55 protein-coding genes (1 of these 55 only partly in view) are annotated in these 56,445 nt (G+C 65.5%); 36 read left to right on the top strand and 19 right to left on the bottom strand.

From position 1 onward, the window contains the following. Positions 1–154: 154 nt before the first annotated feature. Positions 155–499, top strand: a complete 345-nt coding sequence (locus PV762_RS07680; protein ID WP_421034439.1) for a CzcE family metal-binding protein — start codon at positions 155–157, stop codon at positions 497–499. 46 nt (positions 500–545) lie between these two features. After that, positions 546–1,016: a flagellar basal body rod protein FlgB gene (gene flgB / locus PV762_RS07675; RefSeq protein ID WP_421034438.1), complete on the top strand. Its 471-nt coding sequence runs from the start codon at positions 546–548 to the stop codon at positions 1,014–1,016. A 350-nt stretch (positions 1,017–1,366) separates the two neighbouring features. Here the strand turns inward: flgB and PV762_RS07670 are convergent, their stop codons facing one another. Continuing rightward, positions 1,367–2,413, bottom strand: coding sequence for a porin (locus PV762_RS07670; RefSeq protein ID WP_421034437.1), 1,047 nt, complete (start codon positions 2,411–2,413; stop codon positions 1,367–1,369). A 453-nt stretch (positions 2,414–2,866) separates the two neighbouring features. On the opposite strand from PV762_RS07670, the gene PV762_RS07665 reads away from it, so the two are divergent. The 5 genes from PV762_RS07665 to PV762_RS07645 all read left to right on the top strand — a co-directional run bounded on the left by PV762_RS07665 (position 2,867) and on the right by PV762_RS07645 (position 8,291). Beyond that, the gene (locus PV762_RS07665; RefSeq protein WP_421034436.1) at positions 2,867–4,366 is read left to right on the top strand and encodes a tetratricopeptide repeat protein; all 1,500 of its coding nucleotides are present in this window, start codon (positions 2,867–2,869) and stop codon (positions 4,364–4,366) included. Between the two features lies 1 nt (position 4,367). Next, complete coding sequence (locus tag PV762_RS07660; RefSeq protein ID WP_421034435.1) at positions 4,368–5,402, top strand: glycosyltransferase family 2 protein; 1,035 nt, start codon at positions 4,368–4,370, stop codon at positions 5,400–5,402. An 8-nt stretch (positions 5,403–5,410) separates the two neighbouring features. Next, on the top strand, positions 5,411–6,919 hold the full coding sequence (locus tag PV762_RS07655; protein WP_421034434.1) for an ArnT family glycosyltransferase: 1,509 nt from the start codon (positions 5,411–5,413) through the stop codon (positions 6,917–6,919). A 140-nt stretch (positions 6,920–7,059) separates the two neighbouring features. Continuing rightward, complete coding sequence (gene motA / locus PV762_RS07650; RefSeq protein ID WP_421034433.1) at positions 7,060–7,920, top strand: flagellar motor stator protein MotA; 861 nt, start codon at positions 7,060–7,062, stop codon at positions 7,918–7,920. Further along, entirely contained in the window at positions 7,917–8,291 is a 375-nt protein-coding gene (locus PV762_RS07645) for a diacylglycerol kinase (protein ID WP_421034432.1), read from the top strand. Before motA ends, PV762_RS07645 begins: the two co-directional genes overlap by 4 nt. A gap of 315 nt (positions 8,292–8,606) precedes the next feature. On the opposite strand, the gene cadR is transcribed toward PV762_RS07645, so the two are convergent. Continuing rightward, positions 8,607–9,053, bottom strand: a complete 447-nt coding sequence (gene cadR / locus PV762_RS07640; protein WP_421034431.1) for a Cd(II)/Pb(II)-responsive transcriptional regulator — start codon at positions 9,051–9,053, stop codon at positions 8,607–8,609. An 86-nt stretch (positions 9,054–9,139) separates the two neighbouring features. On the opposite strand from cadR, the gene PV762_RS07635 reads away from it, so the two are divergent. After that, positions 9,140–11,728 carry a heavy metal translocating P-type ATPase gene (locus PV762_RS07635; protein ID WP_421034430.1) on the top strand — a complete coding sequence of 863 codons (2,589 nt, stop codon included), beginning with the start codon at positions 9,140–9,142 and terminating at the stop codon, positions 11,726–11,728. Positions 11,729–11,863: 135 nt separating this feature from the next. Next, positions 11,864–13,783 (top strand): FTR1 family protein, encoded by a 1,920-nt coding sequence (locus tag PV762_RS07630; RefSeq protein ID WP_421034429.1) that lies wholly within the window; start codon positions 11,864–11,866, stop codon positions 13,781–13,783. 33 nt (positions 13,784–13,816) lie between these two features. Here the strand turns inward: PV762_RS07630 and PV762_RS07625 are convergent, their stop codons facing one another. The 10 genes from PV762_RS07625 to PV762_RS07580 form a co-directional block, all read right to left on the bottom strand. Continuing rightward, positions 13,817–14,998: an MFS transporter gene (locus tag PV762_RS07625; protein ID WP_421034428.1), complete on the bottom strand. Its 1,182-nt coding sequence runs from the start codon at positions 14,996–14,998 to the stop codon at positions 13,817–13,819. 13 nt (positions 14,999–15,011) lie between these two features. Then, complete coding sequence (gene arsN2, locus PV762_RS07620) at positions 15,012–16,886, bottom strand: arsenic resistance N-acetyltransferase ArsN2 (protein WP_421034427.1); 1,875 nt, start codon at positions 16,884–16,886, stop codon at positions 15,012–15,014. Next, a complete protein-coding gene (locus tag PV762_RS07615; RefSeq protein WP_421034426.1) occupies positions 16,877–17,356 on the bottom strand; it encodes a MarR family winged helix-turn-helix transcriptional regulator in 480 nt (159 codons plus the stop codon). Before PV762_RS07615 ends, arsN2 begins: the two co-directional genes overlap by 10 nt. A gap of 106 nt (positions 17,357–17,462) precedes the next feature. Beyond that, positions 17,463–18,185: an arsenical resistance protein ArsH gene (arsH, locus tag PV762_RS07610; protein ID WP_421034425.1), complete on the bottom strand. Its 723-nt coding sequence runs from the start codon at positions 18,183–18,185 to the stop codon at positions 17,463–17,465. After that, entirely contained in the window at positions 18,178–19,257 is a 1,080-nt protein-coding gene (gene arsB, locus PV762_RS07605; protein WP_421034424.1) for an ACR3 family arsenite efflux transporter, read from the bottom strand. Before arsB ends, arsH begins: the two co-directional genes overlap by 8 nt. 9 nt (positions 19,258–19,266) lie before the next feature. Then, entirely contained in the window at positions 19,267–19,755 is a 489-nt protein-coding gene (locus PV762_RS07600; RefSeq protein WP_421034423.1) for an arsenate reductase ArsC, read from the bottom strand. Positions 19,756–19,758: 3 nt separating this feature from the next. Continuing rightward, positions 19,759–20,253, bottom strand: a complete 495-nt coding sequence (locus PV762_RS07595) for an arsenate reductase ArsC (protein WP_421034422.1) — start codon at positions 20,251–20,253, stop codon at positions 19,759–19,761. Positions 20,254–20,265: 12 nt separating this feature from the next. After that, the gene (locus tag PV762_RS07590) at positions 20,266–20,592 is read right to left on the bottom strand and encodes an ArsR/SmtB family transcription factor (RefSeq protein ID WP_421034447.1); all 327 of its coding nucleotides are present in this window, start codon (positions 20,590–20,592) and stop codon (positions 20,266–20,268) included. Between the two features lie 510 nt (positions 20,593–21,102). Then, positions 21,103–22,443: a heavy metal sensor histidine kinase gene (locus tag PV762_RS07585; RefSeq protein ID WP_421034421.1), complete on the bottom strand. Its 1,341-nt coding sequence runs from the start codon at positions 22,441–22,443 to the stop codon at positions 21,103–21,105. A gap of 56 nt (positions 22,444–22,499) precedes the next feature. Then, a complete protein-coding gene (locus tag PV762_RS07580) occupies positions 22,500–23,180 on the bottom strand; it encodes a heavy metal response regulator transcription factor (protein WP_421034420.1) in 681 nt (226 codons plus the stop codon). A gap of 157 nt (positions 23,181–23,337) precedes the next feature. Here PV762_RS07580 and PV762_RS07575 point away from each other — a divergent pair, with 157 nt between their 5' ends. The 12 genes from PV762_RS07575 (at position 23,338) to PV762_RS07520 (ending at position 33,298) form a co-directional block, all read left to right on the top strand. Beyond that, positions 23,338–23,670, top strand: coding sequence for a copper-binding protein (locus PV762_RS07575; protein ID WP_421034419.1), 333 nt, complete (start codon positions 23,338–23,340; stop codon positions 23,668–23,670). Between the two features lie 116 nt (positions 23,671–23,786). Next, the gene (locus PV762_RS07570) at positions 23,787–24,263 is read left to right on the top strand and encodes a hypothetical protein (protein ID WP_421034418.1); all 477 of its coding nucleotides are present in this window, start codon (positions 23,787–23,789) and stop codon (positions 24,261–24,263) included. Positions 24,264–24,408: 145 nt separating this feature from the next. Then, positions 24,409–24,969, top strand: coding sequence for a hypothetical protein (locus tag PV762_RS07565; RefSeq protein WP_421034417.1), 561 nt, complete (start codon positions 24,409–24,411; stop codon positions 24,967–24,969). A 17-nt stretch (positions 24,970–24,986) separates the two neighbouring features. After that, the gene (locus PV762_RS07560) at positions 24,987–26,429 is read left to right on the top strand and encodes a TolC family protein (RefSeq protein WP_421034416.1); all 1,443 of its coding nucleotides are present in this window, start codon (positions 24,987–24,989) and stop codon (positions 26,427–26,429) included. A gap of 17 nt (positions 26,430–26,446) precedes the next feature. Further along, positions 26,447–27,859, top strand: coding sequence for a multicopper oxidase family protein (locus PV762_RS07555; protein ID WP_421034415.1), 1,413 nt, complete (start codon positions 26,447–26,449; stop codon positions 27,857–27,859). A 53-nt stretch (positions 27,860–27,912) separates the two neighbouring features. Then, complete coding sequence (locus PV762_RS07550; RefSeq protein ID WP_421034414.1) at positions 27,913–28,458, top strand: cupredoxin domain-containing protein; 546 nt, start codon at positions 27,913–27,915, stop codon at positions 28,456–28,458. 7 nt (positions 28,459–28,465) lie between these two features. Continuing rightward, entirely contained in the window at positions 28,466–28,948 is a 483-nt protein-coding gene (locus PV762_RS07545) for a DUF411 domain-containing protein (protein WP_088404232.1), read from the top strand. 14 nt (positions 28,949–28,962) lie between these two features. Next, complete coding sequence (locus PV762_RS07540; RefSeq protein ID WP_421034413.1) at positions 28,963–29,322, top strand: copper-binding protein; 360 nt, start codon at positions 28,963–28,965, stop codon at positions 29,320–29,322. Further along, entirely contained in the window at positions 29,319–29,702 is a 384-nt protein-coding gene (locus PV762_RS07535) for a hypothetical protein (protein WP_421034412.1), read from the top strand. Before PV762_RS07540 ends, PV762_RS07535 begins: the two co-directional genes overlap by 4 nt. A 230-nt stretch (positions 29,703–29,932) precedes the next feature. Further along, positions 29,933–30,274, top strand: coding sequence for a four-helix bundle copper-binding protein (locus PV762_RS07530; RefSeq protein ID WP_088404581.1), 342 nt, complete (start codon positions 29,933–29,935; stop codon positions 30,272–30,274). A gap of 226 nt (positions 30,275–30,500) precedes the next feature. After that, positions 30,501–30,764 carry a heavy-metal-associated domain-containing protein gene (locus tag PV762_RS07525; protein WP_421034411.1) on the top strand — a complete coding sequence of 88 codons (264 nt, stop codon included), beginning with the start codon at positions 30,501–30,503 and terminating at the stop codon, positions 30,762–30,764. Positions 30,765–30,835: 71 nt separating this feature from the next. Further along, positions 30,836–33,298, top strand: coding sequence for a copper-transporting P-type ATPase (locus PV762_RS07520; RefSeq protein ID WP_421034410.1), 2,463 nt, complete (start codon positions 30,836–30,838; stop codon positions 33,296–33,298). Between the two features lie 96 nt (positions 33,299–33,394). Here PV762_RS07520 and PV762_RS07515 read toward each other — a convergent pair whose 3' ends face one another. Continuing rightward, positions 33,395–34,018, bottom strand: a complete 624-nt coding sequence (locus PV762_RS07515; protein WP_421034409.1) for a DUF4148 domain-containing protein — start codon at positions 34,016–34,018, stop codon at positions 33,395–33,397. Between the two features lie 249 nt (positions 34,019–34,267). Here PV762_RS07515 and PV762_RS07510 point away from each other — a divergent pair, with 249 nt between their 5' ends. The 10 genes from PV762_RS07510 to PV762_RS07465 all read left to right on the top strand — a co-directional run bounded on the left by PV762_RS07510 (position 34,268) and on the right by PV762_RS07465 (position 44,921). Then, complete coding sequence (locus tag PV762_RS07510) at positions 34,268–34,612, top strand: DUF305 domain-containing protein (protein ID WP_088404226.1); 345 nt, start codon at positions 34,268–34,270, stop codon at positions 34,610–34,612. A 220-nt stretch (positions 34,613–34,832) separates the two neighbouring features. After that, positions 34,833–35,216 (top strand): hypothetical protein, encoded by a 384-nt coding sequence (locus PV762_RS07505; protein WP_421034408.1) that lies wholly within the window; start codon positions 34,833–34,835, stop codon positions 35,214–35,216. A 26-nt stretch (positions 35,217–35,242) separates the two neighbouring features. Then, the gene (locus PV762_RS07500) at positions 35,243–36,526 is read left to right on the top strand and encodes a TolC family protein (protein ID WP_421034407.1); all 1,284 of its coding nucleotides are present in this window, start codon (positions 35,243–35,245) and stop codon (positions 36,524–36,526) included. Then, a complete protein-coding gene (locus PV762_RS07495) occupies positions 36,523–38,058 on the top strand; it encodes an efflux RND transporter periplasmic adaptor subunit (RefSeq protein ID WP_421034406.1) in 1,536 nt (511 codons plus the stop codon). The genes PV762_RS07500 and PV762_RS07495 overlap by 4 nt, the downstream gene beginning before the upstream one ends. Then, entirely contained in the window at positions 38,055–41,234 is a 3,180-nt protein-coding gene (locus PV762_RS07490) for an efflux RND transporter permease subunit (RefSeq protein WP_421034405.1), read from the top strand. The genes PV762_RS07495 and PV762_RS07490 overlap by 4 nt, the downstream gene beginning before the upstream one ends. Before the next feature lie 13 nt (positions 41,235–41,247). Then, positions 41,248–41,592, top strand: coding sequence for a copper-binding protein (locus tag PV762_RS07485; RefSeq protein ID WP_421034404.1), 345 nt, complete (start codon positions 41,248–41,250; stop codon positions 41,590–41,592). A 534-nt stretch (positions 41,593–42,126) separates the two neighbouring features. Beyond that, the gene (locus PV762_RS07480) at positions 42,127–42,279 is read left to right on the top strand and encodes a hypothetical protein (protein ID WP_421034403.1); all 153 of its coding nucleotides are present in this window, start codon (positions 42,127–42,129) and stop codon (positions 42,277–42,279) included. A 23-nt stretch (positions 42,280–42,302) separates the two neighbouring features. Further along, complete coding sequence (locus tag PV762_RS07475; protein ID WP_421034402.1) at positions 42,303–42,611, top strand: H-NS family nucleoid-associated regulatory protein; 309 nt, start codon at positions 42,303–42,305, stop codon at positions 42,609–42,611. Positions 42,612–43,144: 533 nt separating this feature from the next. Next, positions 43,145–43,480 (top strand): hypothetical protein, encoded by a 336-nt coding sequence (locus PV762_RS07470; protein ID WP_421034401.1) that lies wholly within the window; start codon positions 43,145–43,147, stop codon positions 43,478–43,480. Positions 43,481–44,006: 526 nt separating this feature from the next. Then, positions 44,007–44,921: an alpha/beta fold hydrolase gene (locus PV762_RS07465; protein ID WP_421034400.1), complete on the top strand. Its 915-nt coding sequence runs from the start codon at positions 44,007–44,009 to the stop codon at positions 44,919–44,921. 29 nt (positions 44,922–44,950) lie between these two features. Here the strand turns inward: PV762_RS07465 and PV762_RS07460 are convergent, their stop codons facing one another. The 4 genes from PV762_RS07460 to PV762_RS07445 all read right to left on the bottom strand — a co-directional run bounded on the left by PV762_RS07460 (position 44,951) and on the right by PV762_RS07445 (position 48,233). Further along, a complete protein-coding gene (locus PV762_RS07460) occupies positions 44,951–45,211 on the bottom strand; it encodes a hypothetical protein (protein ID WP_421034399.1) in 261 nt (86 codons plus the stop codon). A 217-nt stretch (positions 45,212–45,428) separates the two neighbouring features. After that, positions 45,429–46,511 carry an alpha/beta fold hydrolase gene (locus PV762_RS07455; RefSeq protein ID WP_421034398.1) on the bottom strand — a complete coding sequence of 361 codons (1,083 nt, stop codon included), beginning with the start codon at positions 46,509–46,511 and terminating at the stop codon, positions 45,429–45,431. Between the two features lie 15 nt (positions 46,512–46,526). Then, a complete protein-coding gene (gene udk, locus PV762_RS07450; protein WP_421034397.1) occupies positions 46,527–47,168 on the bottom strand; it encodes a uridine kinase in 642 nt (213 codons plus the stop codon). Between the two features lie 135 nt (positions 47,169–47,303). Then, the gene (locus PV762_RS07445) at positions 47,304–48,233 is read right to left on the bottom strand and encodes a LysR family transcriptional regulator (protein WP_421034396.1); all 930 of its coding nucleotides are present in this window, start codon (positions 48,231–48,233) and stop codon (positions 47,304–47,306) included. A gap of 114 nt (positions 48,234–48,347) precedes the next feature. Here PV762_RS07445 and PV762_RS07440 point away from each other — a divergent pair, with 114 nt between their 5' ends. Together PV762_RS07440 and PV762_RS07435 are read left to right on the top strand one after the other, a co-directional pair. Then, positions 48,348–49,127: an SDR family oxidoreductase gene (locus PV762_RS07440; RefSeq protein ID WP_421034395.1), complete on the top strand. Its 780-nt coding sequence runs from the start codon at positions 48,348–48,350 to the stop codon at positions 49,125–49,127. A 124-nt stretch (positions 49,128–49,251) separates the two neighbouring features. Further along, entirely contained in the window at positions 49,252–50,448 is a 1,197-nt protein-coding gene (locus PV762_RS07435) for a hypothetical protein (protein ID WP_421034394.1), read from the top strand. 39 nt (positions 50,449–50,487) lie between these two features. Here PV762_RS07435 and PV762_RS07430 read toward each other — a convergent pair whose 3' ends face one another. Further along, the gene (locus PV762_RS07430; protein ID WP_421034393.1) at positions 50,488–51,900 is read right to left on the bottom strand and encodes a sigma-54-dependent transcriptional regulator; all 1,413 of its coding nucleotides are present in this window, start codon (positions 51,898–51,900) and stop codon (positions 50,488–50,490) included. After that, the gene (locus PV762_RS07425; RefSeq protein WP_421034392.1) at positions 51,897–53,771 is read right to left on the bottom strand and encodes a sensor histidine kinase; all 1,875 of its coding nucleotides are present in this window, start codon (positions 53,769–53,771) and stop codon (positions 51,897–51,899) included. Before PV762_RS07425 ends, PV762_RS07430 begins: the two co-directional genes overlap by 4 nt. Before the next feature lie 131 nt (positions 53,772–53,902). Here PV762_RS07425 and PV762_RS07420 point away from each other — a divergent pair, with 131 nt between their 5' ends. The 3 genes in view from PV762_RS07420 to PV762_RS07410 are tightly spaced (at most 16 nt apart) and all read left to right on the top strand, a layout consistent with a single transcriptional unit that may run on beyond the window. Continuing rightward, positions 53,903–54,607, top strand: coding sequence for a DUF4166 domain-containing protein (locus PV762_RS07420; protein ID WP_421034391.1), 705 nt, complete (start codon positions 53,903–53,905; stop codon positions 54,605–54,607). A 1-nt stretch (position 54,608) separates the two neighbouring features. Continuing rightward, positions 54,609–56,126: a TIGR01777 family oxidoreductase gene (locus PV762_RS07415; protein ID WP_421034390.1), complete on the top strand. Its 1,518-nt coding sequence runs from the start codon at positions 54,609–54,611 to the stop codon at positions 56,124–56,126. Between the two features lie 16 nt (positions 56,127–56,142). After that, a protein-coding gene (locus tag PV762_RS07410; protein ID WP_421034389.1) for a hypothetical protein crosses the window boundary here: on the top strand, positions 56,143–56,445 show its 5' portion. 1,485 nt of this gene lie beyond the right edge of the window; 303 of the gene's 1,788 nt are visible here — the first part of the coding sequence; it begins with the start codon at positions 56,143–56,145; the stop codon falls past the right edge of the window.

Below are 56,445 nucleotides of genomic sequence, written 5' to 3'. Positions count from 1 at the left end.
AGCGCGGAATTCCGATGAATAAACGACGCGAGCTAACAAACTTGTCATCGCTACGACAGGTCCGTTGAAAGCGGCAGATTTCTAAAGTGCTGTTCATGGTGGATGCGGTTGGTGCTCTTGGTGAGCACGGCTCCACCGAAACAAGGAGATCTGTATGAACCGAACCGTTGCCATGATCGCTGTCGCTGCCAGCCTGTTCGCAGGCCTCAACGCGCCGGTCGCAGCACAGACGACCGAGCGCCTGATGAACGGGAATTCCATCTATGGCGTGCCGTTCGCGGGACAGAAGACGGACTTCGTCGTTGACCTGGATTCGCGCCAGGCCATCAACATCGAATGTGGCCAGACCGTGCAATTCCGCCAGGGAGCGAAGACTTTCGCCTGGAAGTTCGACGTCGTCGGCCACCGCTCGGTGGACCTGTCCAAGATCGCCCCGGCGGGCTTCGCAAGCAAGCCGTTCAAGGTCTACGTCGACAAGAACGAAGGCGAACGAGCCTGAAACCCACGAAGCCGCACTAGCGGCTTCGTTTCTTTTGGGGGATGCCATGGATGGGATCAAGGACACGAGGTTCGGCGCCGCCACGGCCAAGCAGGCTCAGGCATCGGATGAGTGGCGGGCGCAGGCGCTGGTATTTCGCGGAAAGCGCCAAGCCATGCTGGCGAGCAATATCGCCAACGCTGACACACCCAACTACAAAGCGCGCGACATCTCGTTCGCGGATGTCCTGCGAGCGTCAAGCCAGGCCGAGGAACTCACCGACCAGGATGGCAAGGAGACTGGGGCTACGCGTGAAGTGCCGCTCATCCCATCAAGCACTCTGGCGTTCGCCGGCTACAGGCAGCCGTTGCAAGACAGCATCGATGGCAACACCGTAGAGGTCGAGCGCGAGCAGGCTGAGTTCGCTCACAACACGATCCTGTACACCCTGGCGATGGCCTCGCTGGACGACGAGGCCGCGGAGTTCAAACAGGCGGCTGCTTTGCCAAACGCCGCGTCGCCCACGAAGCGTGGATGACGGCTGATGCACTCGCGGCAGACATGTAGATCTGCTTCGGCGAGGTTCAGTCGTCTCGGGTCATCGCGGCGAAAGTGTCGAGCGCAGCTTCCTCGGCGAGCTCCGGGCGTTCATGCTCTCCAGCGATCGGTCCACGCACGGGTGGTCCCAGCTCCGGCGGCGGGGTGAGCACAAGCACGACCAAAAAAACGGACGGATTAGCTGCGCACGATCTCAACATTCGCAACCAGCTCTCGTCCATGAGCCCTCCCGCTCGGTAGTCGCCTCTGAAAGCCAGATGTTAGGCGAATGGAAAAAAGGGGATGCGCGATGCGCATCCCCTTCGCCTTTACCTTGCAGTAAGCCTAGCCTTAGAAGCTGTGGCGCACCCCCACTTCCGCGCCGGAGGAGTTCTGGCCGCCCAGCATGCCCGCCGGCGTCGTGTACAGCACGGAACTGCGAGCGGCGCCCTTGTTGGTCACACGAGCCACGGTGCCGTAGAGCGCCGTGCGCTTCGAGAAGTCGTAGACGTATCCCAGCGCCAGGCGGGTGCTGTCGTCGCCATCGGCGAAGCCGGAACCAACCGCGCCGCCAGAGCGGTTGGCATTGGTGTAGCCCACGCGGATCTGACCGACGGTCACCGGGATGGTCGCGCCCACCGACAGCTCGGTCGACTTGCGTTCGCCCCACTTCTTCACGTCAACCAGGGTGTGCAACACACCCCACGGCGACTTGTAGTTGAACAGCAGGTTGTAGTTCTTGAACTTGGACAGATTGGCGCCGACATCCGTCGTGCCGTAGGCACCGCCGACCAGGAAGCTCTTGTCTTCGTAGCCGATGCGGCCGCCATAGTACTTGTTGCCCACGGTGTTGCCTTCGCCTGCGGCGACATGGAACTGACCGTAAACGCCGCCCAGGTTCTTCGGCAGGAAGTAGCTCACGCCGTTGTCCGTACGCTGGGTCGTGGTTGCACCACTGCCCAGGTTCGCGCCGCTGCCATAAACAAAGATGCCGCGAGATCCAACACCCACGATGCCGAACTCATCGTTGAGCGCATTGTTGTAGGTCGGCGTCGTGTCGCGGCCCAGGCGGACTTCACCGAAGTCACCCATCAGGCTGATCGTCGAGCGGCGGTTCCAATATTTGCTCGCGTTGGCGGTACCGGAATCCAGATCGATGCCCGACTCCAGGTGGAAACCGGCCGACAAGCCGCCGCCCAGTTCTTCAACGCCACGAACGCCCAGCCGGCTGGTTGTGTTGGCGCCGGACGTCACGCCCTTGACCGTACCCGCGTTGCCGTTCTTCACCTGGCGGACCGCAACGTCAGCGACGCCGAACAGCGTCACGGACGAGGTTTGCGCGAAGGCCGAGCCGGCAAGCGCGCTGCATGCCAATGCCAAGAGGACTGGCTTATTCATGAACTTCTCCTATTCGATGGTCGATGCATAGAGACGCGATTCGCCTCAAGCACGACGCAGGCTAGGGAGAAGAGCAAGGGAAATCCACGAGTTCTACCGATTGAGCGGGTGCGTGCTCGCGCACGGTGGTCCAAACGGTCGTGAGGCGTGTCGCTGAGGACACAGCCGAAGCAACAGGAAATTTCTGATGCGAGGTCACATGTTCGACACGTCCGGGAACGACCGATGCCATCGCCATCGAAGCTGACGAACCGGTAATCAGACGGTCAGTTGTTGGTCAATGCCTGATCTCTAGTCTCTCGTCTGCTCGCGATGTTCCGGCGATGCGAGTGTCCCGAGGATGCTCGGCAAATGCGCCAGTGCGAAGAAAGGCGCTCGATGAGAAGACAAGACATTCAACTGATTTCCAGGGCAAGGCGAGGAGATGCTGCGGCCTGCTTCGAGGCGGGGCGCATGTACCTGGAGGGAATGAAGGGATTCCCGCGGCACGTGCCGCTTGGACTTGAGTACCTGAGTCAGGTTGAGACGCTCAGAGAGGAAGAAGCTCAGCGTCTCATCGTCGAGGCGCTCGACTTACATGAGATCGCTGTTCACGGACGTGTCGCCACGCTTGAGCGGGCGGCACGCCTGGGTAGCGGAGAAGCGCAGCTCAGAGTCGCTATCTGGAATCTGCTCACGCAGGTCGATCAAAGCGAGGCGATGGGATGGCTTGGGCTTGCTGCTCGGTCTGGTCAGGTCGGGGCGAAGGATGCTCTGACGCTACCGGCCTCCGCGGTTGACTCCGACGATGCGGCGGTGGTGCGTGTGAAAGCCCTGCTGGGAGTCCCGAAGATTGGGTGGCCCGAGCTGATCGCGTTGGCGATGGAGCGGGCGCTGGTGAGAAAAGAGCCGCGCCTTCTACTGCGAGCCCTCGCGGTGAGCTTGGCCCTCGGGCAGTTGTCCAACTCGACCCTGGCCGATCAGGTGTACGCCGCGATCAGCTTTGCCAAGTCGATCCCCGACGTGCGGATCACGGTCGATACGAAGGCCATCGAGGTGCTGCTCGATGACTGCGTTGACCGAGGGAACTGTGCCGCGGCGTTGCTGCTGGGCCAGGCGCTGAGCGGCAACAACGTCGGATCGATCGACTGGGACATGCTGGTGCCGGCTCCGAACAGGCGCAAGGCCTCTGCCTTGCTCATGCGAGCGGCCGACGCGGGGTATGGCGAAGCCTGGACCCGGCTTTACGAGCTGCATGCCAACAACCACAGCTCCGTAGCCAATCCTCCGATGGCGCGCTTCTTCCTGGAGAAAGCCGCGGCGAGCGGGGACGTTTCAGCGCAGCGCCGGCTGGGCGCAACGATCCTGCGCGCTGCTGCATCCCTACGCGATGCTGAACAGGGGATGCACTGGTTGTACCTGGCGTCGCAGTCTCAGGACTTCCAAGCCCAGGGACTGATCCGCACCTTCATCCTCCCTGTTCTAGGTTGCGAGTCCGACGCTGCGCGCGGCATCTTCGAAGTGGCGAAGACCAACGGCGCCTTGGCTGCGCGGTTGAGGGTGGCAAGGGACTTCGGTCTCACCAAGCTCGAAGCCATGACCGTAGACATCGTCGAAGGACTGCGGCCGTGGGGCTTGGTGGTGGGGAAGAACCCGTTCATCCAACATGCAAGGCTGTCTTCTCCGCGGGCTATACCCGCGCTCTCCGCGTCGACCTTGCAGACACTGAAGCGCAGCGCGGGCTACCTCGCTGATGGCAGCGTGCACGGCTCTGGGCCTCGTGATATCGAGCTCCGGCATCGCGCGGCCAGATTGAAGCAGGCGTTGGACAGCCATGGATTGTCCGAGTCTCTCTACTTCGCGAAGGCGAGCTCTGACGAGCTGGATTCCATGCGCGGTGGACCTCGATGGGCCCGCCAAGTGAAGTTGCAGCTGGATGCAGCCATGGGGCACGAGGGAGAGGAGCTTGGTTGAGATGTTCAACGCTGCCTGGTCCCCGGCTCCCCTTCAACTTGTTCCCGCCGCGCCAATGCGCCAGATGGCCGGTGCAGTTTCCGTCGTCGTGCCGGTCTTCAATGATGCGGCCAGCCTGAAGGCATTCCACGAGCGACTGAGCTCAGCGCTGCTGTCTCTGGATCGTCGCGTAGAGATTCTCTACATCGACGATGGCAGCACTGACGGGACGCGCGACGCCTTGAACGCGCTCCGAGCGCTAGACCCTCGCGTGGGTGTCGCATCCTTCAGCCGAAATTTCGGCAAGGAAGCGGCCATGACCGCGGGGCTGCATCTGGCGCGCGGCGAAGCGGTGATCCTGATCGATGCCGACCTCCAAGATCCACCCGCGTTGATCCCCGAGATGATTCGTACTTGGGAGGAAGGCGCCGATGTCGTCACGATGCGTCGGAGGTCGCGCGCTGGAGAAAGCTGCCTCAAGACGTTCTCGGCGTTCGCGTTCTACCGCATCTTCAACATGCTGTCGGATACTTCCATGCCGCCCGACGTGGGGGACTTCCGCCTGCTGAGCCGTCGCGTTGTGGACGCCATCAATCGGCTCCCGGAACGCAATCGCTTCATGAAGGGCCTGTTTGCGTGGGTCGGGTTCAAGGCCGTCACGATCGACTATGACCGGGACGCGCGAAACCAAGGCCACACCAAGTGGGGCTTTCGCAAGCTCTGGCGCTTCGCGGTGGAGGGGATTGTCGGATTTTCGACGGTGCCGTTGAAGATGGCCACCTACGTGGGCCTGACCTGCGCTGTCGCGTCCTTCCTCTACGCGGTGTACTTCCTCGCGAAGACGGCGCTGTTCGGCGAGCCGATACATGGGTTTCCGACGCTGATCATCAGCATTCTGATCCTCGGCGGACTTCAGCTGATGGCCATCGGCATCCTCGGTGAGTACGTGAGCCGTCTTTTCATCGAGTCCAAAGCCAGGCCGTTGTACCTGATCGAAGAGTTCCGTCCCGCGGTGTCCTCGCCACCCCTGTGGGTCGCTGGAGCCAGGCCGTGGTGAGCCGAGCCTTGGATGTACTGGAAGCAAACCACACTCCGCCCAGAGCGATATCGACCACGTTCTGGGTGGCCGTCTTGTTGGCGCTCTGCATCGGCTTTCGCACCCTGACGCTGGGAACCTATCCGCTCTCGGACAACACCGAGGCCCGATACGCGGAGATCGCTCGAATCATGATGTCGGGCGGCGACTGGATCAATCTTCACCTGCCTGGGGAGGTCGTCTTCTGGGGCAAGCCGCCGCTGTCGACCTGGTTCTCCGCGACCGGTCAACTGGTTCTCGGCGCCAACGAGTGGGGTGCTCGCCTGCCCATGCTGGTACTCGCCATGATGGTCACGCTGATCGTCTGGAGATGGTTGCGTGACTCCAGTTCCCGCGATGCCATCCTTGGCGTCGCCGTGTTGTGGGGCAGCGCGGTGTTCTTCGTGAGTGCGGGCGCGGTGATGACCGACATGGCTCTGACCGTCGCCGTGACGCTCAGCATTGGCGGCTTCTGGTGGGCGATCTCCGGGACCAACCTGACCAGAGTGCGTGTCGGCGCACTGGCGTTCTTTGTGGGGCTCGCCTTGGGACTGCTGGCGAAGGGACCGGTGGCGCTTGTTCTGTCTTTGGTCCCGGTCGCCGTGCATGGCCTGAGCTGTCGCGGCGCCTTCAGAGATGTGATCGCGCTGCCCTGGTTCAAGGGGGGACTGCTGGTCTTGAGCATTGCGGGACCTTGGTACGTGCTGGCGGAGCTTCGCAGCCCGGGGTTCCTCGAATACTTTCTCGTCGGGGAGCACTGGAGCCGGTTCACGCAGCCGGGATGGACCGGTGACCTCTATGGAACAGCGCACGAGCAGGCCAGGGGAATCGTCTGGGGATACCTGGCGGTTGGATTCTTGCCGTGGAGCCTGCTTCTGCCCTGGCTGCTGATCGGCAGGCGCAGGGCCGCGAGGCAAATCGCCGGTGGTACGCGATCGGAGAGATCTCCGTACACGACGCTACTCGTCGCATGGGCGTTGACGCCAGTGTTGCTGTTCTCAGCGTCGAGGAACATTCTTTGGACGTACGTGCTCCCGGCCGCGCCTGCGTTGGCGATTCTCGCCGGGCGCTGGCTTGCACGAGATTCGCGGCAACGCGTCGTTCACGGGCTTGTCGCGACTGGACTCGTCATCCTGACCGGTGCGGTCGCAGCGTTGCTCTTGAGCCAAGGGTCGATCGGCGCCATCCGATCAGCATCCGGCGTGCTGCTCCCGCTCCTGTCTGGCGGCCACAAGGCTTCGGAAGTGTCGTTCCTGAATGCGCTGCCGTACTCCGCCAGTTTCTACACCGGTGGCAAAGCGCACGACGTGGTCAAGGACGAGGAGCTGGACAGTTGGCTTCGCCGCGATCCGAAGCTCGGTCCCCTTCACGAGCATGAATTCCTGGTGACCACCGAGAAGTCTTGGCGGTCCTTGTCCGGGATCCGTCGCTCCCAGCTGCATGTGCTCTTCGATGCCGATGGTTATGTCCTGCTGGTCCGCGCTGGTGCAGCTGGATGAATCGCCCCACACCGTCCGATGCGGCGTGAGGCCGGCCTGAAACCTCATGAATTCGCCGCGCCTTCGGGGCGCGGCTTCAACGCTGCGGCAGAAACGGCGAGATCGTCGACGCACAGCACCTCAATTTTGGAGATTGATCAATGTTCATAGCCATCGGGTGGGCGCTCGCCTTGGCCTGCATCTTCGGCGTGTTCATCGCGCACGGGGGCAACATCGGCGTCGTGCTCAAGGCCTTGCCGTTCGAGATGACCACCATCTTCGGCGCAGCGATCGGCGCCATGTTGGCGACCAATCCTCCCAAGGTCATGAAGGCGACGGTGAAGGGTCTCGCGGCTTGCTTCAAGGGCAGCAAGTACACCAAGGCGCGCTACATGGAGCTGCTGGCGCTGCTGTACGACATCCTGCAGAAGGCGCGCAAGGAAGGCCTGATGTCCATCGAAAAGGACGTCGAGGATCCGCACAGCTCGCCGCTGTTCCAGAAATACCCGACGGTGGGCAACGACCACCACGTCACCGAGTTCATCACCGACTACCTGCGGATGATGGTTTCGGGCAACCTGAACGCGCACGAGATCGAGTCCCTGATGGACGCCGAGATCGACACGCACCACCACGAGGCCTTCCTCGCCGTGATCGCGCTGCAGCGTCTGGCGGGCGGCCTGCCGGCCTTCGGCATCGTGGCCGCGGTGCTGGGCGTGGTGAACACGATGGGCTCGGTCGGTCAGCCGCCGGCGGTGCTGGGCGGGATGATCGGCTCGGCGCTGGTCGGCACCTTCCTCGGGATCCTGCTGGCCTACGCCTTCGCCGAGCCGCTGGCCGGCGCGCTGGAAGCCAAGGTCGACGAGGCCGGCAAGGAACTCCAATGCATCAAGACCACGCTGCTGGCCTCGATGCAGGGCTACGCGCCGCAGGTCGCCATCGAGTTCGGTCGCAAGGTGCTCTATTCGACCGAGCGTCCGTCGTTCGCGGAACTCGAAGGTCACGTGAAGGGCAAACGGTGAATCCTCACAAGGGTCGGACCGGTCTCGATCGTCTCGTACGTGCGTTCGGCTACTCGCTGCAAGGCCTTCGAGCCGCGTTTGCCGGCGAGTCCGCCTTCAGGCAGGAGGTGGCCGCTGCGATCGTGCTGATGCCGCTTGCTCTCTGGTTCGGGGAGAACGGCCTTGAGCGGGCGCTGCTGATGTCGTCGATCTGGTTGGTGCTCATCGTTGAGCTGCTCAACTCCGCGCTCGAAGCCGCGATCGATCGGATTTCCTTCGACCTCCATGAGCTGTCCAAGCGGGCCAAGGACATGGGCAGCGCCGCAGTCTTGCTCTCCCTCGCGCTGGCCGCCTCAGTCTGGATCGTGGTGCTCGCGAGCCGCTGGCTATGAAAAGGGACATTCGCGATGCTTTGCCCCAGCACTGTCATGCACTGACAGGGCGGGCGCACTTGATGAAGTGCAGGTTGCCGCTTCCAAGCGCCTCGCCGGATTCCAGAGCAAATGAAGCTGCAGTTGGAAGCGGCCATGGGGCGTGAGAGTGAAGAGCCTGGTTGAGGTGTTAGATCCCTCGCTACGCACCCTTCAACTCGTTCCTGCAGTGCCGAGGCGGCATATACCAGGTGCAATAATGTTCATGACAGCTGTTAATCCATCCGAAGGGGCGGCGGCAAGCTGGTAGATAACGTTGGCTGCGGCGAGTTATGGTCAGTGTCCGTGAACGGCGCGTCGCTTGGGACCGACCGTCGTGGTCCCCTCCTGCGCAGCTTCGTTCAGCCCGGCAAGGATGCCGCAATGCTGGGCCGTACGCTCGTCGTCGCATCGCCTGCGCAGATCCACGAGCTGTTCTTCCAGCAGACGCAGTTCTTCGATGCGTTTTGAGACGTGACCAATGTGCTCGTCCAACAACGCGTTCACGTCGCCACACGCGGCGGCGGGCTCATCACGGAAACGCAGCAACACCCGGACCTCGCCGAGAGACATGTCCAGGCTACGGCAGTACCGAATCATTTGAAGGCGATCCAGGTGGGCCGCTTCGTAGATCCGAAAGTTTCCGGAGGTCCGCGCCGGCGCCGGAAGTAAACCCTCCCGTTCATAGAACCGGATCGTCTCGATCGGCGTCGATGCGGCGGAAGAGAGTTCGCCAATCTTCATGGGGGCTCACGGCAGCGGATAAGTCATCTCGATTCTAGGGGTCATTGGGTTGACTCTGTAGTTGGTATAGGTTTTCCAATGGTGCTATGAGCAACTCATCGCTGAACGACATCGCTGCTTCCAAGGCTACGGCAGGCACAACCGTCTGCGCGGGCAGCTGTTCCTCGTCAGGTTGCGGTGGTCGGTCCGAGGTCTCCAAGGCGTCGGCGCTAGCCAGCACACGCACCAGCGTCCTCGACCTGCACATCCCTTCCATGGACTGCCCCAACGAGGAACGTCCCATTCGAGCAGCGGTGGAAAAGGTCGCCGGCGTTCGGGGCATGCGGTTCGATCTGGCTCAGCGCGGCTTAGCTGTCGACGCTCCTCAAGACGCGTGGCCGCACGTGATCGCGGCCATCAACGGCTTGGGCTTCGCTACGGATCCTGCGGCGCAATCGCCCGAGTCGGCATCTGAGACGCACGTCGAGACGGCCGCGGTGTCCGCTGGCGCCACGGCATGTCGCGACCCCTCGTGCTCGGAGCCGATCGCCGTTTCCAGCGAGGCGGCGCAGCACGGCGGCACCGCCTTCGCAGGCTTGCTGCTACGCGTGCCAGCGATGGATTGCCCGACCGAGGAGGCGCAGATTCGACGCGCGCTTGAGCGGGTCCCAGATGTCCGTCGCCTACAGTTCGACCTTCCCGCACGCACACTGTCGGTGGACGCGCCGGCTTCGGCCAAGGATGCGGTGGTACAGGCGCTGCTGGCAACCGGCTTCAAGTCTGAGGTGCTCAGCGAGCCACCATCGGCCGAATTGACTGCGAAATCCCAACGCGCCGAGTTGACGCGGTTGATCGCCGCGCTGGCGGTGGCCATCCTCGCGGAAGGCTTCCATTTCTTCGCTCCCGACACCACCGTCTGGAAGGTAGTCGGCATGGGCGCGGCGGCTGCGGCCATTGCGCTCGCCGGCCTCTCTGTCTTCAAGAAGGGGCTGTCCGCGCTGCTGCGCGGGCAACTCAACATCAACGCGCTGATGAGCGTGGCCGTGATCGGCGCCTTCCTCATTGGTCAGTGGCCCGAGGCCGCCATGGTGATGGCCCTGTACTCGCTGGCCGAGCTGATCGAAGCCCGCTCGGTCGACAGGGCCAGAAACGCCATCGCAGGGCTGCTGTCGCTTTCACCCAGCCAAGCGGAGGTCCAGCAGCCGGATGGGTCCTGGACGCTCCAACAAGCCAAGCTTGTCCAGGTCGGCTCGCTCGTTCGGGTCAAGCCTGGCGAACGATTTGCACTGGACGGCCGCGTGAGCGCTGGCCATGGCGCCGTGGACCAATCGCCGGTGACGGGCGAGAGCGTGCCGGTGGACAAGGCGCCAGGCGACGACGTCTTTGCGGGAACAATTAACCAGAGCGGCTCACTGGAGTTTCGCGTCACCAAGCCGGCCAGCGACACGGTGCTTGCTGGAATCATCCACGCAGTCGAAGAGGCCCAGAGCCAACGCGCGCCGACGCAGCGCTTCGTCGACAAGTTCGCCGCCGTCTACACACCGGCGATCTTCGTGTTGGCGCTCGCAGTGGCGCTGGGTACGCCGCTTCTGCTTGGCTGGGACTGGATGACCGCCGTCTACAAAGCACTGGTGCTGCTGGTCATCGCCTGCCCGTGTGCGCTGGTGATCTCCACGCCGGTGACTGTTGTGAGCGGCCTCGCAGCTGCTGCGCGCCGCGGCATCTTGATCAAGGGGGGCGCCTACCTGGAGCAAGCCCGCAAGCTCACCGTTCTTGGCCTGGACAAGACCGGCACCCTGACCGCGGGACGGCCCAAGCTGGTGGCGAGCCAGATCGTTGCCGACGGCGCCAACGAGGGCAAGGTCCTTCGCTTGGCCAAGAGCTTGGCGGCCCGATCCGATCATCCGGTGTCCAAGGCTGTCGTGGACGGTCTTGCCGGCGAGCTCCTTGAGGTGACGGCCTTCGGCGCTGAACTGGGCAAAGGCGTTCACGGCACGATCGACGGTGTCGAGTACGTCCTGAGCAACCACCGCTGGATCCACGAACGCGGACAGTGTTCGGCCGAGCTGGAGGCGGCCCTGCACAAGCACGAGTCGCAAGGCCGCACGCTGTCCCTGCTTGCCAGCAGCAGCCAATTGCTTGCGATCTTTGCCGTTGCAGACACCACCAAAGACACGAGCCGCCAGGCGATCGCCGAACTCAAGGCCGTAGGCGTGCGCACGGTCATGCTGACCGGGGACAACGAGGCGACGGCCAAGGCGATTGGTCAGGAGGTCGGCGTCGACGAGGTTCGCGCGAACTTGCTGCCCCAAGACAAGCAGGCATGGGTGACCCAAATCGCTGCGGCTCAGGATGTAGGCATGGTCGGCGACGGGGTCAATGACAGTCCGTCGCTGGCTGCCGCCTCGGTGGGGTTCTCCATGGGCGCTGCGGGCACGGACACCGCGAAGGAAGCCGCCGACGTCTTGATCATGAACGATGACCTCCGCAAGGTTGCTGAAACCATCCGGCTTTCGAAGCGGACATACTCGATCCTCTGGCAGAACATCACGCTCGCGCTGGGCATCAAGGCCGTTTTCTTCGTCCTGGCGGTGTTCGGTAGCGCCTCCATGTGGATGGCCGTGTTCGCGGACATGGGAGCCAGCTTGCTGGTGGTGTTCAACGGGCTGCGACTTCTCAAACCGCTTCGCGCTTGACCCAATCCTTTTTGCCCAATCGTTAGCTCGCCTAAGCAGTAGTTAACGCAATCCTTAGGCCCGCTCGACGGGCCGCCTTTTCGTTCGGGAACAACAATGAGTCGCACTCACGGCGTTCTACACGCCGGTCTCAGCATGGCGCGCAAGATCCTCACAGCGGGCTTGATCCTCTTCAGCTTGGTGGCCAGCGGCGCTGCGAGTGCCGCGGAGGCTGACGTGCGCCGCGTATGGCAGATCCTCGACTACTTGGCTGTCGACTATTCGGGTGCGGTGCAGGACGGCAAGATCGTTGCGCAGTCCGAGTACGACGAGATGCGGGAGTTCGCCAAGACCGCGCACGACAAGATCGCTGCCTTGGAAGGCAAGCCCGAACGCGCGACCTTGCTGCGCGAAAGCGAAGCCCTTCAAGCGGAGATTGCTGCCAAATCCGATGCCACCAAGGTCGGTGGTTTGGCCAAGGCGTTGGCGAATCACCTGATCGCGGTCTACCCGGTCCCGCTTGCACCCACCGCGCTGCCTGACCTGAAGCTGGGCGCCTCGGTCTACGCGGCTAACTGCGCGGCCTGCCATGGCGCTTCAGGCAACGGCGACGGCCCTCTGGCTAAGCAGCTCGATCCCAAGCCGATCGCGTTCACTGACCACGACCGGGCTCGCCAGCGCAGCGTGTTCGCGCTGTACCAGGCGGTCAGCCAGGGGATCGCCGGAACCGCGATGCCTGCGTTTGGTCAGCTCTCCGAGGAAGATCGTTGGGCGGTCGCGATGTACTTGGGCACTTTCGCCCATGACGACAAGCAGCGCGAGCAGGGACAGCGCATCTGGAAGGAATCCGATAAGACGCGCAGCGAGGTCAGCGGGATCGATCACTTCGTTCGCTTGACTGAATCCGAACTCGCGGGCGCCCTCGGGGAGGCCCAAGCTGCGGCGACGATGGCCTATCTCCATGCGCACCCCGAGGCACTTGCGGCGCCGCGCGCGAACAGCCTCACACTGGCGCGCGAGCGGTTGCATCAAAGCGTTGACGCGTTCAAGGCGGGCAAGCACAAGGACGCCGCCGAGCTGGCGCTGTCGTCCTATCTCGACGGCGTGGAACCCTACGAGCAAGCGCTGGCAGCCCGTGAAGGCTCCTTGAAGGACCAGATCGAAGTGGCGATGGGCCAGTACCGCTCGCTGATCGCATCCAAAGCTCCGCTTCAAGAAATCGAAGCGTCGGCCGCCAAGATTGACGGGCTGTTCGACGCCGCAGATCAAGTGCTGGCATCCGCAGGCGCTGACTCGACGGCTGCATTCTTCGGAAGCCTGACGATACTGCTTCGCGAGGGCATCGAAGCGCTGCTGGTCGTGGTCGCGATGATCGCGTTCCTGCAACAGGCCAAGCGCCCCGACGTGCTGCCGTATGTTCATGCGGGCTGGATTGGCGCCTTGGCGGCCGGGGGCGTCACCTGGGCCATCGCGACGTATGCGGTATCGATCAGCGGCGCCAACCGTGAGGTCACCGAGGGGCTGTCGAGCCTGTTCGCGGCCGTCGTGCTGCTGAGCGTTGGCATCTGGATGCATCAAAAGAGCGTGGCAGGCCAATGGCAGGCTTACCTGCGCGAGCGCATGTCCGCGGCGCTGAACCGGCGATCCGCCTTCTTCATGTTCGGTCTGGCCTTCGTGGCCGTGTACCGGGAGGTGTTCGAGACGATCCTGTTCTACGCCGCGTTGTGGGGCCAGGGGAACGACGGTGCCATTCTTGCGGGTCTGGGCGTCGGCGTGCTTTGCCTGGTGCTCATCACGGTGCTCCTGCTGCGTTACAGCGCCCGGCTTCCGATCGGCAAGTTCTTCTCCGTGAGTTCATGGCTTGTGGCCATCCTCGCTGTGGTCCTGACGGGCAAGGGCGTGGCTGCGCTACAAGAGGCTGGCTGGATCGCGCCGAGTGCTCTGTCCGCTCCCCGCCTGGAAGTTCTGGGGGTCTATCCGTCGGTCATCGGCCTGACCGCCCAGGGGGCCGTCCTTCTGCTTGTCCTGGCCTTCTTCCTGCGAAATGCAAGACCAAAAGCGGTGCGCGGTCTTTGAAGCGGGTCGAGCCGCACGTAGCACTTGGCTGGCCTAGGGTTGCCGAGCTGTCGTCCGCATTTCCAGAGATAGGAAGAAAAGGCTCGCGAGAGCCAGGGTGCTGAGTCCGGCAGAGATCGCGAGCGCACCCGTTCCCCATACGTCGACGGCCAGACCAAAAGCCCATGGCGCCAGCGCTTGCGCGATTCGTGCAGGCACCATCAAGACTCCCTGCCGATGCCCATACCCCTGTGGACCAAGTACCGCGAGTGGAAGCGTGCCCTTGGCGATCGTCAGGATGCCGTTTCCCGCGCCGTGCAGCAGGCCGAAAAGCACTGCCGCTGGCATCCCGAAGATTGCAATGAGCACGACGCCCACAGGATGCAAGGCGGCGGCGAGCCTTGTCGAGAACAAGGGGTGGAGCCGTCGCAAGAGGCCAAACTCAAGAAGGCGTGCGCCCACCTGAGCAGGACCGATCAGGGCACCCACTAGTACTGCGTTCTCGACCGAAGCGCCTCCGGCCTGCAGCAACCGAGGCAAGTGGGTGGCCATGGCAGTGCTGATGAACCATGTCGTCGCAAAGACCCAGGCCAACACGAGCGTCGATCGCAAGGCGGCGTGTGGCTCGTGGGTGGAATCGGCATCCGCGGTCGGAGCTTCGGAGGTGAACTCGGAAGGCGAAGCCGCTCGTGGGAGTACGGCATTGAGAGGCAGTCCGATGCAGAGATGGAGCGCTGCCCATGCCAAGCAGGCAGACCGCCACCCATAGTGCACTTCCAGGTAGGTCGACAGCGGCCATCCCGCAGTGCTGGCGAATCCAGCGAAGAGCGTGACGCCTGTGATGGCACCGCGGGCGTCGTTCCCCCATAGCCGAACGAGTGCTGCAAAGGCCGCTTCGTAGAGGCCGCTGCCCATCCCAATGCCGAGGATCACCCATGCGGCAAACAGCGAAACTGGTCCTGTCGCGAATCCAAGGCTCGTGAGCCCCAGCGCGAACACCAGATTGGTGGCCATCAGCACCGGCCGACCACCGAGGCGGTCGATAGCCCGACCGGCTTGTGGTCCCAGCGATGCTGACACCACCAGCGCCACGGAGAACGCGGCGAACACCGTCGGCACCGTGACGCCCAGATCCCGTGCCATCGGCGCAGCCAGCATGGCCGGCAGGTAGTAGGTCGAGGCCCAGGCCAAGGTCTGGGCCAGCCCCAGCGCGACGACGGTGCTTAAACGCCTCATGCTCGTCGTGGGCTCAGCCGCAGCACCGGGAGGCGGAAGGGTTTGGCGTCGCTGCAGCTGTGCCGCAGGACCTCGGCCCGCAGCCGCCCGTCGTCCCCATCGCGGGCTCCTGCTTCGCAATCGGCGATGACCCCGCCTCTCCGCAGCAGCCACCGACCGCCGCGGCAACGCCTGGCACGCCAATGCCGCAGACGCCAGTCTCGGGCAGATCGAGTTCCACGCGATCGGCCGCTTCGACGTCGCCTGCAACCGCGGCCACCACGGACCGCGCTTGTTCGAAGCCCGTCGCCATCAGGAAGGTTGGCGCGCGGCCGTAGCTCTTCACCCCGAGCGTGTAGAAGCCTGGTTCTGGATGTGCGAGTTCCCGATGTCCATGGGGTCGAATCGTCCCGCAGCTGTGAACGTTCGGGTCAATCAGCGGGCCGAGCGCCTCGGTCGATTCCAGCCAGGGATCGAGCTTGACCCGCAGCTCGCTTGTCAGCGACAGGTCGGGACGCTGGCCGGTCGCGCAGATGATTTCATCAACGCCATCCACCTGGACCTGTTGGCCCTCGGCATTCAACCCGATCACCGTGAGCGCGCCGTCCTGCTCGCGGATCTCCGTGATGCGCAGACCGCCGAAGAACTCCAGCTGCCCGGCATCGCGCAGGCGCCGAAGCGATGCGCCGAGCTGCCCGCGAGCAGGGAGCGCGTCGGCATTGCCTCCGCCGAAGACGCGGGTGAGCACAGGCGAACGCACGGCCCAGGCGAGGCTCGTGCCGGGCACGGTCTTGGCAAGCTCAGCCAGCGCAAGCAGCGCGTTCGCAGCGGAATGCCCAGCGCCGACCACCAGCGTGCGCCGGGCCTCATAACGATGGCGATGCGCACCCAGTACATCAGGGATGCCATAGAAGACGCGCGAGGTGGCCTGCGCTTCGCCAATGGCTGGCAAGCCGCTGGCGCCGAGCGGATTGGGCGTGCCCCACGTCCCTGTAGCATCGATGACCGCTTGCGCTCGGAATTCAAGGTGCTCGTCGCCACGTTGGGCGCGGATCACGAAGGCGGCCTGGTCACGACCAGCGCTCTTGACCTTGTCGAAGCCCTCCCTGCTCACCGCCAGCACCTTCGTGCCGAGATGCAGCGCCGCCGCGACCTCGGGCAGCCGCGCGAACGGCCTCAGCACCTGCTCCACGATGTCGCTCGCCAGCGGCAAGCCGTCTGGATCGGGTGCGGTCCAGCCAGTGGGCTTGAGAAGTGCGGCCATCGAGCCGTCGACGTTGTAGCGCCACGGCGAGAACAGCCGAACGTGACCGTACTCCTGCAGGTTGCTTCCCACCTCGCGGCCCGCTTCGAGCACCACGAATGGCAAGCCGCGCTCGATGAGCTTCGCCGCAGCCGCCAGACCAACCGGACCTGCTCCCAGCACCGCGACCGGCAGACCCGGCTCGGGTGTTGTGGCAGCCTGGAGCGACAGACCCATGAACGCCGCGCTCGCTGGGCAAGCGCCCCGGAGCTCAGCGGACGCCTTCAGCGCCTCGGGCGCGTCCTTGACGTCCAACCGCCGGAAGCCGAACCGCTCGAAGTACTCCGGCGCGGTGACCGTCAACAGGAAGATGCGGCGGATGCTTCGGCTTCTGGCTTCATCCAGGAAGCGACCGACCAGCGCCTTGCCCACGCCTTGCTTCTGCAGCCCGGGCGAGATCGCGACCGAGCGCAACAGCGCGATGTCTCCATAGATCTCCGCGCCTGCGCTGCCAACGACCTCGCCGTTGGACAGCGCGAGCAGGTACGCGTGCAGATGCTCCTGCGCGCCATCCAGCGGAAGCTTGTTGGCCTGGAGCAGCGCGGCCAACGCGGGCCAGTCGGAGGGCGTCGCTTGGCGCAGGGTGATGTTCGCGTTCAACAACATGATTTGTCGTCCTTGGCGTCTGGCGGCGGCAGGCAGCACATGGCCGCGTCGTCCTCGCGCAGCGCCTTCATGAGAATTTGCAGTGACTTCTCGACAGCGGTCCGGTCGCGCTCGCTGAGCTTGGCCATCAAGGCTTCGGCGTGACGGTCGAGGGTGGCGTTGAGTTCATGGACCGTGCGTTCGCCGTCGGCGGTGAGCGTGACGAGCCAGCTCCTTGCGTCGGAGGGGTTCGGCTCCTTCGTCACCCAGCCACGCGCGACCATGGCCTCTACCGCACGTGACACCCAGCTCTTCTCCAGACTGACCCGCACACCAAGCTCGGACAGCGGCAGGGGACCCGAGCGGCCCAGCTCCGTCAGCAGATGGCACTGCGTGTTGGTGGTGCGGCAGCAGTCGGCGACGACGCGCTGAGCGCGCGTGTACATCCGGGTGACCTCGCGCAGAAGCTCGACAGATAGGCTTTGGCTCATATCGTTGTGAACAGCAACTATTTGGCCGCATGCTAGAAATCGCTCTTTTGGTTGTCAATAGCAACTAGATGACCAAGAGAACGGGGCCGCAGCCCCGCACTCGCGCTCAGATGGCGCTCTGATTGACCCGCTCGGACAGCTTCTCGGCCGTCTCCTTGCGCTCGCTGTACCGGTCGACCAGGTAGTCACCCAAGTCGCGCGTGAGGAGCGTGAACTTGAACAGCTCCTCCATGACGTCGACCACGCGGTCGTAGTACGAGGACGGCTTCATCCGACCTTCCTCGGTGAACTCCGCGTATGCCTTGGCCACCGAGGACTGGTTGGGGATGGTCAGCATCCGCATCCAGCGGCCCAGCACGCGCATCTGGTTCACGGCGTTGAAACTCTGCGAACCGCCAGAGACTTGCATCACCGCTAGCGTCTTGCCCTGCGTTGGTCGAACCGCGCCGGACGTGAGCGGGATCCAATCGATCTGCGACTTCATCACACCGGTCATCGCGCCATGGCGCTCGGGGGAGCACCACACCATGCCTTCGGACCAGTCGGCCAACTTCCGCAGTTCCTGGACCTTGGGATGGGTGTCGGCCGCATCGTCTGGCAGCGGCAGACCGGACGGGTCGAAGATCTTCACCTCGCCCCCCATGGCCTCAAGCAGTCGGGCCGCTTCGAAGGTCAGGAGACGACTGTAGGACCGGTTACGCAGCGAGCCATAGAGCATTAGGAAGCGCGGGCGATGCTTCGACGGTTCGCGCGCCGTCAGCCGCTGCTGATCCGGCACATCGAAGAGGTCGGACTGCAGCGCCGGGAAGGTCAGGTCCAGCTCAAGCACGGTGCGCTCCTTGTTCGTACCAAGCTTGCGAGCGGTTCACGATGGCGACGACCGCCAGCATCACCGGCACTTCGATCAGCACGCCGACCACGGTGGCCAACGCGGCGCCAGATTGGAATCCGAAGAGGCTGATGGCGGTGGCAACGGCCAGCTCGAAGAAGTTGCTCGCGCCGATCAGCGCCGACGGACCGGCAACGCAGTGCTGCACGCCCATCTTGCGATTGAGCCAATAGGCTAGGCCCGAGTTCAGCACGACCTGGATGAGGATGGGCACGGCCAGCAGGGCGATGACCAACGGTTGCTCGATGATGCGATCGCCCTGGAAGGCGAACAGCAGCACGAGCGTCAGCAGCAGTGCAGCAATCGAAAGCGGGCCCAGCTTGGTGGCGACCACCTGGAAGTGCGCGGCACCACGCTTGAGTAGCTGTCTGCGCCACAGCTGGGACAGGATGACGGGCACGACGATGTAGAGGCCGACCGAGGTCATGAGCGTGTCCCACGGCACCGTGATGGAGGACAGTCCCAGCAGCAAGGCGACGATGGGTGCGAAGGCGATGATCATGATCGCGTCGTTGAGCGCCACCTGCGACAGCGTGAAGTACGGATCTCCCTTGCAGAGCTGACTCCATACGAAGACCATGGCCGTGCAGGGCGCCGCGGCCAGCAGGATGAGCCCGGCGATGTAGCTGTCGAGCTGATCAGCCGGCAGCCACGAGGCGAACAGTTGGCGGATGAAGATCCAGCCCAGCAGCGCCATCGAGAAGGGCTTCACCGCCCAGTTGATGAACAGCGTGACGCCGATGCCCCTGGCGTGCGCCTTGACCTGGCCGAGCGCCGCGAAGTCGATCTTCAGCAGCATCGGAACGATCATGACCCAGATGAGCAGGCCTACAGGAATGTTGACCTGGGCCACTTCGAGGGAGGCGACCGCCTTGAATGCGCCGGGAAAGAACTGGCCCAGCGCGACGCCCACGACGATGCACACGGCTACCCAGACGCTGAGGTAGCGTTCGAAGAAGCTGATGGCCGGCTTGGCCGCGGCGGCGACGGGCTTGAGAGTTGCGGTAGTCATGGCCGGACGTCAGGACTTCGAGATGGCATCGAGCTCGCGCTGGAGCTCGGCGTTGGACATGGTCTCCAGCGGCAGCTGCGCCAGCTGGAGCATCCGGTACCCGATGGCCTGCCGCGTGAGCTCGAAGGCCTGCGGCTTGTCAGCCTCGAGCCCATTCGACGGGTCGGCGTAGCCCCAGTGAACCTTGACGGGGCTGCCGGGCCAGTAGGGACACTGCTCAGCCGCAGCGCTGTCGCACACGGTGATGACAACGCGCATCTCGGGCGCGCCCTCGGTGACGAACTCGTCCCAGCTCTTGCTGCGATAGGCGCTCGTGTCGATGCCTGCGTCGCTCAGCGCTTGGAGGGCATAGGGATTGATGCGCCCGCTCGGCGCGCTACCGGCGCTGAAGGCCTTGATGTCTTTGCCCAGACGCTGGGCCCAGTGGTTCAGCATGCCCTCGCTCAGCACGCTTCGCGCCGAGTTGTGGGTGCACAGGATGAGAACGTTGGTGGTCATGGCTCAGCGGGTCCCGATGTCTTTGACTTCCTTGTGGATGGCCATGGCGTCCAGGCTCTGCAGCGGCAAGGACATCATCAGTTCGAGGCGGCGCTTCATCGTGACCGCCGCGGCGCGGAAGGCGTGCTGCTTCGTGTCTTCGCTTCCCTCGACAGCCGCCGGGTCCGGCATGCCCCAATGCGCGGTCAGCGGCTGGCCGGGCCACACCGGGCAAACCTCGCCAGCGGCCTGATCGCAGACGGTGAACACGAAGTCCATCTCGGGAGCGCCCGGCTGAGCGAACTCCTCCCAGCTCTTGCTACGGAACCCGTCCGTGGGGATGCCCAGTTGGCTGAGCTCCTTGAGGGCCAGCGGATGGACTGCGCCCTTGGGGTGGCTGCCTGCCGAATACGCCTGGAAGCGGCCGTTCCCCAGATGGTTGAGCAAGCCCTCGGCGAGGACGGACCGTGCAGAGTTGCCCGTGCAGATGAACAGCACGTTGTAGACCGTCGATGTCATGTCAGTTTCCTTTCAGCAGTCGCAGTTGGTCGATGTGTGTTCCACGGCGCAGGCGGTACCCTGGCAGCAGTTCTCGGTGAGGTAGGCCAGCAGCGCATTCATCTGCGGGTACACGGCGCGATAGATCACATGCCGGCCCGATTGCTCCGAGGTGACGAGTCCTGCTTCGCTGAGGTCCTTCAGATGGAAGCCCAGCTTGGCGTAGGCCACCCCCAGCATCTCGACGAGGGTGCCCGGTGTGAGGCCGTCCTCTCCCGCGACGACCAGTGCGCGAAACGCGTCGAGACGAATCGGGTGCGCCAGCGCGCCGAGGCCAGCAAGGGCTGTTGTCTTGTCCATGGCGATCATTACAACAAAACTTGTAATTACCCGCAAGACCCCGGCCTTCAAGAAGAATCAATGAGGCCGCTACACCCCGGCCGCTCCCTGCTTCGCCGCCGTGCCCATCGCCCGGGAACATCTCTCATAATCGCAGGGCCATCCAGGCGGTGCCCGCACTCTCGCCGCGCATTCCTAAGGACACTGGCCTTCAAAGCGACCTATTCCGACCATTCCCTATGCTGCGGCTTCGCTAGCTGGGCCACCGTCAGTCGGCGAACTGAAGGACCTCATGAACATGTGGTGGCGCGACGTGACCTCAGTGCGACGCTTCATCGATGCGCCCCAAGATGCGGTGAAATCAAAATTGAACACCTATCCGCTGGCTGCGACATAGGCCCCGGGGCGACAAGCACGGACGATCTGATCAGCGATCAGCGGGCGCTTCCCGAGGAGACCAGATGTGGCATCACTTGAGGTCCCCGACGCCATGATGATCGACGTAGGCTCTCCTCAGAGGCTGGGCAGGTCTCACTGACTGGGCCATTCAAAGCCTACGTCGGTCCAGCCATTCTGTGATCCGGCGAAAACGCGCCCGCCATGCATGATGGCGATGGCCCTTACGATGGCCAAACCCAGCCCGTGATGGCTGCCCGACTTCTCACGCGCGGGATCACCTCGCACGAAGCGATCGAAGAGTCGCGGTAACAGCTCCGGCGCAAGGGCGGGTCCGCGATTGCGCACTGACACGTGCGCCGCGTTAGATTCCAGCATCTTCAGCTCGATGATGATCGCCTCGCCGCGCGGCGTGTACCGGGCGGCGTTGCCGACAAGATTCACTAGCGCCCGCCGAATCAGACCGGCGTTGCCAGGGGCCTTGGCATTGCCTTCGATGAGCATCCGGATACCTTGCTCTTCGAGCATCGGCTCGAAGTACTCGGCGATGTGCTGTGCCTGCGCTCGAAGGTCGAGCGGGTCGAGGCGATCGGCGAGCTGCCCTTGATCAGCCTTGGCCAGGAACAGCATGTCGTTGACAAGGCTGGAGAGTTCCCTCAGCACTTCTAGGTTGGTCCCCAATACTTCGCGCAGTTCCGCCACAGGACGATCTCGAATCAGCGCCACTTCAGTACTGCTGATCATGGTGGCCAGCGGCGTGCGCAGTTCATGCGCGACGTCCGCGCTGAAGCCCTCCAGTTGACCGTAAGCCGCCTCGACACGGCCAAGCGCACTGTTGAACGCGTGAACCAACTCTTGCACCTCTGTTGTGTTAACCGGCGACAGCCGTGACGAGAGCGATCGCGGGTTCAGCGCCGCCGCCTCTTCTGACAGCTGACGTACTGGACGAAGCGATCTGCGCGCGACCCATGCGGAGACCAAAACGATCAGCGCAACGCCCAAACCACACACAATTGCGAGGCGGTTGCCATAGCGGCGCAACATCGCTTCCTGATCGCGAGAGTCAATCGCGACGATCAAGGCCTGATGTCCAAGTACTGGGTGGGCCGGGATGGAAACTTGCCGCGCCTGCATCACAAGCCCGTCCTCCCGAACGACTTCGAGCTGATTGACCGTCTTCGCAAGGACCGGCGGCTGACTTCCACCATAGTGGACGCGGCCGTTTTCTCCCACCAGCCAGATGCGCATCTGTCCATGCCCGATCAATACGTCGTTGAGGTGATGCGTCAGCGCCGGCACATCTGCGGGACTGCGCACTTCCTCCAACAGATGCTCGACGACGTCGATCTTGCCCTCAAGGTCATGCTCCCGGGCCCGCTCGACCTCGCGCTTGAGACCGCTGTGAAGAAGAAGTGCGACTGCGACGAAAACGGCAACGGCCAGCAAAGTCATTGCAAGCGTCAGCCGCTGAGCCATCGACCGCAAGGGACTTCGCGGCGACGAGGGGGCGAGCAGTAAGAGATGGTCTCGCCTCAACCGCGATCCTCCAGCACATACCCCATGCCGCGGACCGTGTGCAGCAAGGGCTTGTCGAAACCCTCATCAAGTTTCACCCGCAACCGACGTACCGCGACATCAATCGCGTTGGTCTCGCTATCGAAATTCAGATCCCAGACCTGCTCTGCGAGCACCGTTCGGGAAAGGACCTCGCCGTGGCGCCGCAGCATGACGGACAACAGGGTGAACTCCTTGGGCGACAGATCCAGACGCTTGCCCGCCCGCGTCACCTTGCGTCGGGACAGATCGACCTCTAGGTCCCCCAAGCGCAGCGAGGTCAAGGGTTGGGAGGCATGCGTGGCGCCGCGGCGAAGAAGCGCTTCGATGCGAGCGAGAAGCTCCGTGAAGGCGAAGGGCTTGATCAAGTAATCGTCCGCGCCAACCTTGAGACCATGCACCCGGTCTTCCACCTTGTCGCGCGCCGTGAGCATCAGCACCGGCGTGGACTTGTGCTCCCTTAGCCGGCGCAGGACCTCGAACCCGTCAATGCCAGGCAGCATCACATCAAGCACGACGAGGTCGTACTGACCTTCGACGGCCAAATGCTGCCCATCGATCCCGTCGCCGGCCAAGTCCACCACATAGCCGCTTTCCGTGAGGCCCTTCTTGAGGTAGCTGGCCAAGCGGGCCTCGTCCTCGATCACCAAGATTCTCATGGCCAAAGTGTGACGCAGGACGGCCCTCCGCAGGAGGACAACCACATTACCGGTCTGTCATGTTCCTGTCCCCGCGCCGTGGGGACAGGGTTTGTACAGTCGCGCCCAAGCTACTTGCGAATGCCCTGCAGGTAGCCCTTCCTTCAGGAGCTACGTCATGAGTCTGCGCACCCTTGTGGTCTCGATCGCCTTGGCCGGCGCCGCGTCTGTCGCACCGTGGGTCGCGGTGGCGGCCAACGAGTTCGGCGGCACTGTGACCAAGGCATCGTCAAGCAGCAGATTCACCCTGGGCGAGGTCAAAAGGATCGATGCGGGCCAAGGCAAGTTGACGGTCAAGCATGGCCCCATCGAGAACCTTGGCATGCCGGGCATGACGATGGTTTTTCGGGCTGACGCGTCGGTCCTGGCGCAGCTCCAGGTCGGCGACCAGATCAGGTTCAAGGCCGACAAAGTGGATGGAACGATCCAGATCACGGAGCTGCAAAAGTGAGTGGTATCCCTCAGTCTTGCCGCACCGATCCCGAGCGCTACACCGCTTTGTAGAACCTCCCGGTTCACCGATTGCCCCACTTTCACAACTGGCCTTTGCGCCCCTACACTGACGCCATGACCCTGTTGGTCCGAACCGTCTTCGTTTGCTTGCTTGCCGTCGCCATCCCCTTGCAGGGTGCGGTGGCTGCGGCCATGCGCTGCTGCGGAATGGAACACCATCAAGTTGACACCGCGCTCGTCGAGGAGCACGCGGGCCACGACCATCATGACCAATCCGCCCCTTTGGACGTCCTGGATGAGCACTTGCAAGACGGTCACGGTCATGCGCAGCCAGGAGTTCACGGAGTTGATTCCAGCGCCGCGCACAACCACGGGCTTTCGCACGGGGACCTGAAGCAGGCCGGGGCAGCCAAGGCCTCGGCCAAATGCAACGTCTGCGCGTCCTGCTGTGGCACCGCCGCGCTGCCGTCGCGCGCCGCAACCGTGATCCATGTCGCGACCGAAAAGGATCGCTACTGCGCGTCTGTCGCTCCTGACGCGGAGTTCACGACAAGCGGCCCTGAGCGGCCCCCACGAACCTCCTTCCTCTAACGACGTTCGCCGTGTGCGACGCCGGGTCCGCTCGTCTTGAGCGCGGACCCCGGTTGAACGCGTCGAGCTGAGCTGCTATGCCTTCGGACCTGTTCGAGGCGTGGCGAGTCTGTCCTACCCCAGGACAGCGTTCACGAGGAACGACATGTTTTCCCGAACTACCCTTGGCGCGTGGGCACTGGCCCTTGCGACGCCCGTATTCGCCCAACATCCGGGCCACGGCACCGTGCCCAATACCGTGCCCGCCCGATCGAGTCCCAAGTCGCAGGCCGCGGCGTCGGCAATAACACCTGGCCAAGGCGCCGACACCGGAGAAGCGGCGGCAGGCAAAGCCGCAAACGACCTACGCCATCTCCCAACCTTCGAGAGTTACCGCCGGTTCGCCGACGAACCGCTTCAATCCTGGAAGGCCGCCAACGACCGGGTGGGCCAGATCGGGGGCTGGCGCACCTACGCCAAGGAGGCCTCGGGCGGGACGCAGCAGCAGGCCCCCGCTCCTCAAGGGCATGCCGGTCATGAAGCGAAGCCGGAGCAGCCGAGTGCGAACTCGCCGCGCCCGAACACTGCCACGGCGACAAATGCCTCTCAGCAGACCGAGATGGCCAAACCGCCAGTCAACGCTGCGGATCGCGCACCCGCCAAGGCAGCGCAGCCAGCCGCCGCGCCTGCAAGCAAGGCCGGGGGCAGCCATCCCCAACATCACTGAACTACTGGAGACCGTGCATGAATAGCCGGCACAGCCGCGTCCCGCGGCGCATTACCTGGGCGGTCGTTCCGCTAGCGGCAACGTTGCTGGCCGGTTGCGCCAGCACCGCCATCGACAGCAACTTCAATGAGGTGCAGCTCCTTGCGCAGAGCCGACTCGGCGCCGAAGTGAAATGGCTGCGCTCGCCTGAGGCCCGCGAGCAAGCAGCCAAGGACGTGCAGTCGATCTTGGCACAGCCCCTCAGCGCCGACGACGCAGTACGTCTTGCGCTGGCCTACAGCCCGGCGCTGCAGGCCACGCTCTACGACAGCGCGGCTGCGTCCGCCGCGGCCGCTCAAGGAGCCAGGCTGCCCAACCCGGTGTTCACCTTCGAGCGCCTGGTGCGAGGACAAGGGGCCGATCGAGACCTCGATATCGGTCGTTCGCTGGGCATCTCCGTTTTCGACCTCTTGCTGCTGCCAAGCCGCATGCGGATCGCCAGCTTCCAACAGCAGCAGATCCAACTGCGACTCGCCGGCGACGTCGTTCAGGCAGCCACGGACGCCAGGCAGAACTGGGTCCGCGCAGTTGCCGCACAGCAGCAGGTCCAGTACGCAGAGCAGGTCAAGACGGCGGCCGACGCAAGCGCGGAACTCGCTCGACGCATGCAGGCCGTGGGCAACTTCAGCAAGCTCCAGCGCGCCAGGGAGCAGGCTTTTGCCGCTGAAGCGGTGGCCCAACTGGCCCGTGCGCGGCAAAGCGCGCAAAGCAGCCGCGAAGCGCTTGTGCGCACTCTGGGGCTGGATGCCGCGCAGGCGCGCGAGCTCAAGCTGCCGGAGCGACTGCCGGACCTGCCCAAAACTCCGCGCGATGAGGCCCAGGTCGCGCAGCAGGCAATCGAGCAGCGACTCGACGTACGCATGGCGCAGGCCGATCTTCGAGCGACGGCCCGTGAACTTGGACTCAGTCGCGTGACCAGCGTCATCAACGGACTCCATGTCGCAGCAGTGCGCAACAGCGAGACCGGCGAGCCGCCGCAAAGAGGATTTGAGCTTGAACTGCCGATTCCGCTATTCGATTTTGGCGACGCGGTCCGTGCGCGTTCTCAGGCTACCTACATGGCCGCGGTTAATCGCACCGCGCAGCTGGCCGTGCACGCGACCTCGCAAGTTCGCGAAACCTACGGTGCCTATCGAACCTCGTTCGACGTTGCCCGGCATTACATGGACGAAGTGGTGCCGCTGCGCAAAACCATCTCGGAAGAGAACCAGCTTCGCTACAACGGCATGTTAATCGGGGTGTTCGAACTCATCGCCGACGCGCGCGACCAGGTCGCCAGCGTCAACCAAGCACTGGAAGCGCAGCGCGACTTCTGGTTGGCAGATGCGGCGCTTCAAGCCACTTTGATCGGCAAGCCCGCAGGACCCATCGCCTTCCAATCTCCCTCCGCTGCCCCGACCGGCGGCGACGCAGGCCACTGATTTCCACGGAGAGTTCCATGACAAACAGCCGACGCCGATTCCTGGCGGGAACCGCAGCCGCGGGCGCCGCCGTGGCGGCCTCGACCGTGAGCAAAGTGGCGATGGCCGCCTTGCCCGAGCCGGTCTATCAATCCAACCCCTTGTCCGCCGCACCGCTGCATCCCACAACGGGCCGTCCCTACAACCCGATGGTGACGCTCAACGGCTGGAGCTTGCCCTGGCGCATGAACAACGGCGTCAAGGAGCTCCACCTCGTGGCCGAGCCGGTGGTGCGAGAGTTCGCCCCGGGAATGAAGGCTCACCTCTGGGGCTATAACGGTAGCTCGCCGGGTCCGACCATCGAGCTCGTGGAAGGCGACAGGGTTCGTTTGTTTGTGACCAACAAGTTGCCCGAGCACACGACGATCCACTGGCATGGTGTGCGGCTTCCTAACGGCATGGACGGCGTAGGCGGACTCACGCAGCCGCACATTCAGCCGGGCAAGACTTTCGTGTATGAGTTCGTCGTGCGGCGAAGCGGCACCTTCATGTACCACCCGCATGCTGACGAAATGGTGCAGATGGCCATGGGGATGTACGGCATGTTCATCGTGCATCCAAAGGAGCCGAAGTTCATGCCGGTCGATCGCGACTACGGCTTCATCTTGACGGCCTTCGACATCGAGCCGGGCAGCTACACCCCGCGGGTGAGCGAGATGACCGACTTCAATCTGTGGACCTTCAACTCGCGCGTCTTCCCGGGAATCGACCCGATGGTGGCACGCCAAGGTGAGCGCGTGCGCATCCGCGTGGGCAACCTCACGATGACCAACCATCCCATCCACCTGCACGGGCATGAATTCGTGGTCGCGGGGACCGACGGCGGCTGGACTCGAGAAAGTGCCCGCTGGGAAGAGGTGACCACGGATGTGGCTGTCGGTCAGATGCGTGCGATCGAGTTCGTCGCTAGCGAACCGGGGGACTGGGCGTTCCATTGCCACAAGAGTCACCACACGATGAATGCCATGGGCCACGGTCTGCCCAACATGATCGGCGTCGACCACACCGGCATCGTCAAGCAGGTCAACAACCTCATCCCTGACTACATGGCCATGGGCGAGCGAGGGATGGCCGACATGGCGGAAATGGAGATGCCGATTCCCGACAACACGCTGCCCATGATGACCGGGCAAGGCCCGTTCGGCCCCGTGGAAATGGGCGGCATGTTCACCGTGCTGAAGGTGCGCGCTGACCAAAAGCGTGGCGACTTCAAGGATCCGGGCTGGTACCAGCATCCCAAGGGCGAGGTGGCGTACGAGTTCACCGGTGCACTGCCCGAGCCGGCGCGATCGTTCAGCGCTGGCGGCCAATCCATGCCACTGGCGCGCAAACCGGCGAGCAACGTCGAAATGCGCGTGCGCAAGCCCAGCGGCGGGCACGACAACCACTGACGGCCAATCTCACTCTCAACCCCCAAGCAAAAAGCGTTCCAAGAGAAAGCATCATGAACATCAAACACCCGTTCGTGGCGACTGTCGTCGCCATTGCCACCAGCGCGGCATTTGCCTCTGGCAACCACGCCGGCACACACGCGCATGGCGATGAAGACAGTGCCATCGGCAAGCCCGGCAAGGCACAACAGGTCACGCGCACCGTCAACGTCGACATGACCGACAACATGCGCTTCACGCCGGCCAGCATTGACGTCAAGCAAGGCGAGACGATCCGCTTCAAGGTCAAGAACTCCGGTCAGGTCAAACACGAATTCGTGCTGGGCACCGAGCAGGAGCTCAAGGAACACTACCAGGTCATGCTCAAGAACCCGGGGATGGAGCATGAAGATCCCCAGATGATCACCTTGACTGGCGGGAAAACCGGTGAGGTGATCTGGCAGTTCACGAAGGCTGGCAAGGTTGACTTTGCATGTCTGCAGCCCGGTCACTACGACGCGGGCATGAAGGGCGCGGTCACGGTCGCGAAGTCGGGCTCCAAGGCGGCCTCTACCAAGCCCGGGTCCAAGGCGGACGGACACGCCAATCACGCGCACTGACGGTGCCATGACCAATTTCGTGAACCGGCGAGACGTCGTCTGGGCCGGTCTGGGCCTGACGCTTGCAGCGGCTGGCTCTGCCATCGCCCGGACGTCGCCGGCTGCCGTGTCCTTGGAAGTCTGGAAGTCGCCCGAGTGCGGCTGCTGCAAAGCCTGGCTCTCACATCTGCAGGCACAAGGACTGAACGTCGGCGCGGTCCACAACACTGGCAACACCGACGTGCGCAAGTCCGTTGGCATCCCCTTGGCACTCGGCTCTTGTCACACCGCCCGCATCGATGGTTACGCGATCGAAGGGCACGTACCGGCCAGAGAGATCAAGCGGCTGCTCAAGGAGCGTCCCGCCGCAGTCGGGCTGGCCGTGCCCGGCATGCCGCTGGGCAGCCCCGGCATGGATGGCCCGGATTTTGACAACCAGACACAGCCCTACGACGTATTGCTCGTTCTCAAGGACGGCACCACCCGCGTTTTCCAGTCCTATCACCGTTGACCAAAGGAGCTCTCATGAAGTCCAACTCCGTGCGCTGCACCCTGACCGCGCTGGCACTGATGGCCGCCAGCTGGGCCCACGCAGCAGGAGACCAAGCCCTGCAACAGCCGCCCCTGTCCGCCTCGGCGCAGGCCTCGACGGCCGACGCGTCGGCCATGACCGACGGCGAAGTCCGGCGCATCGACGCTGCCAACAAAAAGATCACCCTCAAGCACGGCGAGATCAAGAACCTTGAGATGCCGCCCATGACCATGGCGTTCCAGGTCGAGGACGCATCCGCGCTGGAGAAATTGAAGGTGGGCGACAAGGTGCGCTTCGCCGCCGAGAAGCGCGCGGGCGCTCTGGTCGTCACGCACATCGAGGCCGCCAAGTGAGGCCGCGCTGGGCCGTCCTTGCCGTCGTCGTGATCTCGGCCCTGGCCACGTCAGCGCATGCAGACCTTGTTGACGTACCGTGGCAGGCAGACTCAACGGCGCAGGGCGAGTGGCAGATCGCCCCCGGCAAGTTTGCCGAGTGGTGCACTCAGTTGCGTCAAGGGGAGAAAGTCCAGTGGCGGTTCGACGCCGACGCGCCGTTGAACTTCAACGTGCACTACCACGAGGGAAAAGAGGTGCGCTTTCCCGCCAAACAGGATGCCGCGAGCAAGTCCGAAGGTTTACTCGACGTGCCCAGCGATCAGCACTACTGCTGGATGTGGTCCAACAAGTCCAAGGCAGCTGTGACGGCGCGCGCGACGCTGCGAAAGGTCCCTTGAGCCACCCCGGCGGCGCTGCGCAACAAACCACGATGTAGATCACGTCACTGCGACAGCACATCTTGCAAACACCTTTGCCTGACTTGCCCCGTTTAGGCAGGCAGGCAGGGGCGTGCGCATTTTTCAGCTTGATTCGGAGCTGTCCGGTGGAACTCAACCGCGCTTCGCCGGGTGCGTGATTTGCTCGCTGAAATGGCCGAATCGCCGGCGAACATGTGGAGCGAAAGATCATGGCTCATCAGGAATTCGACTCGTGCATCGACGCGTGCGACGACTGCGCGGCTGCGTGCAATCACTGCGCCAGCGCCTGTCTCCAAGAGACGGACGTGAACGCGATGTCACGCTGCATCGCGCTCGACATTGACTGCGCCGCGATCTGCCAGCTCGCGTCGGCCGCGATGGCTCGCAACAGCGAGCACGCCGGCTCGATCTGCAAGCTTTGCGCGGACATCTGCGAAGCATGTGCAAAGGAATGTGGGCAGCACGAGATGGACCATTGCGCGGCCTGCGCGCGGGCGTGTCGGCGTTGCGCCGACGAGTGCCGTCGCATGGCTGAAACGGCCAGCGCATAGGCCGGCGCATCGGTCAGAGCACGAGCCAGCGGGACCGCGCTCCTGGGCAGGGCGCCATCGGTAGCGCCCATACCGTGTCTGTTGCGAGGAACTCTGAACGTTCTCGAACGAACCCGGGAATGCGCAAGTTCTGGGTAGGGACTACCAGAAAGTGCTGGACCTTCCCACGGTGGGAGGCTTCAAAGTGGCACTTGCCGGAACGTTCCGGTCTGATAGGGAGTAGCCCATGCTTGAGTTTGAAGTCCCCGACATGAGCTGCCGCAGTTGCGTCGGCAAGATCAGCAAGGCAATCAGGGAGGTGGATCCCCAGGCGCAGGTGGACGTGGACCTGGCTTCCAAGCGCGTGCGAGTCGACTCGACCGGGTCGGCGCCGGAGGAGCTCAGCGCGGCCATCGCTCAGGCGGGATACACCTCCAGTGTGCAGACACAAGTCACGTTGAGGGCCGGCGCCGAGGGCAACGGCATCAGCTGCTGCGGCGGTTGCCGATAGCCGCATTGCCATTGGTAGTTGCGAGCCAGAGGTTGCGCGAGGCCGTCGCCTGCCTGTAAGGCTGTGGCGCGATGCATCCACACCGTCATGTCCCAACAAGCGGAAGCAGAAAAATGAGCGAAGAAGCCAGCGATCAAGCTTCGGGTCACCGTCACGCGCAGACCGCGCCAAGTGGCGCCTCACCTGTGCCTCAGTTCACCTGCCCCATGCACCCCGATGTCCATCAAGATGGTCCCGGGCGCTGCCCGAGGTGCGGCATGCAGCTGATCCAGACAGCAGGCGACAGCGGCCAGAACCTTGCACCCGCAGGAACGTATCAGGCATCGGGGCATTGCTGCTCCAATCTCGCTTCGTCTGACTCTGAACCGCCGGCGCAGGCCTCAGCGCCAGGCTTGCCCGCACAGGCGTCGATGATCTACACCTGCCCCATGCATCCGGAGGTCCGGCAAGATCACCCGGGTAGCTGCCCGAAGTGCGGCATGACCTTGGAGCCCCTCATTCCTGAGGTCGCTCAAGACGATGACAACCCTGAACTTCGCGACTTCGCGCGACGCTTTTGGTGGACCTTGCCGCTGACCGCGACCGTGACGGTCCTCGCCATGGCCGGTCATCGAGTGGGGTGGCTCTCACCGGCCAGGCAGAGCTGGGTGGAACTTGCGCTGTCGTTGCCAATCGTTCTTTGGGCGGGTTGGCCGTTCTTGGTGCGGTGCGTGCAGTCGGTGAAGCTGCGCAGCCCCAACATGTGGACCTTGATAGGCCTGGGGATCGGAGCCGCTTTTGCCTACAGCATCGTCGCCACGATGGTGCCCCACGTATTCCCATCGAGCTTCATGGCTCATGGCCGCATTGGCGTGTATTTCGAGGCCGCGGCGGTGATCATTTCGCTGACTCTGCTCGGCCAGATGCTGGAACTACGCGCCCGCTCGCAGACCTCCGCGGCGATCAAGTCGCTGCTCGGCCTCGCTCCCAAAACCGCCAGACGAATCGATTCAGATGGCAGTGAGGCGGATGTACCGCTGACCCAGGTGCATGTGGGGGATCGCCTGCGCATCCGACCTGGCGAGAAGGTGCCGGTGGATGGCGTCGTCGAGGAGGGGCAAAGCGCGATCGATGAATCGATGCTGACGGGTGAACCTGTACCTGTGACCAAGCGAGTTGGAGATCGGGTGATCGGCGCGACCATCAACACGTCAGGCGCGCTGATCATGCGATCGGAACGTGTCGGGTCCCAGACGATGCTTTCTCAGATCGTAGAGATGGTCGCCCAGGCCCAGCGCTCCAGGGCACCTATGCAGCGGATAGCAGACCAGGTCGCTGGCTGGTTTGTGCTGGCTGTCATCGCAGTGGCGCTGCTGTCGTTCTTCGCTTGGGGGCTCCTGGGTGGGGAGCAAGGATGGCAGTACGGCTTGATCAACGCGGTCAGTGTTCTGATCATTGCCTGCCCGTGCGCGTTAGGCTTGGCCACGCCGATGTCCATCATGGTGGCCACGGGGAAAGCGGCCACTCAAGGAATCTTGTTCCGGGACGCCTCTGCCATTGAACATCTGCGACGCGTGGACACGATGGTGGTCGACAAGACCGGCACGTTGACCGAAGGTCGACCGGTCTTCGAGCAGGTCATAGCGGCTCCGGGCCAAACCCAAGCCGAGGTGTTGCGCTTGGCCGCAAGCTTGGATCAGGGCAGCGAGCACCCGCTGGCCCAAGCGATCGTTCAAGCCGCGCGGGCTCAGAAGCTGGAGCTCGTAGCCGCCACGAACTTCGAGTCATCGACTGGCATCGGGGTGCGCGGCCAAGTCGCTGACCAACGCTTGTCGCTTGGCAACACGGCATTGATGGCACAGGACGGTGTTGATGTGAGCCCGCTGCGCAAGTCTGCTGAAGTGCTTCGGGCCCATGGCAGCAGCGTGATGTACCTGGCCGGCAACCAAGTGTTGATGGGTTTGCTGGCCGTCTCTGATCCCATCAAGCAAAGCACACCCGAAGCGCTACGTTCATTGCATGCGGCAGGTATGCGGGTCGTGATGGCAACCGGTGATGGCCTCACAACGGCGCAGGCAGTCGCGCGCGAGTTGGGAATCGACGAGGTGCACGGCGAAGTGCAGCCCGCGGACAAGCTTGCGCTTGTGCAGCGTCTGCAAGATGAAGGTCGCGTCGTGGGCATGGCGGGAGACGGCATCAACGACGCGCCGGCGCTCGCAAAGGCCGATGTGGGTGTGGCCATGGGTACGGGCACCGATGTGGCCATGAACAGCGCGCAGTTGACGCTGGTCAAGGGCGATCTGCGCGGCATCGCTCGGGCCAAAGAGATCTCAGACGCGACGGTGACCAACATGCGTCAGAACCTGGGGTTCGCCTTTTTCTACAACGCGTTGGGCGTTCCTGTGGCCGCAGGTGTCCTATATCCCTTCACGGGCTGGCTTCTGTCGCCGATGATCGCGGCGCTCGCCATGAGCTTGTCTTCGGTCAGCGTGGTATTCAATTCCCTGCGCCTGCGACAGGCCGCGCCAGCGCAGGAGAATGATCGACATCAGTGAAGGTACGCGGCCTTGCAAGCCTGAGCGAGCTGGTGCGCGACCAACCTCGGGACGGTCGCCACAAATGCCAACACCCCAGCGCAAGACGCTTGCCGTTCAGTAGCCGCGGTTGGTGTTCATGCGCCGAAGGGTGCCGTTCTCACGAGCCACACGCAACTCTTCCAGGACTTCTGCGCGACTGCGTCCTCCAGCTGCAGGCGCCTCGAACTGCAATGCGCTGCTTTGCGTTTGCGCCGCCGACGTCGACAGACCCTCCTTCGATGGGACGCGGCGAGCCGGCGCCGGTTCGAACTCAGGGGCATAGCCGCTCTCGCTGTTCATTTTGGCCAGCGAGCCATCTTCCCGGGCGCGCTTGAGTTCGTCGATCACCTCGGCGCGAGTCCGGCCGCCTCCCGCGGCGGGTGCATCGAACTGCAGCGGTGCCCTCTGGCCAGCCGCAGCGGCGTTGGATGCCTTGGCGCGCACGGTTTGGCGACCGTCGGTTTCAAACTCCGGGGCGTAGCCTGCTTCGCTGTTGATCTTGGCCAACGAGCCGTCGGCTCGCGCCCGTTGCAGCTCGGCAATGACGTCCGCCCGCGTCTTGGTCGACGGCATGAGGTGGTAAGAACCTCCCGATTCGCTGTTGCTTTGCGTGAAGCCACTATCGGCAAGCGCCGGGGTAGCCATCGCAACGAGCGCTGCAGCGGCGGCCAATGCGAAGGGGGTGACGATTCGGGACATGATGAACTCCTGTAGGTTTGTCTCGCGAGCGACCCCCTTGGCGAGGGGGTGCTCGGGGCCTTGGCGTCGAGATTGATCGCCATGGAGATCACTGTAGAAATCTGGCGGCCACAAAGGCCTGTCGAGACCATTACGAAGCTGTCATGGACTGACACGCGCCCTAGCATTGGGATTGCCTCTTGCCCTTGAGAGCCAGCCACCTCACGTCGTGATCGGGCTGGTCCTTCAACCTTCTCGCAGGAGCACCTCATGAACTCAATCCACGTTTTTCGCAAGCTCGGACTCATCGCGATCGCCGGCGCCCTGAGCGCCGCTGCCGCCTTTGCGCAGTCGTCGAACCCCGCTTCGGAACAACTCAAGAAGTCGATGGACGCGGGCATGCGATCAATGCAAGGGATGAAGCTCAGCGGTGATACCGACATGGACTTCGCGATGATGATGAAGATGCATCATCAACAAGCGCTTGAGATGGCGAAGGTTCAAGTCCAGCAGGGAAAATCTGCGCCCCTGAAGACGATGGCCCAGAAGATCATCGACGACCAGACAAAGGAGATCGCGCAGCTCGATGCTTGGATGCAGCAGCACCATCGGTGACCCACGTCGGGAAAGCCCGGCCGACGAGGGCAAGCAAGATGAGCTGCTCCAGCCACTCCACGGGCAGACGTCCAGGCGTGCGCAACTGTTGGCCGGGCACGCTGAAGCGTGAACGGAAGGGAGTACGAGCCGTCCATGCGGCATCTGCACGCTGAGCTGATGGAGCCCCATGGTTGGTCGCGTGCGGCCATGCAAGGGTTGCTACTACACTTACGCGATCATGCTTCGCCGCCTTGCCCATCGCCTGACCGTCACGTGTTACGTGGCGTTGTCGCTGCTGTTCTCGCAGCTGGCGTTGGCCAACTACGTCTGCCCGCAGGAGCAGGACATGGCGGCGATGGCCGAGATGGTGGCGTCCGGCACGCCGTGCGAAGGCATGGACATGGACCAGCCGGCGCTTTGCGCGGAGCACTCGTCCGGCACGCCGCAGTCATTCGAGCCCATCAAGCTGCCGACGCTCGCGCCGCCGCTGGTGGTGTCGATCCTGGCGGTGAGCGTCGACCTTGGCGAGGACGTCCGCCTGCCGGCGTCGGCAATGACGCCGGCCGAGGATCGACCGCCACCCGATCCTCTCTTCCTTTCCACGCTCAGACTCCGAGTCTGATCAGCTCCGTCGATTGACTGGCGCCGGTGCGGCATTTCCGCCACCCGGCATCGCTGTCGTTCGTCTTCGGAGCTTTCGTGAACCCAAAAATCACCCTGCGAGCCGCCGCCTTGGCTGCCGCATTGCTGCCCCTGCTCAGTCAGGGCGCCACCCTCACGCTTGACCAGGCCATGAGCTTGGCGGTCCAGCGGTCGGAAGCCGCCCGGGCCGCCCGGGCCGGCGTCACCAGCGCCGCCGAAACCGCGCGCGCCGCCGCCCAATTGCCCGATCCCGTGCTGCGCGCCGGCATCGACAACCTGCCCATTTCAGGCAGCGACCGCTTCAGCGGCCGGGATTCGATGACTATGAAGCGTGTAGGAATCTCCCAGGAATGGCTGTCCTCCAGCAAGCGCGCCGCTCGACAAGCCGTCGCAGACGCCGCAGTACAACGCGAGGCCGCGGTCGCACGTGCCTCGCAGACCGACGTACGCCTGCAGACCGGCTTGGCGTACCTGGACGTCTACTTCGCGCGCTCGGAGTTGGAGCTGGTGACGGAGGCGGAACATCACGCCCATGACGAGCTGGAGGCCGCCCGCGCGCGGCTCGCTTCGGCCACGGCGACCAGCCAGGAAGTGCTCGGACTGTCCGGTGCTCGCGGCATGGCGGAGGACGAGACCGCCGAGGCGCGTCAGCAATTGGAAGTGGCGCGTGTCGCGTTGACACGCTGGATCGGCGCTTCCGTCGATGACCTGGCCGCACCGGAGGCGCTGCCCGCGCCCACCGAGTCCGCGTACGTTGCGAATCATCCTGCCGTCATCGCTGCGGAGCGGGATGTCGATCTGGCTCGCGCGGACACCGAGTCGGCGCGAACAAATCGCCGCCCGAACTGGTCTTGGGAGGTGAGCTACGGGCAGCGGTCGGGCTATCCCGACATGGTGTCGGTGGGCATCAGCATCCCGCTCGCAATTGCGCCGGCGCAACGCCAGGACCGCGAGCTCGCGGCCAAGCTCGCCCTCGCGGAGAAGGCTGAGGCACAGCTCGCGGAGACGACCCGCATGGCCACCGTCGAGTACCGCATGCTTGCCGCCGAAGCGGCGCGCTTGGCCGGACGCGTGGACCGCTATCGGACGGCGGTCGTCCTGCCGGCGCAGCAGCGCACCGCCGTGGCGCTGACCGCCTACCGCTCGAACCAGGTGCCGCTGACCACGCTTTTCGAATCGCGCCACGCCGAATTGGAGGCGCGGCGCAAGCTCTTCGCGCTCCAGCGCGATCTGGTCAGGGCGCAGGCGTCGCTGGCGTTCAAGGCCCTCATCGAAGGAGACCGTCCATGAAGCGCGCAGCAGTCGTTGTTTTGGTGGCGGCGCTCGGCGCCGCGCTCGCGCTGGGTGGTTTCTATGTGGGACGAACGGTCGACGGCGCCGTCCGCGTGGACGACGGACGACCTGCAGCGGCCTCCGCCGCCGGGAGTGATCGCAAGGTGCTGTATTGGCACGACCCCATGGTGCCGGGCCGTCGCTTCGACAAGCCCGGCAAATCCCCGTTCATGGACATGCAGCTCGTGCCGGTGTACGCCGACGAGGCCGCGGACGCCGGAGTCAGGATCGGCGCAACGGTGCAGCAGAACCTGGGCGTACGCACGGCCGCCGCGAAGATGGCGGACGTGTCGTCATCCTTCGACGCCGTCGGCGCAGTGCAATTCGACGACAGGCTCAACGTCGCCGTCCAGACGCGCGTCGCGGGCTACGTCGAACGCCTGCTGGTGAGAGCGCCCATGTCCACGGTGCGCAAGGGACAACCGCTCGCCATGATCTTCGCGCCGGATTGGCTGGGACCTCTGAACGAGCTTCTCGCCCTGAAGCGCGCCGGCGCCGCGCCGGAACTGATCGCGTCTGCAAGGGATCGCCTGAAGGCGATGTCCATTCCTGAGACCTTGGTTCGGCACAGCGAGGAGGCAGGGACGGCCCAGGCGCGCTTCACCCTCGATGCGCCCGCGAGCGGCGTGGTGGCGGAGTTGGGCGTTCGCGAAGGTGTGGCGGTGGCGGCAGGAACCACGCTCTTTCGCATCGCCGGAATGGAACGGGTGTGGGCTGTGGTCGAGGTGCCGGAGGCCCAGGCACTCCGCTTGACTCGCGGCCAGAAGGTCAGCGCGACGCTGCAGTCCGATGCCGCGCAGGTGTTCGACGGCGAACTGAAAGAAATCCTTCCGCAGGTCAACGCCGACACGCGCACGCTGCAGGCGCGCTTCGAGGTCGACAACCGGAGCGGGAAACTGGTGCCCGGCATGCTGCTGCGCCTGCGGATCGCGGGCGCGATCGCATCCCGGCTGGTTGTGCCCGCGGAGGCCGTGATCCGCACCGGCGCACGCGCCGTCGTCATCGTCCGCCGACAGGGTGGCGCCTTCGAACCGCGCGAGGTCAAGTTGGGGGTGGATCTGGGGAACGACGTGGAGGTCCTCGACGGCTTGCGTCCCGGTGAGGAGGTGGTGGCAAGTGGCCAGTTCCTCATCGATTCCGAGGCGAATCTGAAATCCTCGCTGGGGACGATGAGCGCGGCACCTGCCGCGTCTGCGGTGTCGGCGGCGTCGATGGCTTCCTCCCCTGTCGCCACGCCGAAACTCGCTGCCGCCGCGACCACGTATCGCGCAGAGGGCAAGATCGAAAGCGTCGATGCCGACAGCATCACCCTGTCGCACGGCCCCGTGCCCGCCTTGAAGTGGCCCGGCATGACCATGGGCTTTGGCAAGCCCGACCCCCAGACCTTTGCCGACGTGAAGGTGGGCGACAAGGTCCGTATCGAGTTCAGGCAAGGCGGCCCCATGGCCTGGGAGCTCGTGTCGGTGCGCAAGATCGGAGGCGCGCCATGATCGCCGCGCTCATCCGCTGGTCCATCGGCAACCGCTTCCTGGTGCTCATTGCCACCGCAATGCTGGTCGCCGCGGGCCTGTGGTCCGTCGCACGCACGCCGGTGGACGCCTTGCCCGACCTGTCGGACACACAGGTCATCGTGCGAACCAGCTACCCGGGCAAGCCGCCGCAGGTGGTCGAGGACCTGGTCACCTACCCGCTGACCACGACGATGCTCAGCGTCCCCGGCGCGAAGACCGTCCGCGGGTACAGCTTCTTCGGCGACTCCTTCGTCTACGTGCTCTTCGACGATCGGACCGACCCGTACTGGGCCCGGTCCCGGGTGAGCGAGGCGCTCGGTCAGGTCCAGGGGCGCTTGCCGCCGGGGGCCACCGCGGTACTCGGTCCGGATGCGACCGGCGTGGGCTGGATCTACGAGTACGCCCTGGTCGATCGCACGGGCGCGCACGACCTCGGGCAACTGCGCGCCCTCAACGACTGGTTCCTGAAGTTCGAACTCAAGACGGTGCCGGACGTGGCCGAGGTGGCCAGCCTGGGCGGCATGGTCCGGCAGTACCAGGTCGTGCTCGATCCGGACCGGATGCGTGCGCTCGGCGTGACGCAGGAGGCCGTCCTGGCCGCGCTGCGCAACGCCAATCAGGCCTCGGGCGGCTCCGTCGTGGAGATGGCGGAGAGCGAGTACATGGTGCGGTCGCGCGGCTTCCTGAAGTCGCTGGACGACTTCCGCGACATTCCGATCAGCGTCGCACGGGCCACGCCGGTGATGCTGCGGGAGGTCGCCTTCGTGCAGGTCGGGCCCGAGATGCGCCGCGGCATCGCGGAGCTGGACGGCGAGGGCGAAGTCGCCGGCGGCGTGATCGTGATGCGTTCCGGGAAGAACGCCCGGACGACGATCGAGGCGGTCAAGGCGAGGATCTCCGCGCTCAAGCCGGGTCTGCCGCCGGGCGTGGAGATCGTGGAGACCTACGACCGGTCGACGCTCATCGATCGCGCGGTCGATCATCTGCGCGACAAGCTCATCGAGGAGTTCATCGTGGTGGCGGTGGTCTGCGCGGTGTTCCTGTTCCACCTGCGCTCCGCGCTGGTCGCGGTCGTGACCTTGCCCGTGGGGGTGCTGACGGCCTTCATCGTGATGCATTGGCAGGGTCTGAGCGCCAACATCCTGAGCCTAGGCGGCGTCGCGATCGCGCTGGGCGCGATGGTCGACGCGAGCGTGGTCCTGGTCGAAGCCGCGCACAAGCACCTGGAGCACTTCGAGGCGCGGCACGGTCGATCGGCCAGCGTCGCCGAGCGCTGGGCGCTCATCACCGAGGCGTCCGTCGAGGTCGGACCGGCGCTGTTCTTCTCGCTGCTGGTGATCACGCTGTCCTTTTTGCCGGTGTTCACGCTGGAGGCGCAGGAGGGGCGGCTGTTCTCGCCGCTGGCGCTGACCAAGACCTATGCGATGGCCGCGGCCGCCGGCCTGTCCGTGACCTTGGTGCCCGTGCTGATGGGCTATCTGATCCGGGGCCGCATCCCGAGGGAAACCGCCAATCCGATCAACCGCCTGCTCATCGCGATCTACCGGCCGGCGCTGGAGGCCGTGCTGCGATTCCCCAAGGCGACGCTGGTGGCGTCGGCGCTGGTGCTGGCGATGACGGCGGTGCCGCTGATGCGGCTCGGCGGAGAGTTCATGCCGCCGCTGGATGAAGGCGATCTGCTGTACATGCCGTCCGCGCTGCCCGGGCTGTCCGCGTCCAAGGCGGCGGAACTGCTGCAGCAGACCGACCGGCTCATCAAGACGGTGCCCGAGGTGGAGCGTGTCTTCGGCAAGGCCGGCCGCGCGGACACCGCGACGGACCCCGCGCCGCTGGAGATGTTCGAGACGACGATCCGGTTCAAGCCGCGTGCGCAGTGGCGATCCGGCATGACGCCGGAAAAGCTCACCGAAGAACTGGACCGTGTCGTCAAGGTCCCCGGCTTGTCCAACGTCTGGGTGCCACCGATCCGCAACCGCATCGACATGCTGGCGACCGGCATCAAGAGCCCCGTCGGCATCAAGGTGTCCGGGCCCGACCTGGCCACGCTGGACCGGCTGACGACGCAGATCGAATCCGTGGTCAAGCCGGTGCCCGGCGTGTCGTCCGCGTTGGCGGAGCGGCTGACGGGTGGCCGCTACATCGATGTCGACGTCGATCGCGCGGCCGCGGCGCGGTACGGACTATCCGTGGCCGCGGTGCAGGCCATCGTCGCCACGGCCATCGGCGGCGAGAACGTCGGCGAGGTGATCGCGGGCGGCGAGCGCTATCCGATCAACGTCCGATATCCGCGGGAGATCCGGGATTCGCTGGAGCGATTGCGCCAGCTGCCGTTCGTGACGGAGCAGGGTGCGACCGTGCTGCTGCGGGACGTCGCGCGCGTGACCGTCGAGGAGGGGCCACCGATGCTGCGCAGCGAGAACGCCCGGCTGTCCGGTTGGGTGTACATCGATGTCCGAGGGCGTGACCTGCGCTCGGTCGTCCAGGACATGCAGGCCGCGGTGAGCCGGCAGGTGACGATGCCGCCGGGGTACGCGTTGTCGTGGTCCGGTCAGTTCGAATACCTGGAGCGCGCGACCCAGCGGCTGAAAGTGGTGGTGCCGGCGACGCTGGCCCTGATCTTCGTGCTGCTCTACCTGCTGTTCCGCAGTGCGGGCGACGCACTGCTCGTCATGGCGGCCGTGCCGTTGTCACTGGTCGGCGGTTTCTGGCTGGTGTGGGCGCTCGGACACGCGGTCTCCGTGGCCACCGCCGTGGGCTTCATCGCTCTGGCCGGCCTGGCGGCGGAGTTCGGCGTGGTCATGCTGGTCTACCTCAAGAACGCCCATGCGCAGCGTCTGGGGGCTGGCGAGCCGGACGACGACGCCACGCTGCTCGCGGCGATCCGCGAAGGCGCCGTCCTGCGTGTGCGGCCCAAGGCGATGACTGTTGCCGTGGTTATGGCGGGGCTGCTGCCGATCCTGCTGGGCAGCGGGACGGGATCCGAGGTTATGGCGCGTATCGCCGCGCCGATGGTCGGCGGCATGGTCACGGCACCCCTGCTCAGCATGCTCGTCGTTCCGGCCGCCTGGTACCTGCTACGGCGTCGACGCACCGCGGCGCCGCAAGTCTCCGACTCGCCGCCCATCGTTTCATCTTTCCAACCCACGCAACTCTGAAGGAGTTTCATCGATGAAGACCATCAACATGCTTGCCGCTACGCTGTTCGCCCTTGCCGGGATGCAGGTTCATGCTCAAGACTCGTCTGGCGCGATGTCCATGCCGATGCCGAACAAGAACGCTGCCTCGGCCGCCATGCCCCTGGTGCAGGGCGAGGTGCGCAAGGTCGACCTCGCCAAGGGCCAAGTCGTCCTGCGGCATGGCGACATTCCCAATCTAGCGATGCCGGGGATGACCATGGGGTTTGACGTGGCAGAGAAGAAGCTGCTCGACGGCCTCAAGGTCGGCGATCAAGTCGAGTTCCAGGCCGAAATGATCAAGGGCAAGGCTACGGTGACGGAGCTCAAGCGGCGCTGATCTCAATTCGGTGGCACTTCATTGCAGGGCGTCGGTGCTCCGATGAACAGACGCCGGATGGGACGCCGTGCTGCGAATGCCGGCGACCCCGCAAAGGCCCAACTGTTTCGGGTAGTGTGTTCCCTAGTCCCTTGAGCCCATCGCCAACATCGGACGCGAAGTCACCTCGCCACGGAGGAGCTCGCTACGTCAGCCCGGCACAGTTTGAAGCGACTGGAAAAGCTCAAGTTGGTGTCCACGGAGCCGGCAGCAGCCGAGAGGTTAGCCAACGCGGTCAAGGTTGATGGAGCAATGGGGTAGGGCTTCCCTAATCTCTAGAGCCCATCATCAGCATCGAAACCGACATCACCCCGAAACGCGTTTGGGACGGCTTGATTCCTGTCGATCACCAAGCGGTCTCGGCTGACAGGTCCGCCTAGGCACGCCTCCGCGACCATCCTCGCCGTTTTTGACGATCACGACACAGGCGGGAAGTCGCCATAAACTGCCGACCATCAGCGACTGAACTGAATCTCTTGCAGCGGAAGAGCCAGGATGCCGAAGATCAAGCCCGTCGCCGCCATGAAGCAGCGCCTTCAGGAAGCCCTTGGTCAGTTAGCCGAGCAGGAAGAGGTGATTGAGTTGGTGAAAGCCGCCGTGCGCCAGTATGACGTCCTACCTACCGACATCTCACGGCCGCAGAACTAGAGGCTGCGGAACCGCCGCAGCCCGTGGATCCGTCGTTTCCCTACTGTGACCGATCAGGCAACACCTGGAGCGGGAGAGGCCGGCGTCCGATCTGGCTCATTGAAGCGCTGGACAGCGGCGCAGCGCTTGCGGACTTCCGAAACCCGGACTTCAGCCCAAGCGCTGAGGAAGCCGAGCCGGACGATGCCGCATCTGTCGACAGCTCGATTCCGTACTGCGATCGGAGCGGAAACACGTGGACCCCGAGGCGGCGCAGGCCGGTTTGGCTGGTGGACGCCATCGGTGCCGGTGCATCTTTGGATGATTTTAGGAATCCTGCTCACTGGAGCTAGGGCGAGGCCGAAAACGGCGTTTTGTCGGCTTTTCCTGGAAAACCGAGATCACCCCTCGTAAGGCATTGATTTGAATGGGAGTGCGTGGTTCCAGGCGGTGAAATTCTGTCGCGACATCGCGACGCAGTATCGCCGGCTGCGCTCGGCTCAGCCCCGACGGTAGGCTCTTGACGCGCGACGCGCAGTAACTTCGCCGCCCGCCATCGCTTCCGATGCCTACCACGGCGCTCCGGACCGTCGCCGTCAGTGAACCTGAAGCCCAGGCTGTAAGCCAAAGCAAGTCAATGGGTTCTTGACGCACGACACAAAAGGGCGACTTGCCGTCTGGACGCTGTGGTCACCCAGTTCTGTCGCAGTCTGACAGGTTTCGTTAGGGTGCTTCTTGTCGCCGTACTGTCACCCGATGTGGGAAGTGTGCGGCTGATAGAACCGGAGCCGATGTTCTGGCATCAGTTGTCGGACGGGCGAACGCTCTTAATGATTCCCACGGGAGGAAGAGGTGGCGTAGAGTTCTTGTTTGTGAAGGTTCACCGATGAAGCGCGTCCGAGTCAGCAGCAAGAAGTTCGTCACCATTTCCGCGGAGATGGTGGATAAGGCCGCTCGCGTGTTCTCCACGACGCTGACGCCTGAGCAAATCCGGGCGTTCAAGTCGCCCGAGCCGGTGCGCGTCGCGCGCCCGATGCTGGGTTCGACCAAGCCGCTCGTGCTGAGCAAGCCGGTCGTCCGCGTCGAAGGCCGCAGCGGCGCCGTTGTAGCGGTCGTCCACCGGTCAGCGTGCGCGGCGTCAAAGTCTCCAGCGCCCACTTCGCAATCGGAGTCGCTGCGTAAAGTCACTGCGGCTGGCGCGTTGCGTCGCAAAACTGGCTGAGCATTCGGTGCGAGGGTGATCCCCATAGACCGGAACGTCAGCAGAGTCGGGTTGAGCCTGACCGGTGGCCCGAGCACGCCGGGTTAGCGTGAAGCGTTCCCGCACCTTGTGCGTCTGAATTTATCCGGCAGCCAGTCGAAGCGGCAGCCGTGAATGCTCCATGCAACCAGACGCTCGACAGGTCGACGTGCGTCAGCCAGTTCAGGCATTGAAGGCAACCGTGTGGAACAAAATTTAGAAGAAAGTAGGAACAGGATTTAGAAAATGAACGACGTCGGGGAACGTCCAGCGACATCAACGTGATTTGGTAGGTCACATAATGCACATTGTCAGTCTTATGGATCAAGCGATCCAGGTCTTGCCCCGAGCAGCGTCGACCTCCGTGACCCACCGACTTCCTCTGGAGCGGCTCTCTTACTAGCCCGGATCCGGGCCCAGATTTGTTGTCGACCTCGTGACTCCTCGCCGACCCGGCCCGATGGACACTGGCTCGATCCGACGCCGAGTCCCTTTCCGGAGCCGATCCATGATCGAGACCTTCGAACGCAGCCTTCCCAACGGCATCGCCCTGAGCTGCCGCGCCGCCGGCGAGCCCGGGCGGCCGCTGATGATGTTCCTGCACGGATTCCCCGAGGCGGCGTTCATCTGGGACGAGTTGCTGACGTTCTTCGCCGATCCCGCGCACGGCGGCTACCGCTGCCTGGCGCCGAATCTGCGCGGCTTCGAACGTTCGAGCGCGCCGACCGAGGTCGCCGCGTACAAGGCGCAGCTCTTTGTCCAGGACATCCAGCAGCTCGCCGCCTCCGAGCGCGCCGACGGCACGGTCGCCGCGCTCGTGGCGCACGACTGGGGCGGCGCCTTCGCATGGGGTTTCGCCAACGCCTTCCCGGATCTGGTCGGCAAGCTCGTCATCATCAACTCGCCGCACGCAGGCACCTTGTCCCGCGAACTGCGCAACAACCCCGCGCAACGTGAGGCCAGCGCGTACATGAACTTCCTCGCCCGGCCCGATGCCGAGGCGCTGCTGGCCGAAGACGATTTCCAGCGGCTATGGACCTTCTTCACCCACATGAAAGCCGGCCCCGACGGCTTCGGATGGCTCACCGAGGACCTCAAGCAGCAGTACCGCGAGGTCTGGCGCGCTGGACTCACCGGCGCCTGCAATCTCTATCGCGTCACGCCGATGAAGCCGCCGCCGCCTGGCCAGTCCATCGACGGCATTCCGGTCCTGCCGCGCGAGCGGCTCATGGTGACCGTGCCGACACTCGTGTTCTGGGCGCTGGCCGACACCGCGCTGCTTCCGGGCCTGCTCGACGGGCTCGACGATTACGTGCCGCGGATGGAGATCCTCAAGGTTCCCGGCGCCACGCATTGGATCGTCCACGAACAACCGCAGCTGATCGCGAGCGAGATCCAACGCTTCCTGCGGCAACCGGCCTGAGCGCCCTCACCGCGCGCCCCGCCCTGACGTCACCGGGGCACCGGCTCGGCGTTGAGTGCGCGATCCAGGGCCTCCCTGTAAGCCTCCTTGCGCAGCGCCTTCTCTTCGGCGCTGAGCACGGGGACGCACTTGCGGCGCTTCACCATGCTGCCGAGCGCAGGGTCCCGAGCCTCGCAGTCGACAGCAGGATCGACGGTTGGCTTCGCCGACGCCACAGACGGATCCGGCTGCTGGGAAGCGCATCCGACCAGGCTCGCGAGGCACATCGAGACAGCGAAAGAGCGGAACATGAAAACCCTTCAATAGATCACCGACCGAGCGGTATGACGTGGAGAAGCGCACCTCGTCGAGGGCGCGGCAGGGCGGGAGTCTATGCAAGCCGCGGCTGCCGCGAAAGGCGAATGGCCGACGGACTAGCCGAACGGCCTAGGGACTCACACTGCCCTCACCCTGCGCGCCCATCGATGCGCGTGGCCGCCTCTGCCGGAGACGGCCGCGCCGGCTGTCTTACCTGCCCGAGTCGGCAAGCAGCGTCGCCAGCGCCTCCTTCCACAGCGTTGCCACCGTGTGCGAGCCGTGGCCGCGCGTGGCCGGGCTGAGCGGGATGACGATCGCCCTGCCGCGCGGAACGCGTTTGATCTGCTGCTCCAGCAGGCCCAGTTCGGGCGGGTTGATCAGGTCGTCCGCCGAATTGACCGCCAGCAGCGGCGCCTTGATCCGCTCCAGTCCCGGGTTGGGGTCGTAGTCGCGCGAAGACTCCAGCGCGTAGAGCGTGTCGTTGGCGTCGCTGTTCTTCTCGCCGCTGGCCACGGCCGCGGCGATGGCCGCATCGGCGGCGGCCAGCGTCGGCCACTGCTGCTGGCGCAGCACCGGGTTGCTGGACATCAGCATCAGCATCTCGCTCGCCGTGCCCAGGCTGGGCGGCTGGCGCTTGTAGTTGCCGCCCTGCCAGGCCGGGTCGTTCCGGATCGCATCGATGACGACCCGGCGCCACAGCCGGTTGCGGCCGGCGATCTGCGTCGGCAGGCTGGCCAGCGGCATCAACGCATCCATGAAGTCCGGATAGCGCTGGCCCCACAGCCAGGTGTGCATGCCGCCCATGGAGGTGCCCATGACCAGGCGCAGATGATCGACCTGGAGGCCCTCGGTGACGAGCAGGTGCTGCGCCCGCACCATGTCTTCGTAGCCGTAGCGCGGGAATCCCGCCCGCAGGCCGTCGCTGGGCTTGGACGAGGCGCCGTGGCCGATGCCGTCGGGCAGGATCAGGTAGTAACGATCGGCGTCCAGCAGCGCGCCGGGACCGAACAGTTCGCCAGAGAACTCGGGCCGGATGAACTGCCCGCCCGTGCCGCCGGTGCCGTGCATGATCAGCACCGCATTGCTGACGCGGCCGCTGGCGTCGCGCCGCGGCTTGCCCAGCGTGCGGTAATGCAGCTTCAGCTCAGGCAGCACCTCGCCGCTGGCGAAGCGGAAGTTGCGGGCGATGAAGTCGCCCTCCACGGGCACTGGATCCTCGGCCGCCCACGTCGGGCCAGCGAGCAGACCGCCGGCCAGCAGGATCAGACACAGGCGCTTGAAGAACGGGAACATGGTGGCGGCTCCAGATCAGTGGGGGTCGATGTCACGCACCAGGCTCATCACCTTGGTGGTGATGATGTCCACCGCCGGACCGTTGGCCCCGTGCGGCAGGATGACGTCGGCATTGCGTTTGGTCGGCTCGATGAACTGCTTGTGCATCGGGCGCACGGTTTCCAGGTACTGGTTCACCACGCTCTCGGTGCTGCGACCGCGTTCCTGGATGTCGCGCTGGAGCCGGCGGATGAAGCGCACGTCGGAGGCCGTGTCCACGTAGATCTTCAGCGACATCAGCTTGCTCAGCTCGGGGTCGTACAGCGCGTAAAGGCCCTCCACCACGATCACCGGCGCAGGCTTCACCGTGATGGTCTGCGAGGAGCGGTTGTCGGCCGCGAAGTCGTACACCGGCATCTCGATCGCCTCCCCCTTGCACAGCGACGCCACGTGCGCCGTCATCAGCGGCCAGTCGAACGCGTCGGGGTGGTCGTAGTTCTGCTGTCGCCGGTCTTGCGGCGACATGTGCGACTGGTCCAGGTAGTAGTCGTCCAGCATTACCACCGCCACCCGCTTCGGGCCGATGGAGGCCAGGACCTGGCGCGTCACGGTCGATTTGCCGCTGCCGCTGCCGCCGGCAACGCCGATCACGAAAGGCTCGTTGTTGGTTTTATTCATGGAGATCTTCGCCACGCCTTCAGTCATGGCTCCGGTTTGCAGTTTGCAGAGCGTCCTATTATCGGAGACCGGGTCCTCACGCTGCCGCAGGGCTTTCAGTTCGCTTGCCTCCCGATGCACGCCCATGCGCTCCCCTCATCCGGCCTTGAACCTCGCCGCGTACCCACGCGACTTGAACTGCTCGATCACGTGATCGACGAACACCCGCACCCTGGCGGGCACCAGCCGGCGGCTCGTGTAGTAGATCGCCAGCGGCAGCGCCTCCGCATACCAGGCCGGCAGCACGCGCACGAGTTCGCCGCGTTCCAGGAAGGGCCAGGCATGCGGCATCGGCAGCATGGCGATGCCCATGCCGCTCGCCGCCGCGCGGGCCATGGCCTCCGGATCGTCCAGCACCATCACCGGCCGCACGCTCGCGACTTCCTCCTGGCCGGCGTTGTTCTTCAAGGTCCACGGCACCAGCCGCCCTGACACCAAAGACCGTCGCAGCAGCCCGCGATGTCGCGTCAGATCGGCCGGTTGCTTGGGCACCGGATTCGCCGCCAGATACGCCGGCGACGCCACGAGCACGATGCGCAGCCGCGCGAGCTCGCGCGCGATCAGCGCGTCCGTCAGCTCGATGCCGCCGCCGATGGCGACGTCGAATCCCTCGGCCACCAGGTCGACCTGGCGGTTGTCGAAATGCAAGTCCGGCACGACGTCCGGATATCGCCGCACGAACTCCTCCATCATCGGCACGAAGTACTCGCGCCCCACCGTGTGGGCCAATGCGACCTTCAGCGTCCCCGCCGGCTTGCCCGCGCCCTGCCTCAGATCCGTCAGCGCGTCGCCGATTTCGGTCCATGGCCGACGCACCTGGGCGTACAGGCGCTCTCCATCCGTCGTCAGCGCCAGGTGGCGCGTGCTGCGCTGGAACAGGCGCACACCGAGCTTCGCCTCGAACTGCGCCACGCTCTTGCTCACCGCCGCAGGCGTGAGCCCTAGCCGCCGCGCGGCTGCGGAAAAGCTTCCTTCATCGGCGGCGGCGAGGAAAGCATCGAGGGTGCTGCTCAGTTCGGTCGACATGTCGCCAGCTTATACCAATGGTTGAAACTGAACACGCACCTTTCCAACTACCGCAATCAGGTGGCGACGACCATAGTGGAGTCCATCAACCACCCCGCTTCGAAAGGAAACGTCATGAGCACCGCCACCCTCACCTCCGCCAAGACCCCTGCCAACGCCGTGCTGACCGGCAAGGTCGCCTTCATCCACGGCGGCTCGCGCGGTATCGGCGCCGCCTCCGCACGCCGTCTGGCCCGCGACGGCGCGACCGTCGCCGTCGGCTACGCCGCGTCGGCCATCGCCGCCGAAGCGCTGGTCGAAGAGATCAAGGCCTCCGGCGGCCAGGCGATCGCCGTCAAGGCCGACGCCACCGACGCCGCCGCCCTCACCCGCGCCATCGACGGCGTCGCCGAACGTTTCGGTCGCCTGGACATCCTCGTCAACAGCGCCGGCGTGCTCGCCGTCGCGCCGCTGGACCAGTTCACGCTGGAAGACTTCGACCGCACGGTGTCGGTCAACGTGCGCTCGGTGTTCGTCGCCACGCAGGCGGCGGCCAAACACATGCGCGAGGGCGGCCGCATCATCAACATCGGCAGCACCAACGCCCAGCGCATGCCCTTCGCCGGCGGCGGCGTCTACGCGATGAGCAAGTCCGCCCTGGTCGGTCTGGTGAAGGGCCTCTCGCGTGACCTTGGCCCGCGCGGCATCACCATCAACAACGTGTCGCCCGGCCCGGTCGACACCGACATGAACCCGGCCGACACCGAGTTCGCCGCCGGCCTGCACGGCCTGATGGCCCTGCCGCGCCACGGCAAGGCCGAGGAGATCGCCGCGATGGTGGGTTACCTCGCCGGACCCGAAGCGGGCTTCGTCACCGGTGCGGACCTGCTGATCGACGGCGGCTTCGCGGCCTGAGCGCCGCCGTCGGAGCCGGCGTCCGCACGGACCCGGCTTCGGGCAGGCGTTCTCAGACTTCTCGCCGGCGCGTCTCAGCATTCATCGGATGGCGCGGCCACGTCCGGCGTGGATCATCCTGCGGATGCCTACCTTCGATCGACCTGCCCCCTCGACGGTCCCGCGTGCGGCGGCCGCTCAACGCTCCGGAGACTCGACCGCGGGATCGTCGTCGACGTTCGCGGCGCTCCTCGGCGACAGCCCCCGCCAGCTCGCGCAGCGTCGTGCACTGGAGGCCCTGGTGAATCCCGCCGCCGGGCCGGCGGATCGGCCTGCGGCGGGAGCGCCTCTCCAGCGACGTCTGCTCAGCAGAACGAGGCAGGTCAGCCTGGAGGCCTTGTCGATCTGGTACTCGGAACAGATCGGCACCATGGGCGAGCGCATTCCGGACGAGATCCTGGAGAGCCTTCGACCGATCGCGGCCAGCGACACGGTCCACCTCGACATCCACCCCGCCCTGCGGGCCAACGACCACAAGCTCGCACTGACGCGCCTCCTCGCGGCCCGCCGCAGCGAGGATGGCGCCATGGCAGGCCGGCGCAGACCCGACGGGCTCGACCCCGATGTCGCGCCGTTCGTCGACGCAGAACGGCGCGCCGAGATCGCCGATGCGGACATTCACGATGTCAGCGTCGCCTATCAGGTGACGAAGATGCGCAACCTGCCCGGCATCCGGGCCTCCGGGCTGCAGGCCAATCGCGGCGGCGAACGGATCGGGCTGTCGCAGAACTCCGAACAGAAGCCGTCGCTCTTCGAAGCCTCCAAGGCGCATTCGAAAGGCCGGGTGACCGTCGGCACGGGCAGCCGCACGATTGACAACTACCGCACCAAGGGCGAGCAGTGGCAGCTGAAGATCGAGAGGGCGCTGCTGGCCTTGAAGTCCTCCGCAGTGAGCAGCGCCGAGGCCTTCGAGGCGTGGCAGAACCTCAAACGCTATCCGTGGCTGGACGATCCCCGGCTCGCCAAGTTCTTCGCACTCGATTTCTATACGGCCCAGCTCCGGCCGCGGAATGCGTTGCTGGACAAACTGCTGATCGCCAATGCGCTGAACCGGCCGGTGATCCTGCGGATCCGTCACTTCGGCACGTCGATGGAATGGGAAAACGATCCCGATGACAAGGCCGGCTTCCAGACCAGGAAGGACATCCAACAGCGTTGCCTCGAAGTCCTGCTCGACTTCAAGTGGCTGCCCATCGACGCCTTCCACGGCGGCGACGTGCAGACACTGGTCGATCTGGAAAACGAGGCCTTGGACGAGGCGCTCCAGGTCCCTCTGACCTAGGGCGCCGCACGCTCGGCGCCGGGGGGGGGCGGGCAGGCGTCACTTCAACCCGAGTCTCCCGAGCTTCTTGATCAGCCCCGCCCGGGAGATCCCCAGCCGCCGCGCTGCCTCGGACTGGTTGCCCTCGGTGGCCTGCATCGCCTCGCTGATGAGCCGCCGCTCCAGTTCCGTCATCGCCTGGTCGAGCAGGCCGCCGCGGTCGTCACCCTCGACGCCCGCGGCCGTCGTGGACATCGGTGAGGCCGCCACCGGCGCCTCGCCGGCCGCCAGCGCCAGCGCCTCCGCATCCACGTCCTGCTGCCCGGGCAGCAGCAACGCGGCTGCGGCGTCGACCACCGCCTTCAGCTCGCGCACGTTGCCCGGCCACTCCCGCGCCGCGAGCCAGGCCATCGCCCCCGCCGCGATGCCCGCGCCGCGCTGCCGCGCGAAGCTGGCGGCCAGCACCGGCACGTCGCCGCGACGTTCCGACAGCGCCGGCGTGCGCAGCACCACGCCCTTGAGCCGGTAGTAGAGGTCCTCGCGGAACTCGCCGGCACGCACCATCGCCTCCAGATCGCGGTGCGTCGCCGCCACCACGCGGACCTCGCTCGTCTTCGTCACCCGTCCGCCCACCGGCATGTAGGTGCCTTCCTGCAGGAAGCGCAGCAGCTTCACCTGCATCGCCGGCGGCATCTCGCCGACCTCGTCGAGGAACAGCGTCCCGCCCCGCGCCACCTCCACCAGGCCCGGCTGATCGCGGTAGGCGCCTGTGAAGCTGCCCTTCATGTGGCCGAAGAGCTCGCTCTCGAGCAGTTCCGCGGACAGGGCCCCACAGTGCACCGGCACGAAGGGCGCGGCCGCCATCGGGCCGTGCTCGTGCAGCGCCCGTGCGACCAGCTCCTTGCCAGTCCCCGTCGGTCCGAGCACCAGCACGTTGACGCGCGTCGGCGCGACGCGCCGGATCATCGCGCGCAGCGATTGCAGCGCCGTCGACTGGCCGACCAGCCCCATCGAGTCCTCGCCCTGCCGGCGTCGCAGCTGCGCCAGCTCCGTGTCCAGCCGGCGCTTGCGCAGCGCGCGGTCGACGACGAAACGCAGCAGGTCCGGATCGATCGGTTTGGCCAGGAAGTCCCAGGCGCCGAGATCCGCCGCGCGCAGCGCGAGCTCGTGTTCGGCGTGGCCGGTCAGCACCACGACCGGCGCGCCGGTGAAGCGCGGAATCAGGGTCAGGCCCTGCTCGGGATCCATGCTCGGCGGCATCGCCAGGTCCAGCAGCACCAGGTCCGGCTGCTCGCGCGAGAAGGTGGACAGCGCCTCCTCGCCGTCGCCGGCGGTCAGCACCTCGTGGCCCAGATTGCGCAGGAACCCGCCGCCCAGCCGCTGGAAGGCGGGCTCGTCGTCGACGAGCAGGACGCGGCCGTGGATCGGGGACGTCGAAGCCGACATGGGCGACGACGGGGAAGAGGAACTCATCGCGGCAACTCCAGCGTGAAACAGGTCGTCCAGGGCGGACGGGCGGTCAGCGAGGCACGACCGCCGTGCGCCTCGGCGATGCGAGCGACGATCGCCAGGCCCAGCCCCGTGCCGCCCGGGCTGCGCGAGGCGAAGGGCTCGAAGAGGCGCTCCCGGAGCTCCTCCGGCACGCCGGCGCCGTCGTCGCAGACATGCAGCCGCAGCCGCGCGGCGCCAGGTCGGGAGGACGGCCCGACATCGGGCCCAGCATCCAGCTCGGCATCCCACTCGACATCGATCTCGCAGCCCGCCGCCGACGCGCCGCGCGCGTTCTCGATGAGGTTGATCAGCGCCTGTTCGAGACGCCGCGGGTCGATCGCCTCCGCCCACACCTCACGCGGCCACGCGGCCGAGAGGCGCGCGCCGGGCTGGCGACGGATCAAACCCTCGACGAGCGCCCGCAGCTCGACGCGCTCGCGCTGCAGCCGCCAGGGCTTGGCGTAGTCCAGCAGGTCGCTGGTCAGGTGGGCGATCCGCGCCACCTGCGCGCCGACTTCCTGGCGCGTCTCCGTCGGCGCCATCGCGACGGCCATGCCGATGATGTTGAGCGGGTTGCGGATGTCGTGCGCCACGGTCGCGGCCAGCGCGCCCAGTTCGGCCAGTCGCGCCTGGACCTGCCGGTCGCGCTCGCGGGCCGCGGCCAGTTGCGCCTGCTCGACCCGCAAGGCCGCGTCGGCCAGCACCGTCGCGAACAGCTCCGCCACGTGGCGTTGTCCTGGCGGGGCCGCTTCCCACGCGGTCCAGCGCGGCGTCCAGGACACGCCCTCGCGCCGCATCGTCAGCGCGGGGCGGGCCGTCGATGTCGCGGTCCGATCGGCGACCCGATCGGCGGCTCCGTCGGCGCCCTCCTCCACGATCACCGTCACCGATGTGCCGAGCCGTCGGCTCAGCAGCGCGGAGGCTTCCGCCCCCAGCCGCTCGAGGCTGTCCGTGGCCTGCAGCGTCTCGCGCCAGCGGCCGAGGTCCTGGGCGCTGACCTCGCCGCCGGGATAGATGAGCCGCTGGACGAAGCGCCGCACCGGTCCGTTCAACGCGAGGCATCCGGCGGCCACCGCCAGGCCGCTGAGCCACCGCGACTCGAACGGCAGCACCAGCGGCATCAGCCCCACGATCGCGATGCCCGAGGCCAGCAGCAAGGTCCAGACCAGCGCCTTGCCGGCCCATGCGTTGGCGACGAACACCCCGTAGCGCAGGATGCCGTAGACCAGCATCAGCGGATACAGCGGGAAGGCCAGCAGCGGGAACGGATAGACCGGCCAGTCCAGCAGCGCGATCGCGTAACCGGCCAGGCAGACCAGCCCCCACAGGCAGGACGCCGTGACGGCCGCGACCTGACCCCGCGCGGGACCTCGGCCGTCGATCGGCGGGCGCATCAGCGCGTGCAGCAGCACGCCGACGCCGCCCAATCCGAGCGCCACCCACGACAGGCTGGTGATCACGGCGGCCGGTTCGGCCACAGCCAGCCGGCCCACGTCCGCGTGATCGACGAAATGCGCCGGCACCAGGACCTGCGATGCCAGCACCGCGACGCCTCCGAGCCCGTAAGCCGCGCTGATCCAGCCGCGACGCAGCGTTGCGCGGCAGAACACCACGCAGAAATGGAAGAACACCGCGGCGGCCAGCGGCGCCGTCGCCAGCACGTGCAGCGCGAGCGTCTCGACGCCCGGTCCGAACCAGTTCGGCAGCTCGTTGCCCGAGATCCAGACCGCGATCGCGACCAGGAAGGCCGCCAGCAGCCGGCCGCCCGCCACCCGGTCCGCCCAGGCCAGCAGCACGCCTGCCAGCAACAGCGTTTCGGCCAGCGCCAACCCCATCGTCACCCGCAGCAGCATGTGTACACGTCGTAGACAGTCGACCCGGCGGCAACTGTATACGACGAATACACCTGACGCGTATCCATTCAATGAAATCAATGACTTAGCCAACGATCACGGGGTGGCCCGATTCTCGCGATAGAGGAGGCATGAACACCCTCCTCCGCGCCCCTCTCCTCCTCCGGTCCCGGCTGGCGGCGCTGGTCCGGACCGCCGCACCCGCGCCGGCGCCGGCGCCTGCACTTGCCGCCGCGCCGCTCGACCTTCCCGCGTTGATGGGCGCCGGCGCCTGGTCGCGTCTGCCTGCCGCCGTGCAGCGCCGCTTCGGCACGCATGCCGAGCCGGTCCGCTACGCCGGTCGGATGGACCTGAGCTGCTCGGCGTTCGGTCGCGTGCTGGCGTGGCTCGCCTGGCCGCTGCGCGGGCCGCTGACGCCCGACTGCGCCACGGACTTGCCGGTCGAGGTCGCCGTCACGCCCGACAGCCACGGCGGCGTCATCTGGTCCCGCCGGCTGGGCCGGCGCGTCGTGCAGTCCGTCAAGCGTGCGCATCCCGACGGCCCCGGCGTGCTCGAACGCACCCGCGGCGGCCTGGCGATGGCGCTGGACGTGCTGGAGGACGACGGCGCCCTTGTCTTCCAGAGCCGCCATTACCTCTGGTGCCTCGGCCCGGTCCGCGTGCGGCTGCCCCAGTGGCTCAGCCCGGGCCAGTGCCGCGTCGAGCACCGGGACCTCGGTGCCGGCCGTTTCCGCTTCACCTTGACCATGACCCACGCCCGCTGGGGCCAGACCTTTCAACAGACCGGCGTTTTCATCGATCCCGTCGATGCCATCGACCCGGTCCAGGAGTCCTGACATGCACATCCTCGACGCCGTCCTCATCCTTCAGGCGCTGCTCGGCGCGTTCGACAACCTCTGGCATCACGAGTGGGCCGCGCGGCTGCCGCAGCGGCGCGGCGCGCGGCGCGAGCTCGCGCTGCACGCGGGACGCGAGTCGCTCTACGGCGCGCTCTTCCTCGGCCTGGCCTGGTGGTCGTGGCACGGGGCGCTGGCCGTGGCCGTCGCCGTCGTGCTGGCCGTGGAGGTGGTCATCACGATGACCGACTTCCTCGAGGAAGACCGCACGCGTCAACTGCCGCCCTTCGAGCGCTGGCTGCACACAGTGCTGACGATCAGCTACGGGCTGTTCCTCGGGCTGATGGCGCCGCGCCTGCTCGAGTGGTGGCAGCAGCCCACGGGTCTGGCGCCCGCGGGACGCGGCCCGACGTCGTGGCTATTCACCGCGATGGCCGTCGCGGTGTGGGCCTGGAGCGTGCGCAACGCGCTGGCGGTGCATCGCCTGGGCCGCGAGGCGGCCGCCCTGCAGGAGCAGCCGGCCTTGCCGCCGGTGCCTCGCCACGCAGCGGCGGTCCTGATCACCGGCGCGACCGGCTTCGTCGGCCAGGCGCTGGTGCGGCGGCTGCGCGCGCAAGGCCGGCGGCTGATCGTGCTGTCGCGGGATCCGAGGCAGGCGCGCCTGCAGTTCGGCGCGGACATCGCCGTGGTCGGCACGCTTGACGACATCGCCGCCGAAACCCGCATCGAGGCTTTCGTCCACCTGGCCGGCGCGCGCGTGCTCGGCCGCCCCTGGACCCGCGCCCGCCGCCGCGAACTGCTGGAGAGCCGCACCCGCCTGACCGAGCAGCTCCATCGTCTGGCTCGCCGTCTGGAGCGTCCGCCGGCGGTGCTGGTGGCGGCCTCGGCGGTGGGCTTCTACGGCGTGCCGGAGGCCGGCGTGGTCTGTGATGAACGCTCGCCGGCGCAGCGCGGCGTGTTCCAGTCGGACCTGTGCGCCGCCGTCGAGCACGAGGCGATGCGCATGGAGGCCGTGGGCCTGCGCGTCGTGCGGCTGCGCTTCGGCGTGATCCTCGGCCGGCACGACGGCGCCTACCCGATGCAGGCGTTCGCGGCGCGCCTCGGACTCGGCGCGCGTCTGGGCGACGGCCGTCAGCCGATGCCGTGGATCCACCTGGACGACGCCGTCGGCTTCATCGACTGGGCGCTGCGCCGTCCGGACGTGCGCGGCGCCGTCAACGCGGTGGCGCCGGACCGGTGTTCGCAGGCAGGGTTCTCGACGGCCCTCGCCGCCTCCTTCGGACGTCGGGCGTGGATGCGCATGCCGGCGGCGCCGCTGCGCCGGCTGGCGGGCGAAATGTCGACGCTGATGCTGGACGGGCAGGAGGTCCTGGCGCACATCGCCCAGACGGGCGGCTTCGTGTATCGCTTCCCGACGCTCGCACCGGCGCTGCGCGAGCTCGCTTCGCATCCTCGATCAGCGGTTCGGATGAGCCGCTCCGACGGGGGGCGCACTGCCGACGATGCCGCCTCGATGTAACGGCATTCAAGGCGTCATGAGCAGCACCATTCCCACCGCCCGCGCGATCAACGTCCCTCCCCCGTCGGCGGAAACGCTGTCAGCGCCGCAGACGCCGACCTCGTCTTCCTCGCTGCCCGCATCGCAGCCCGCGACGTCCGCCGTCGACCCGCAGCTCAAGCCGCCGTCGAGCGAGCACATCCTGCCCGAGGGACTGTCCGCGCGTCGCGCGTCGCGAGACTCCGCCAGACACGACGGCGGATCGGAGGACGCGCCGGTCCGCCCCCGGCCGTCCACGCCGCCGCGCCAGTCGACGCCCCGCGTCATGAGCCGGACCGCC

The organism is Mitsuaria sp. CC2 (assembly GCF_048957715.1).
Taxonomy (GTDB): domain Bacteria; phylum Pseudomonadota; class Gammaproteobacteria; order Burkholderiales; family Burkholderiaceae_C; genus Roseateles.
Note: the sequence above shows the minus strand (reverse complement) of the source record. Positions and strands in the feature narration are given on the sequence as shown.

Excerpts from the sequence above, each read along its gene's own strand:
- PV762_RS07580 (WP_421034420.1), bottom strand. The coding sequence starts at position 23,180 with ATGAGAATCTTGGTGATCGAGGACGAGGCCCGCTTGGCCAGCTACCTC.
- PV762_RS07435 (WP_421034394.1), top strand. The coding sequence starts at position 49,252 with ATGCCTACCTTCGATCGACCTGCCCCCTCGACGGTCCCGCGTGCGGCG.
- PV762_RS07495 (WP_421034406.1), top strand. The coding sequence starts at position 36,523 with ATGAAGCGCGCAGCAGTCGTTGTTTTGGTGGCGGCGCTCGGCGCCGCG.
- PV762_RS07635 (WP_421034430.1), top strand. The coding sequence starts at position 9,140 with ATGAGCAACTCATCGCTGAACGACATCGCTGCTTCCAAGGCTACGGCA.
- PV762_RS07455 (WP_421034398.1), bottom strand. The coding sequence starts at position 46,511 with ATGTTCCCGTTCTTCAAGCGCCTGTGTCTGATCCTGCTGGCCGGCGGT.
- PV762_RS07420 (WP_421034391.1), top strand. The coding sequence starts at position 53,903 with ATGAACACCCTCCTCCGCGCCCCTCTCCTCCTCCGGTCCCGGCTGGCG.
- PV762_RS07515 (WP_421034409.1), bottom strand. The coding sequence starts at position 34,018 with ATGTCCCGAATCGTCACCCCCTTCGCATTGGCCGCCGCTGCAGCGCTC.
- PV762_RS07585 (WP_421034421.1), bottom strand. The coding sequence starts at position 22,443 with ATGGCTCAGCGGCTGACGCTTGCAATGACTTTGCTGGCCGTTGCCGTT.
- PV762_RS07445 (WP_421034396.1), bottom strand. The coding sequence starts at position 48,233 with ATGTCGACCGAACTGAGCAGCACCCTCGATGCTTTCCTCGCCGCCGCC.
- PV762_RS07615 (WP_421034426.1), bottom strand. The coding sequence starts at position 17,356 with ATGAGCCAAAGCCTATCTGTCGAGCTTCTGCGCGAGGTCACCCGGATG.
- PV762_RS07505 (WP_421034408.1), top strand. The coding sequence starts at position 34,833 with ATGCTTCGCCGCCTTGCCCATCGCCTGACCGTCACGTGTTACGTGGCG.
- PV762_RS07440 (WP_421034395.1), top strand. The coding sequence starts at position 48,348 with ATGAGCACCGCCACCCTCACCTCCGCCAAGACCCCTGCCAACGCCGTG.
- PV762_RS07565 (WP_421034417.1), top strand. The coding sequence starts at position 24,409 with ATGTTTTCCCGAACTACCCTTGGCGCGTGGGCACTGGCCCTTGCGACG.
- flgB (WP_421034438.1), top strand. The coding sequence starts at position 546 with ATGGATGGGATCAAGGACACGAGGTTCGGCGCCGCCACGGCCAAGCAG.
- PV762_RS07465 (WP_421034400.1), top strand. The coding sequence starts at position 44,007 with ATGATCGAGACCTTCGAACGCAGCCTTCCCAACGGCATCGCCCTGAGC.
- PV762_RS07555 (WP_421034415.1), top strand. The coding sequence starts at position 26,447 with ATGACAAACAGCCGACGCCGATTCCTGGCGGGAACCGCAGCCGCGGGC.
- PV762_RS07560 (WP_421034416.1), top strand. The coding sequence starts at position 24,987 with ATGAATAGCCGGCACAGCCGCGTCCCGCGGCGCATTACCTGGGCGGTC.
- PV762_RS07470 (WP_421034401.1), top strand. The coding sequence starts at position 43,145 with ATGAAGCGCGTCCGAGTCAGCAGCAAGAAGTTCGTCACCATTTCCGCG.
- udk (WP_421034397.1), bottom strand. The coding sequence starts at position 47,168 with ATGAATAAAACCAACAACGAGCCTTTCGTGATCGGCGTTGCCGGCGGC.
- PV762_RS07510 (WP_088404226.1), top strand. The coding sequence starts at position 34,268 with ATGAACTCAATCCACGTTTTTCGCAAGCTCGGACTCATCGCGATCGCC.
- PV762_RS07590 (WP_421034447.1), bottom strand. The coding sequence starts at position 20,592 with ATGGACAAGACAACAGCCCTTGCTGGCCTCGGCGCGCTGGCGCACCCG.
- PV762_RS07570 (WP_421034418.1), top strand. The coding sequence starts at position 23,787 with ATGACCCTGTTGGTCCGAACCGTCTTCGTTTGCTTGCTTGCCGTCGCC.
- PV762_RS07545 (WP_088404232.1), top strand. The coding sequence starts at position 28,466 with ATGACCAATTTCGTGAACCGGCGAGACGTCGTCTGGGCCGGTCTGGGC.
- PV762_RS07595 (WP_421034422.1), bottom strand. The coding sequence starts at position 20,253 with ATGACATCGACGGTCTACAACGTGCTGTTCATCTGCACGGGCAACTCT.
- PV762_RS07520 (WP_421034410.1), top strand. The coding sequence starts at position 30,836 with ATGCATCCACACCGTCATGTCCCAACAAGCGGAAGCAGAAAAATGAGC.
- PV762_RS07600 (WP_421034423.1), bottom strand. The coding sequence starts at position 19,755 with ATGACCACCAACGTTCTCATCCTGTGCACCCACAACTCGGCGCGAAGC.
- PV762_RS07575 (WP_421034419.1), top strand. The coding sequence starts at position 23,338 with ATGAGTCTGCGCACCCTTGTGGTCTCGATCGCCTTGGCCGGCGCCGCG.
- PV762_RS07540 (WP_421034413.1), top strand. The coding sequence starts at position 28,963 with ATGAAGTCCAACTCCGTGCGCTGCACCCTGACCGCGCTGGCACTGATG.
- motA (WP_421034433.1), top strand. The coding sequence starts at position 7,060 with ATGTTCATAGCCATCGGGTGGGCGCTCGCCTTGGCCTGCATCTTCGGC.
- PV762_RS07485 (WP_421034404.1), top strand. The coding sequence starts at position 41,248 with ATGAAGACCATCAACATGCTTGCCGCTACGCTGTTCGCCCTTGCCGGG.
- PV762_RS07680 (WP_421034439.1), top strand. The coding sequence starts at position 155 with ATGAACCGAACCGTTGCCATGATCGCTGTCGCTGCCAGCCTGTTCGCA.
- PV762_RS07460 (WP_421034399.1), bottom strand. The coding sequence starts at position 45,211 with ATGTTCCGCTCTTTCGCTGTCTCGATGTGCCTCGCGAGCCTGGTCGGA.
- PV762_RS07490 (WP_421034405.1), top strand. The coding sequence starts at position 38,055 with ATGATCGCCGCGCTCATCCGCTGGTCCATCGGCAACCGCTTCCTGGTG.
- cadR (WP_421034431.1), bottom strand. The coding sequence starts at position 9,053 with ATGAAGATTGGCGAACTCTCTTCCGCCGCATCGACGCCGATCGAGACG.
- PV762_RS07660 (WP_421034435.1), top strand. The coding sequence starts at position 4,368 with ATGTTCAACGCTGCCTGGTCCCCGGCTCCCCTTCAACTTGTTCCCGCC.
- PV762_RS07550 (WP_421034414.1), top strand. The coding sequence starts at position 27,913 with ATGAACATCAAACACCCGTTCGTGGCGACTGTCGTCGCCATTGCCACC.
- PV762_RS07425 (WP_421034392.1), bottom strand. The coding sequence starts at position 53,771 with ATGCTGCTGCGGGTGACGATGGGGTTGGCGCTGGCCGAAACGCTGTTG.
- arsN2 (WP_421034427.1), bottom strand. The coding sequence starts at position 16,886 with ATGTTGTTGAACGCGAACATCACCCTGCGCCAAGCGACGCCCTCCGAC.
- PV762_RS07630 (WP_421034429.1), top strand. The coding sequence starts at position 11,864 with ATGGCGCGCAAGATCCTCACAGCGGGCTTGATCCTCTTCAGCTTGGTG.
- PV762_RS07415 (WP_421034390.1), top strand. The coding sequence starts at position 54,609 with ATGCACATCCTCGACGCCGTCCTCATCCTTCAGGCGCTGCTCGGCGCG.
- PV762_RS07670 (WP_421034437.1), bottom strand. The coding sequence starts at position 2,413 with ATGAATAAGCCAGTCCTCTTGGCATTGGCATGCAGCGCGCTTGCCGGC.
- PV762_RS07625 (WP_421034428.1), bottom strand. The coding sequence starts at position 14,998 with ATGAGGCGTTTAAGCACCGTCGTCGCGCTGGGGCTGGCCCAGACCTTG.
- PV762_RS07530 (WP_088404581.1), top strand. The coding sequence starts at position 29,933 with ATGGCTCATCAGGAATTCGACTCGTGCATCGACGCGTGCGACGACTGC.
- arsB (WP_421034424.1), bottom strand. The coding sequence starts at position 19,257 with ATGACTACCGCAACTCTCAAGCCCGTCGCCGCCGCGGCCAAGCCGGCC.
- PV762_RS07480 (WP_421034403.1), top strand. The coding sequence starts at position 42,127 with ATGCCGAAGATCAAGCCCGTCGCCGCCATGAAGCAGCGCCTTCAGGAA.
- PV762_RS07665 (WP_421034436.1), top strand. The coding sequence starts at position 2,867 with ATGTACCTGGAGGGAATGAAGGGATTCCCGCGGCACGTGCCGCTTGGA.
- PV762_RS07525 (WP_421034411.1), top strand. The coding sequence starts at position 30,501 with ATGCTTGAGTTTGAAGTCCCCGACATGAGCTGCCGCAGTTGCGTCGGC.
- PV762_RS07430 (WP_421034393.1), bottom strand. The coding sequence starts at position 51,900 with ATGAGTTCCTCTTCCCCGTCGTCGCCCATGTCGGCTTCGACGTCCCCG.